This window comes from Deltaproteobacteria bacterium, from assembly GCA_011773515.1.
GTDB lineage: Bacteria > Desulfobacterota > Deferrimicrobia > J040 > J040 > WVXK01.
The window spans coordinates 15586-62569 of record WVXK01000057.1; the positions used below are offsets into that span (position 1 = coordinate 15586).

46 protein-coding genes are annotated in these 46984 nt (G+C 58.4%); 24 read left to right on the forward strand and 22 right to left on the reverse strand.

The genetic code is table 11. The features are described 5' to 3' along the window. Positions 1-107: 107 nt before the first annotated feature. The 7 genes from GTN70_05940 to GTN70_05970 form a co-directional block, all read right to left on the reverse strand. Complete coding sequence (locus GTN70_05940; protein NIO16524.1) at positions 108-818, reverse strand: hypothetical protein; 711 nt, start codon at positions 816-818, stop codon at positions 108-110. Between the two features lie 120 nt (positions 819-938). Next, positions 939-2450 carry a 4-alpha-glucanotransferase gene (gene malQ, locus GTN70_05945; GenBank protein NIO16525.1) on the reverse strand — a complete coding sequence of 504 codons (1512 nt, stop codon included), beginning with the start codon at positions 2448-2450 and terminating at the stop codon, positions 939-941. Continuing rightward, positions 2447-5251, reverse strand: a complete 2805-nt coding sequence (gene treY, locus GTN70_05950; protein ID NIO16526.1) for a malto-oligosyltrehalose synthase — start codon at positions 5249-5251, stop codon at positions 2447-2449. The genes malQ and treY overlap by 4 nt, the downstream gene beginning before the upstream one ends. Beyond that, the gene (locus GTN70_05955; GenBank protein NIO16527.1) at positions 5251-7677 is read right to left on the reverse strand and encodes a DUF3536 domain-containing protein; all 2427 of its coding nucleotides are present in this window, start codon (positions 7675-7677) and stop codon (positions 5251-5253) included. Before GTN70_05955 ends, treY begins: the two co-directional genes overlap by 1 nt. After that, positions 7674-9506: a malto-oligosyltrehalose trehalohydrolase gene (treZ, locus tag GTN70_05960; protein ID NIO16528.1), complete on the reverse strand. Its 1833-nt coding sequence runs from the start codon at positions 9504-9506 to the stop codon at positions 7674-7676. Before treZ ends, GTN70_05955 begins: the two co-directional genes overlap by 4 nt. A 408-nt stretch (positions 9507-9914) precedes the next feature. Further along, on the reverse strand, positions 9915-10424 hold the full coding sequence (locus GTN70_05965) for a hypothetical protein (GenBank protein NIO16529.1): 510 nt from the start codon (positions 10422-10424) through the stop codon (positions 9915-9917). A 233-nt stretch (positions 10425-10657) separates the two neighbouring features. Further along, the gene (locus GTN70_05970; protein ID NIO16530.1) at positions 10658-10861 is read right to left on the reverse strand and encodes a dodecin domain-containing protein; all 204 of its coding nucleotides are present in this window, start codon (positions 10859-10861) and stop codon (positions 10658-10660) included. Positions 10862-11252: 391 nt separating this feature from the next. Between GTN70_05970 and GTN70_05975 the strand changes: the two genes are divergently transcribed. The 8 genes from GTN70_05975 to GTN70_06010 all read left to right on the forward strand — a co-directional run bounded on the left by GTN70_05975 (position 11253) and on the right by GTN70_06010 (position 16392). Beyond that, positions 11253-11801, forward strand: a complete 549-nt coding sequence (locus GTN70_05975; protein ID NIO16531.1) for a DUF2318 domain-containing protein — start codon at positions 11253-11255, stop codon at positions 11799-11801. 7 nt (positions 11802-11808) lie between these two features. Continuing rightward, positions 11809-12957, forward strand: coding sequence for an FtsX-like permease family protein (locus GTN70_05980; protein ID NIO16532.1), 1149 nt, complete (start codon positions 11809-11811; stop codon positions 12955-12957). An 8-nt stretch (positions 12958-12965) separates the two neighbouring features. After that, complete coding sequence (locus tag GTN70_05985) at positions 12966-13676, forward strand: ATP-binding cassette domain-containing protein (protein ID NIO16533.1); 711 nt, start codon at positions 12966-12968, stop codon at positions 13674-13676. Between the two features lie 236 nt (positions 13677-13912). Continuing rightward, the gene (locus GTN70_05990) at positions 13913-14206 is read left to right on the forward strand and encodes an AbrB/MazE/SpoVT family DNA-binding domain-containing protein (protein NIO16534.1); all 294 of its coding nucleotides are present in this window, start codon (positions 13913-13915) and stop codon (positions 14204-14206) included. A gap of 10 nt (positions 14207-14216) precedes the next feature. Next, on the forward strand, positions 14217-15044 hold the full coding sequence (gene arsM, locus GTN70_05995; GenBank protein ID NIO16535.1) for an arsenite methyltransferase: 828 nt from the start codon (positions 14217-14219) through the stop codon (positions 15042-15044). 13 nt (positions 15045-15057) lie between these two features. Further along, a complete protein-coding gene (locus tag GTN70_06000) occupies positions 15058-15660 on the forward strand; it encodes a sigma-70 family RNA polymerase sigma factor (GenBank protein NIO16536.1) in 603 nt (200 codons plus the stop codon). A gap of 79 nt (positions 15661-15739) precedes the next feature. Continuing rightward, a complete protein-coding gene (locus GTN70_06005) occupies positions 15740-15991 on the forward strand; it encodes an SHOCT domain-containing protein (protein ID NIO16537.1) in 252 nt (83 codons plus the stop codon). A gap of 80 nt (positions 15992-16071) precedes the next feature. Further along, on the forward strand, positions 16072-16392 hold the full coding sequence (locus GTN70_06010; protein ID NIO16538.1) for a hypothetical protein: 321 nt from the start codon (positions 16072-16074) through the stop codon (positions 16390-16392). A gap of 50 nt (positions 16393-16442) precedes the next feature. Here GTN70_06010 and GTN70_06015 read toward each other — a convergent pair whose 3' ends face one another. Next, positions 16443-16802 (reverse strand): DUF488 family protein, encoded by a 360-nt coding sequence (locus GTN70_06015; GenBank protein ID NIO16539.1) that lies wholly within the window; start codon positions 16800-16802, stop codon positions 16443-16445. 277 nt (positions 16803-17079) lie between these two features. On the opposite strand from GTN70_06015, the gene GTN70_06020 reads away from it, so the two are divergent. Beyond that, positions 17080-17418, forward strand: a complete 339-nt coding sequence (locus GTN70_06020) for a hypothetical protein (GenBank protein NIO16540.1) — start codon at positions 17080-17082, stop codon at positions 17416-17418. A gap of 53 nt (positions 17419-17471) precedes the next feature. Here the strand turns inward: GTN70_06020 and GTN70_06025 are convergent, their stop codons facing one another. Continuing rightward, entirely contained in the window at positions 17472-17708 is a 237-nt protein-coding gene (locus tag GTN70_06025) for a hypothetical protein (GenBank protein ID NIO16541.1), read from the reverse strand. Between the two features lie 84 nt (positions 17709-17792). On the opposite strand from GTN70_06025, the gene GTN70_06030 reads away from it, so the two are divergent. Next, the gene (locus tag GTN70_06030) at positions 17793-18518 is read left to right on the forward strand and encodes a methyltransferase domain-containing protein (protein NIO16542.1); all 726 of its coding nucleotides are present in this window, start codon (positions 17793-17795) and stop codon (positions 18516-18518) included. 19 nt (positions 18519-18537) lie between these two features. Here the strand turns inward: GTN70_06030 and GTN70_06035 are convergent, their stop codons facing one another. Then, the gene (locus GTN70_06035) at positions 18538-18756 is read right to left on the reverse strand and encodes a hypothetical protein (protein ID NIO16543.1); all 219 of its coding nucleotides are present in this window, start codon (positions 18754-18756) and stop codon (positions 18538-18540) included. A 187-nt stretch (positions 18757-18943) separates the two neighbouring features. Continuing rightward, a complete protein-coding gene (locus GTN70_06040) occupies positions 18944-19693 on the reverse strand; it encodes an SDR family NAD(P)-dependent oxidoreductase (protein NIO16544.1) in 750 nt (249 codons plus the stop codon). A gap of 270 nt (positions 19694-19963) precedes the next feature. Between GTN70_06040 and GTN70_06045 the strand changes: the two genes are divergently transcribed. Both GTN70_06045 and GTN70_06050 read left to right on the forward strand, forming a co-directional pair. After that, entirely contained in the window at positions 19964-20428 is a 465-nt protein-coding gene (locus tag GTN70_06045) for a hypothetical protein (protein ID NIO16545.1), read from the forward strand. Between the two features lie 172 nt (positions 20429-20600). Beyond that, positions 20601-21326, forward strand: coding sequence for a TSUP family transporter (locus tag GTN70_06050; GenBank protein NIO16546.1), 726 nt, complete (start codon positions 20601-20603; stop codon positions 21324-21326). A gap of 52 nt (positions 21327-21378) precedes the next feature. On the opposite strand, the gene GTN70_06055 is transcribed toward GTN70_06050, so the two are convergent. The 10 genes from GTN70_06055 to GTN70_06100 form a co-directional block, all read right to left on the reverse strand. Further along, entirely contained in the window at positions 21379-22464 is a 1086-nt protein-coding gene (locus GTN70_06055) for a response regulator (GenBank protein NIO16547.1), read from the reverse strand. 265 nt (positions 22465-22729) lie between these two features. Next, positions 22730-23653, reverse strand: a complete 924-nt coding sequence (locus tag GTN70_06060) for a 2-oxoacid:ferredoxin oxidoreductase subunit beta (protein NIO16548.1) — start codon at positions 23651-23653, stop codon at positions 22730-22732. Further along, the gene (locus GTN70_06065; GenBank protein ID NIO16549.1) at positions 23650-25395 is read right to left on the reverse strand and encodes a 2-oxoacid:acceptor oxidoreductase subunit alpha; all 1746 of its coding nucleotides are present in this window, start codon (positions 25393-25395) and stop codon (positions 23650-23652) included. The genes GTN70_06060 and GTN70_06065 overlap by 4 nt, the downstream gene beginning before the upstream one ends. Then, on the reverse strand, positions 25395-26417 hold the full coding sequence (locus GTN70_06070; protein NIO16550.1) for an FAD-dependent oxidoreductase: 1023 nt from the start codon (positions 26415-26417) through the stop codon (positions 25395-25397). The genes GTN70_06065 and GTN70_06070 overlap by 1 nt, the downstream gene beginning before the upstream one ends. Further along, the gene (locus GTN70_06075; GenBank protein ID NIO16551.1) at positions 26418-28127 is read right to left on the reverse strand and encodes an FAD-dependent oxidoreductase; all 1710 of its coding nucleotides are present in this window, start codon (positions 28125-28127) and stop codon (positions 26418-26420) included. Between the two features lie 275 nt (positions 28128-28402). After that, a complete protein-coding gene (locus GTN70_06080; GenBank protein NIO16552.1) occupies positions 28403-29383 on the reverse strand; it encodes a DUF4340 domain-containing protein in 981 nt (326 codons plus the stop codon). A 14-nt stretch (positions 29384-29397) separates the two neighbouring features. Further along, positions 29398-31587 carry a hypothetical protein gene (locus tag GTN70_06085; GenBank protein NIO16553.1) on the reverse strand — a complete coding sequence of 730 codons (2190 nt, stop codon included), beginning with the start codon at positions 31585-31587 and terminating at the stop codon, positions 29398-29400. 10 nt (positions 31588-31597) lie between these two features. After that, positions 31598-32302, reverse strand: a complete 705-nt coding sequence (locus GTN70_06090) for an ABC transporter (GenBank protein ID NIO16554.1) — start codon at positions 32300-32302, stop codon at positions 31598-31600. Then, positions 32299-33240, reverse strand: coding sequence for an ATP-binding cassette domain-containing protein (locus GTN70_06095; protein NIO16555.1), 942 nt, complete (start codon positions 33238-33240; stop codon positions 32299-32301). Before GTN70_06095 ends, GTN70_06090 begins: the two co-directional genes overlap by 4 nt. Positions 33241-33422: 182 nt before the next feature. After that, positions 33423-34295 carry an NAD-binding protein gene (locus GTN70_06100; GenBank protein NIO16556.1) on the reverse strand — a complete coding sequence of 291 codons (873 nt, stop codon included), beginning with the start codon at positions 34293-34295 and terminating at the stop codon, positions 33423-33425. Positions 34296-34469: 174 nt separating this feature from the next. On the opposite strand from GTN70_06100, the gene GTN70_06105 reads away from it, so the two are divergent. Continuing rightward, on the forward strand, positions 34470-35339 hold the full coding sequence (locus tag GTN70_06105) for a hypothetical protein (GenBank protein ID NIO16557.1): 870 nt from the start codon (positions 34470-34472) through the stop codon (positions 35337-35339). Positions 35340-35346: 7 nt separating this feature from the next. Here the strand turns inward: GTN70_06105 and GTN70_06110 are convergent, their stop codons facing one another. Continuing rightward, positions 35347-36231 (reverse strand): methylated-DNA--[protein]-cysteine S-methyltransferase, encoded by an 885-nt coding sequence (locus GTN70_06110; protein ID NIO16558.1) that lies wholly within the window; start codon positions 36229-36231, stop codon positions 35347-35349. A 192-nt stretch (positions 36232-36423) separates the two neighbouring features. Between GTN70_06110 and GTN70_06115 the strand changes: the two genes are divergently transcribed. The 11 genes from GTN70_06115 (at position 36424) to GTN70_06165 (ending at position 46945) form a co-directional block, all read left to right on the forward strand. Beyond that, entirely contained in the window at positions 36424-37200 is a 777-nt protein-coding gene (locus GTN70_06115) for a DUF4412 domain-containing protein (protein ID NIO16559.1), read from the forward strand. A 77-nt stretch (positions 37201-37277) separates the two neighbouring features. Continuing rightward, complete coding sequence (locus tag GTN70_06120) at positions 37278-37451, forward strand: hypothetical protein (GenBank protein NIO16560.1); 174 nt, start codon at positions 37278-37280, stop codon at positions 37449-37451. After that, positions 37448-38407, forward strand: a complete 960-nt coding sequence (locus GTN70_06125) for a 2-dehydropantoate 2-reductase (GenBank protein ID NIO16561.1) — start codon at positions 37448-37450, stop codon at positions 38405-38407. Before GTN70_06120 ends, GTN70_06125 begins: the two co-directional genes overlap by 4 nt. Positions 38408-38591: 184 nt before the next feature. Continuing rightward, positions 38592-40190: a HAMP domain-containing protein gene (locus GTN70_06130; protein NIO16562.1), complete on the forward strand. Its 1599-nt coding sequence runs from the start codon at positions 38592-38594 to the stop codon at positions 40188-40190. Next, complete coding sequence (locus GTN70_06135; protein NIO16563.1) at positions 40187-40735, forward strand: archaemetzincin family Zn-dependent metalloprotease; 549 nt, start codon at positions 40187-40189, stop codon at positions 40733-40735. Before GTN70_06130 ends, GTN70_06135 begins: the two co-directional genes overlap by 4 nt. A 3-nt stretch (positions 40736-40738) precedes the next feature. Then, entirely contained in the window at positions 40739-42103 is a 1365-nt protein-coding gene (locus tag GTN70_06140; GenBank protein NIO16564.1) for a response regulator, read from the forward strand. Positions 42104-42560: 457 nt separating this feature from the next. After that, positions 42561-43274: a hypothetical protein gene (locus GTN70_06145; protein ID NIO16565.1), complete on the forward strand. Its 714-nt coding sequence runs from the start codon at positions 42561-42563 to the stop codon at positions 43272-43274. Between the two features lie 54 nt (positions 43275-43328). Beyond that, positions 43329-44030, forward strand: coding sequence for a hypothetical protein (locus GTN70_06150; GenBank protein NIO16566.1), 702 nt, complete (start codon positions 43329-43331; stop codon positions 44028-44030). 80 nt (positions 44031-44110) lie between these two features. Next, complete coding sequence (locus GTN70_06155) at positions 44111-44995, forward strand: 4Fe-4S dicluster domain-containing protein (protein ID NIO16567.1); 885 nt, start codon at positions 44111-44113, stop codon at positions 44993-44995. Further along, entirely contained in the window at positions 44979-46271 is a 1293-nt protein-coding gene (locus GTN70_06160) for a hypothetical protein (GenBank protein ID NIO16568.1), read from the forward strand. Before GTN70_06155 ends, GTN70_06160 begins: the two co-directional genes overlap by 17 nt. Continuing rightward, positions 46250-46945: a hypothetical protein gene (locus GTN70_06165; GenBank protein ID NIO16569.1), complete on the forward strand. Its 696-nt coding sequence runs from the start codon at positions 46250-46252 to the stop codon at positions 46943-46945. Before GTN70_06160 ends, GTN70_06165 begins: the two co-directional genes overlap by 22 nt. The last annotated feature ends 39 nt before the right edge of the window (positions 46946-46984 follow it).

Consider the following 46984-nt stretch of genomic DNA (forward strand, 5'->3'; position numbering starts at 1 on the left):
AAGGTTCTGATTGGCACTTCAACGGGGTCAGTTCCCATATCCTCATATTTTATTCGTGGGAGGCGCAAAAACCTGAGAAAATGGGAACTGACCCCCGGAATGGAGGTTTAGGGTTCATTGACCAGCAGGTACCCTTTGACCCGGTATGCGCCTTTAAAGTAGCCATACGGTCCCCGGAGGTCGAATTCGATGGGGGCGCGAAAGTAGTCGTTGCCATGCAGTTGCACGGTATAAAAAGCGGTGCCTACTAGGTCGTCCGGATCCCAGCTGAGCGGGTTATACCAGAGAAAGGCGTCTTGGAAGATTTCGGCGATCCTGTTTCGTATGTCCTTTGTGAGTTGCGCGAGATCTTCTTCGGAAGGGTCACCGAAGTCGAGGGCCCGGACTTTTTCGCCGATAAAATTGTTCAGGATCGAACCGACTTCCCGGTATGCCTCGACAACTTTTTCATTCGGCGTGTAGTCCTGCTCCCACACCACCACGAGGACTCCGAACTGGAATCGCCCTAAAAAGGGGTTGAATTGGTTGAAAATCCTTCCTGTGCCCGCCCGAATGGGGATTGCGTAGCCTTGATCCACGTTTCCCCGGGTTATATTGCCGTGCCCCGGGGACTCTATGGGTAGAACGAATCGGTCATTGTTGATGGTATCCGTGTCGATGACGATACCGTAAACCCAGAGGTATGGTTCGTCGTTACTCAGTTCGTTTTCCTGGAGAACACGGAAAGTCAGCAGATTGACACTGCCGGACACGGACAGTGCAGTCCTCGGAAAAAAGAGCAGCACGACCATGGTGAAGAGAAAAAATTGCTTTTTCACCCCGCATTTCCCCCGGCGATCTGCTATCGCCATACCGGGGTCAGTTCCCATATCCTCATATTTGATACATGAGAGGCCGAAAAAACCTGAGAAAATGGGAACTGACCCCATGGTTGGATTCTAGTCTGCATTGGTGGCCCTTCCGCAGAGTTCGGTGATTTCAGCGAGTTCCTCGGCCAGGTTTGCATCGAGCTGCCCGGGCAAGAGCCGCCACACCCAGTTCCCCTGCGTCGTGGCGGGCGTGTTGAGCCTCGACTCCCCGCCGAGGCCCAGGACGTCCTGCATGGGGACAATGGAAATGTCCGCCACGGACATCATGGCGAGGCGGATGAATTCACGGTGGACCGATTCCTCGGTTACATCCCTGCCCAGATATTCCCGCACCCTTTCCTTCTGCGCTTCCGTCGCCTCTTGCGCGAACCAGCCCCGCACCGTGTTGTTGTCGTGGGTCCCCGTCGTGGACAGGCAGTTTTTCACGTGGTTGTGGGGGAGGTAGGGGCTGTGGGGGAAGTCGTCACCGAAGGCAAAGAGCAGAACGCGCATGCCGGGAAAATCGTAGCGCGCGAGAAGCTCCCGCACGTCCCGGGTGATGGTGCCCAGGTCCTCGGCGATGATGGGAAGATCGGGAAAGTGGCGAAGGAGCGTGTTGAAGAGGTCCTCCCCCGGGCCGTCAACCCAGCGTCCATTCACTGCCGTTTCCTCTCCCGCAGGAACCTCCCAGTAGGCCACCAGGCCCCGGAAGTGGTCGATCCGGACGATGTCAAAGCTCTCCAGCTTGATGCGCATCCTCCTGACCCACCATTCGTATCCGGTATCCCTCATCACCTCCCACCGGTACAGGGGGTTGCCCCAGAGCTGCCCCGTTTCGCTGAAGTAATCGGGGGGGACCCCGGCTTTTGCGGCGGGCCGGCGCTCGAAATCGAGCTTGAAGAGCTCCGGGTTTTTCCAGACGTCGGCGCTGTCGTGGTTGATATAGATGGGGATGTCTCCGACGATCTCGATTTCCCGCTCGTTGAAGTACCGCTTTACCCGCCCCCACTGGTCGAAGAAGAGGAACTGGAGGAACTTCTCCATCTCAATTTTTTCGCCGAACTGGGCAGAAAATCCCGCGAGCGCTTCCGGCTCCCGGTTTGCTATGTCCGGGGGCCACTCGTTCCAGGGGCGACTGCCGAAATGCTTCCTGATGGAGACAAAGAGAGCGAAAACGTCCAGCCAATCGGCGTTTTTCTCCGAGAATTCGTGAAACTCTCTTTCCATCAGGCGTGTCTCCTGAAAGCGGCTCCAGGCTCTCTGAAAGAGCCCGTCTTTGAACGGATACGTGCCCGCATAGTCGACTTTTGCGCTGTTTACCGGTGAGACGGAGCCGATATCGGTTTCATCGAGGAATCCGTCCTGGACCATGACCTCCGGGCTGAGCAGGTATATGTTTCCCGCGAAGGCGGAGAGGCCGCTGTAGGGGGAGCTTCCCCAGGCGGGATTCGGCAGAGTCAGGGGAAGGATCTGCCAGTAGCGCTGTTTCGCCTGGAAGAGGAAATCGGCGAACCGAAGCGCCCCGGGGCCCATGTCACCGATACCGAAGGCCGATGGGAGGGATGAAAGGGGGATCTGTATTCCGCTGCCTCTTTTCATCACGCCTGCCCCCCTCTGGAAATGAGCAGCGCTGCGGGAAAGTGGGAGAGCACGTCCCCGACGTACGGGGCCGTTCCGCCCTCGATGATCCGCCCGGTGATGGCGTCTTCGAAGGTTCGGGGGAACCCATCCGGAAGCAGGAACGATGTATCGCCCCAGACCTCCCGCCCGTGGGGGAGGCTATTTTCCCCTGTAAGGGCCGTGAGAAATCGGGGGGCGACCGTCACCGAGAAGGAGTCGCCGGCGGACCGGGCAAAGGCGACCAGGTGGTCCTCAAAATCACCCGCCGTGTCGAGCCTGGTGTAGCCGCCATCCCTGAAGAGGGCCTCGTTCTCCCTCCTGGCGCGCAGAGCCCGGTAAATGAGGAAGAGCTTTATCCTCCCGTCCTCCATGGAATGGGTCAATTCCTCTATCAGCCCCGAAAGATCGTCCCTTTCCCGGGACCTGATTTCTGCCAGGTAGCCGATCCTCTTCTCGAAGTCGACGGGGCGGCGGTTGTCGGGATCGACGAGATGAAGCTCCCACAGCTCCGAGCCCTGGTAGAAGTCGGGAACGCCGGGCGAAGTGATCTTGATGAGGGTCTGGGAAAGGGAGTTGAACATTCCGCAGTACGCCACCTTTTTCTGGAATTCCGCCATGCGCTCCATAAACCTGCTTTTGTCAGAGGGCGCCAGGACCGCGTCGACGAAGGCGAGGAAGTTTTCCTCATACTCCAAATCGGGTTTCAGCCAGGCCGTGTGAATTTTCGCCTCCCGCACCGCCTTTATGAGGTACTCCTTCAGCCGCATAACGAAGCGGGGATATTCCTCCTCTTCGGAGGGAAGGGCGCCCACGACGGTCTGGTAGAGGAAATACTCATCGTTTTTGTCGGGGACCCTGATATCGCCCGCCCTCTTTTTTTTCCACCGGTTCAGCCTTGCCCACTTTTTAACGGCACCCTCCCACTCCCGGGGGATCTCGGAGAGGACGTTTATCCTGGAGCGCACGTCCTCTCCCCTTTTCGTGTCGTGCGTCGATGTGGCGTTCATGGAGTGAGGCCAGAAAGCCATCCGTTTTTCGAGGAAGCGATGAAAATCGTCTCGCCTGGTGCCGAACGTATCGGGAGCCCCACCCACTTCGTTGAGGGAAAGCAGCCTGTTGTAGACGTACAGGAGCGTGTCCTCGAATCCCTTGGCCATCAGCGGGCCGGTAAACTGCTGAAATCGCATGATAAAGTGAATCCACTCCTCCCTCTCCTCGGCCTGGAGGTGATCTGCCCCCTCGAGGAGTAAAAAGCGCTCTATCAGTTTGAGTTCGTTCAGGTAGGCGGAGTTTCTCGCGATCGCATTTTTCACCGCCAGCTGAACGCGTTTTCGATCCTCTCCGGACAGCGTTCCTGAGTGCAGGTACGTTCGGTACACGGGGAAGAAGGCCATCACCTCCAGGATGGCTCTCTTCAGCCCGTAGAGGGTGATATCGCTGCCGTAGCGGTACCTGCCCGAAACACTCTTTAAGAGGTGGGCAAGGTTGTCCACGTCGCCCGCCATGTGCCTTTCCAGGATGAGCTTTTTCTTCTCGTAGAGGAGCTCGTCGTAAGGCGCGCGCACCCCGGCGAAGCGGGAGTAGATCCGGCTGAACTCGGGCCCGCTCTCCACCCTGCAGAACAGGCCGTTTACCGCGTTGAGGTAATCGTAACCCGTCGTCCCCTCCACCGGCCAGGAGGGGGGGAGGCTCTCGCCCGGCTCCAGGATCTTCTCGACCACCAGGTAGGCATCACCGATGTGGCCCCGGACCTTTTGCAGGTATGCCGCCGGGTCGTACAGTCCGTCGATGTGGTCTATCCTCAGCCCGGATACGGTCCCCTCTCCGGTGAGTTTGAACATAAGGGCATGGGTCCGGTGGAAGACCTTTTCATCCTCCACCCTCACGGAAATCAGGTCGTTTATGTTGAAGAAGCGCCGGTAATTTATCTCTTCCGTGGCGACTTTCCAGAAGGAGAGGCGGAAGTGCTGCTCGGACAGGAGCCGGTCCAGGGGGGTGAAGCTTTCCGGCTTCCCCTTTTCCCCGGCGTAGGCGCGAAGGAGCCCGTCGATATGCTCCCTGATCCTGCCGCTTCGGGAGTAGAGGCTCCAGAGACCCTCCTTGATGGAGACGGCCTCCTCGTCGACCACCTCCTTTCCCGGGTCTGCCGCCACCGAGCGCATGAGCTCCGCCAGCTCGAGATACTCGCTCCAGGCTCCGTCATCCCCATCCGGGTTCTCTCCGGGAGGGTGGGGATTCCGTGAGAAGACGTGGGCGTACGACTCGATGCGCAGGGGAAAAGCGTGGTCGTGGTAGCGGATGGAGAGACCCGACTCGCCGAAAGCCAGGAGGATCTCCCCGTCTTCCAGACACTCGCTGTAGAACCTCCCCAGGAAAGGGGCGAGGATCCTCCCCCTGATGCTCTGGTACGGGTGGTCCCAGACAACGTCGAAGCAGTCCGCGTATCGCGACCGCTTGCCCTTCTCCAGCAGGTCGGCGAGCATCGGGTTTTCGCCGTGGAAGGCCATGTGGTTGGGGATGAAATCCTGAAGCCACGAAAGCCCGTTTCTCTTCACCCAGCCGACCAGTTCGGCAAAATCCCCCGGGTCTCCCAGTTCCGGGTTTACCCGGTTCTGATCCACCACGTCGTACCCGTGGGTGCTCCCCTTCCCGGCCCTGAAGATGGGTGAGGCGTAGAGATGGGAGATCCCGAGAGAACCCAGGTAGGGAACGATCCTGCGGGCATCCCCGAAGGTGAAGGAGGGGGAAAACTGGATCCGGTAGGTTGCAGCGGGAACGTGCATCACTCGACTCTCACGCCGAAGTGCCGCCCCAGGGAGCGAAAGTGCTCGACCCATTCGGCGGCGGCCTCATCACCGGAATCGCTTCCAGCAGCCATCTTCTTGAAGATGCGCTTTCCGATGGAGAAGTATATGTTCTGCGATTCCCATAGGTCCAGTTCGAGCTCGAGGCCGCCCAAAATTTCCAGGATTTCGTCGAGCTTCCCCAGGTGGGCCGTGTCCTGCGGACTCTGGAGCAGCTCCTCCATGAGCGCGTGTATCCTCCTGTTGGTCACGAAGGAGAGGATGGTCTTGTCGAGCTCGAAATTCCAGCGCTTCACCTCGTCCACGAGCTTCCGCAGGCGATCGGCATCGATCTCTGCGCTTTCGATTACCCTGCGGAGGTCCAGGTTGAGTATGTATTCCACGGGGGTGGATAGCGCCTTGGGGACGGGGATGTGCAGATCCTTCATCACCTGCAGAATGGGGTAGCGGAACTCGTAGATCTGGCGGAACGATACCTCCACGTCCTCGAGTGTCGACGCCAGGAGCAGGTCGAGGACCTTCTGCTGTTCGTCCTTGAAGAGGTGCCAGAGGGAGTAGTGCTCGGCGCCGAAGTGCTTCTCGATCAGCCGGAGAAGGGCCGGCACATCGCTTCTTGAAAACGCCTCCCGGATCTCCCGCTGCATGTAGGCGAAGGCCTCGTCGCCGGGCGACGGGTTCACCCCTCCGAAGAGATTGTGGTCCCCCAGGTGCACCACGGCGAAGCTGAACATGGCCTCCTCCCAGGTGATCTCGGAAAATACCCGGGACTTCCCCATGACGAGCTTCATTCTCCCCGCCTCCTGGAAATCGTAGGCCTCGCTGCGGTTGCGGAAGCAGCAGATCCGCAAATCCTCGGGATAGTCCTCGAAAACGGAGGAGACGGCGTAGTGGGCCCCCACGCGGATGAGATCCGCGACGGCGGGCTTCACGAGAGACTCCACCACGTTCGCCCCATCCTTGAACTTCGGGATGTTGCTCGGCGCGCGCTCGAGGATTTCCAGGAACGAGGGCTGGTGGTCGGCACCGCTCACCTCTTTTGCCAGCTGAAGCGCCCTGAAGGCGTACTGCAGGACCTGAACCGCCTCGGTGCCGGAGATGTCATCGAAGAACCACCCGCAGCTCGTGTACATGAGCATGGCGTGCCGCTGCATCTCCAGGATCTTCAAAAGGTGCACCCTGTCTTCCCGGGATACGGCTCCCTTGAGGTGGCCTGCAAAGAAGCGCTCCACGTTTTCTTCAGATCGGTCGTTGATCACCTCTATGTAGGCATCCCGCGCGGCCCAGGGGTCTTTCAAAAGGCGCTCGGCTTTCCCCTCGTAGAGGGGAACCAGGGTGTCCCGGAGCCAGTCGAAGGCCTCCCGGAGAGGCCCCCGCCATTGCTGGTTCCAGCCGGGGTGCATCCCCGAGCTGCACCCGCAGTCGCTTATCCACCTCTTGATCCCGTGAGCGCAGCTCCAGGAGGTGTTTTCATGGATCTCCACTTCGTGGGCGGGAGGATGCTTCTCGAGGAACTCCCCGAAAATGGTGATGTTGGCAAGCCCGCTGGTCGCAATGTGATAGAGGCAATATGCCAGGGCCATGTCCCCGTAGCGCTGGTGGTGACCGTAGGTCTCTCCGTCGGCGGCGATGTGGACGATCTGGGGAGAATCGTTCCCTGCCACGAAGGCGCCCCCCAGCCTCCCCGCAAAATGCTCCCCGCTCGAGAGCAGGTCGCCGAAGGCAACATCCCGGGATATGGGGCCGTCGTAGAAGAAGAGGGTCATCGATTTACCCGAAGGGAGGCTGCAGCGGTAGGGAAGCTTCGGGTCGATGCGTGAGCCATCCACGTCGACCCATTTCTTCTCGTCAAGCTTCCGTACCCGCCGGGCCTGGTGGGGTGCCAGGATGGAAAAGGTTATTCCCTCCCCGGCCATTATGTCCAGTGTCTCGAGATCGACGGCCGTCTCCGGAAGCCACATCCCCTCGGGCTTCCTCCCGAAGCGGTGCGTGAAATCCCGTATCCCCCAGCGGACCTGCGTCCTCTTGTCCCGGGTGCTGGCGAGGGGCATGATCATGTGGTTGTAGGGCTGTGCGATGGCGGACCCGTGCCCGGAAAACGTCCTGCGGCTCGTGCGGTCGGCCTCGAGGATAGCATCGTAGACATCTGGCTTTTTTTCCTCCATCCAGGAGAGGAGGGTGGGGCCGAAATTGAAGCTTATCTTCGAAAAGTTGTTGGCGATGTCGACGATTCTTTTCTCGCCGTCCAGGATTCGGGAAGCCGTGTTGGGTGCGTAGCACTCGTCCGTTATCCTCTCGTTCCAGTCGTGGTAGGGATACGCGGCATCCTGTATCTCCACCTCCTCGAGCCACGGGTTCTCCCGCGGGGGCTGGTAAAAGTGACCGTGGATGCACACGAAGCGCTTCATGTCTTCACTCCTTTCCCGTAGAGGGCGAAGCAAAGCGGCGGGACGACGACTTCCCGGCTTCCCCCCAACCGTTCGGGGAGCATAGACCCGGGTCCCAGCCACCGCTCATTAGATGAGTCGATCAGCCTGTACAATTCAGCGCCGTTCGCAGAAACCGTCACCCTTTCGTCGCTTCCGCCGAAGTTCATGACCGCTATCGCCTCCGTGCCTTCGTACCACCTGCGCATGGTGATGATCTTTTTCCCCTCCGGGGCGTTTACGTCGAGGCTCCTGTTATCGAGGTTCGAGAGCACCGGCAGCAGCTGCCTGAGGGATATGAGCTCCCGGTAGAAGGAGAGGAGCACGCCGTGCCTGCCATCCAATCTCTTTTCCCACTTCAGCTTGGAGGCGGAAAATGTCTGCGGGTCCTGGGGATCCGGCGGCTTTCCCTTCCAGAGGAAGGCCTGGAAATCCTTTTTTCTTCCTCTTCTCACCGCATCGGCAAGGTCCGGGTCAAGATGGCTGGTGAAGTAGAGAAAGGGGGACTCTTCCCCGTACTCCTCCCCCATGAAAAGGAGCGGGATGTAGGGAGAGAGGATCACGCAGCCGGCGGCGAGCTTGAGACCCTCGAAGGATGCGAGGGTGCTGAGCCGCTCCCCGAGCATCCGGTTTCCCACCTGGTCGTGATTTTGCGAAAACACGATGAACTGCCGGGCCGGCCTGTCGGCCGACGAGCTCCCGAAGTGCCTGCGCCGGTAAGGCGAATAGTTCCAGGAGTAGACGAAGCCCTCCCGGTAGGCCTTTTCGAGATGATCGATGCTTCCGAAATCGAGGTAGTATCCCGTCCTTTCCCCGGTGAGCAAAGTATGGACTGTGTGGTGGAAATCGTCCAGCCACTGGGCATCGATCCCGTATCCCCCCTCATCGGCCGGCCGGATCACGCGAGCGTCGTTCAGATCGCTCTCTGCTATCAGGTAGAATTTCCTGCCCCTTTCTTTCGAAAAGGCCTTCACCCTTTCGGCCAGCTCCTTGAGAAATGGCTTTGCGCTCGTGTCCAGGATGCCGTGGATCGCGTCGAGCCTGAGTGCGTCGATGTGGTAGAGGTCGAACCAGTGGAGGGCGTTTTCGATAAAGTAGCTCCGCACGCCGTCTGCGTGGGGACCGTCGAAGTTTATCGCCTCCCCCCAGGGGGTTTTGTACTTCCCGGCAAAGTAGGGGGCAAACAGGCCCAGGTAGTTGCCCTCGGGGCCGAGATGGTTGTAGATCACGTCGAGTATGACGGCGATGCCGTTTTCGTGGCAGGCGTTAACGAGCCTCTTGAGCCCGTCGGGCCCGCCGTAGGAGTTCTGGACCGAATAGGGGTAGGCGACGTCGTACCCCCAGTTCCGCTTCCCCGGGAACTGGCCGACGGGCATGATCTCGAGGGCGTTTACCCCGAGATCGCAAAGAGCGGCGAGCCGCGGAATCACGGAATCAAAGGTTCCCTCTTCGGTGAACGTACCCGTGTGCAGCTCGTACATGATCATCTGCTCGAGGGGAACCCCCCTCCAGTCTCCGTCCTGCCAGGAGAAGCTATCGTGGTCCACCACCTCGGATGGCCCGTGAACTCCCCCCGGCTGGAAATGGGATGCCGGGTCGGGGCGCTCCGCTGACCCGTTTATCACGTAATAGTAGCGCGAACCCGGAGGTACGTCGCCAAGGACAGCGCGGAAGTAGCCGTCCTCTCCCTTCTCCATCTGCACCCGCCGGTCGCCGGGAGACACGAGTCTTACGTGAGCGCTCTCAAGGAGAGGCCCCCAGAGCACGAAGGAACACCTGCCATCTCCGAGATACCGTGCACCGACCATCATGGAACTTCCTCCCCTTTACCTGTCACCTGCCCTCTCACGCCCCGTGTGGGCACGCTGTTTCGCGCTGATGGTGCTCCTGTCAATAGTATAAAGAGCCCGATCGACTCACCGGGATAGAAGGGTTCCTTCTTCCCTCCAAAAAAGGTTGGCAGTGCGGAAAAGCCAGTTTTTCTCTAAATATTTATACAATAAGTATAAGAAAGCCCGGCTGAAAGATCAAGAAAGCGCGCTGGTTCCGGTCGGATTGTCCCATTCGGAGATCCGCATTCCGAATTACCAATCCACGATGGAAAAAGCCACCAATCATTGGATTGGTGGCTCCATCCTATCCGAAGATCCGCCCGTTTCTCTCTTCAATGAATCACGTAAAAGAAATTGGAGAGCTCGGGGTCTGCTATGGTTTTTAAGCTACTTTTCCTTCGATTTCATTTTTTCGGCCAGTTTCCACGTTCCCGTTCCTCTCGCGCACGATTGGAACGTTCCTTTTACTATCGGTTTGGCCTTCGTGAGGGTTTTGCTCTTACCTCCGCCTGTGATGCCCTCGTACTTTCCAGTACCGCCTATATAGGTAAACGTGCTCTCATCGTTGATTTTGGTGTACTCATAGTCCCTGGTTCCCTCAGAATCCATGAATTTGCAATAACCGTTTGAGGTTTTTTCCCCACCCAGGATCTTGAGTACGCCGACACAATGCATGGTTGCAGCGCCGGCAAAATCTTCTCCTTTATTGTCCCAACTGATGCCTTTCATATCGAAGCTGAAGGTTTTCACACCTTTCTCTAGAGAAACCGGCGTGAGTGTCGCAGACCCGCATGCGAACCTGTCGAATTGTACCTCTTCGGCTTTTACAATGTGCACAGCAAAAAACAAGACAAGAGAGAATGATACCAGGACGAACAGAATGCATGATTTTCTCATGATCTCCCTCCCCCCCTTTGAACGCAAAAAGGTTCACGGCGAAAAAAAACTTCCCTCTCAACACCCCCTTTCCGTGGGTATTTCCCGACCCGTGCGTTTTGCGCAGGTGAGGTTCATGATGTGAATTGAAAGGGCCCGCTCCTGGGAAATAAGCGCAGACTCAGCCACTCGTTTTTCTACAAAAAAGTTTAAACGGGAGCCAATGGGGAACTATATCTTTCTGCGCGCCGATGTCATTCGTGAAGGATGAAGTTGACCCGCATGTCTACCCGGTACTCTTTGATCTGTCCCTCTTTGACGACTACCTTCTGCTCTTCCACCCATGCCCCGGTGATTCCTTCGAGTGTCTTTGCTGCCCGGGCCAGGCCGGTCTTGATCGCGTCATCGAAGCTTTTGGTTGATGATGAGGTGATCTCGACAATTTTTGCGACAGCCATGGTAATCTCCTTTCTTTCTCGTTTCTCGTATCAAGAAGATTAACTGCTGCAAAAATTCTGTGTCTGGGAATTGACTGCTAAAAGTCTTCACTTAGATTATATGAGAATTCGGCAATACATTGCAATTATTATATCGGGTTCGTTCGGTCACAATATTTGATCTTCAGGGATAGAAGCTCCCGGAAAGCGAATAACCATAACGTCGCAAATTACGCTGACCGGCAATGCTGATCCATGGTAAGATTAACACTGATTACTGATACGATGAGGTTCCCATAGAACATTCCGCTTGCAAGCCGTGTAACAAATAGCTTTACATAGCAGTAGAATTGTCTGGTTGACATTTTACAGGCTGTAAAATAAAATATCAGGAAAAACTTCGGGAGTTGACATGAGTGAAAACGGAACAGACATCGGGAAAGACAGACGCAAAGCCTTGGCCGAATCGGAAGCCGGGAGCCGCGGTGGGAAGAAGGGTATCTTTCTGGCCGTTCTCGTTGCAAGCCTTGTCATGGCGGGGGCAGGTTTTTACATGGCAAAGCCCAGGAAGCCCGCGACGGTGAGCAAGGAGAGCGCGGCTGCGGCGGGGGCAGAGGTGATATCGATCCCCCTGGCCGAGATAAGCGCTGCGGCGAAGTTCTACGAGGCCAAGGTGGGTGGAGTTTCCGTGCGCTTTTTCATCATGACCGGCAGCGATGGCGTGGTCAGGAGCGCTCTCGACGCCTGTGACACCTGCGCCCACACGTTGAAGGGCTACCGGCAGGAGGGGGACAACATGGTGTGCAACAACTGCGACCAGAAGTTTCCCTCGTCGAAGATCAACCTTGTCCGGGGAGGGTGCAACCCGATTCCCCTGGACAACACGCTGGATGGAGATCACCTGAAGATCAGGGTTGCGGATATACAGAGCGCAGTTCGCTATTTCAACTTCAGGAGATAGGGCCCTGATGGGGATCGCCGGCATTTCACTGAAAAATCTCTTCAGGAGAAAGGTCAAGTCTTTCTTCGTCCTTTTCGTCGTCTTCATCATATCGGGGTCCATCGTGGCGTTCACCTCCGTCTCCACCTCCCTGGAAAAGGACATAGCCGACAAGCTCGACCGGTTCGGGGCAAATATCCTCGTGGTTCCCGAGGTCGATGCGCTGACGATTCGATACGGCGACATGGTGCTCGGATCTACCAGCGTGTCGGGCGAATCGATCAGCTACGCCGACAGGGAGAAGATCCTGTCGATCCCCCTGAAGGAGAGAATAGCGTCGCTGCTCCCCGTCTACTATGCATCCGCAAAAACCGACGGAAGGGAGATCACCTTCATGGGGACCGATCTCATGGAGCTGGCAAAGATGAAGCCCTGGTGGTCTTTCCGACCCGATGAGGGGGGCGGGAAAGCGGTGTGGCTCGGCTCCGAAGTGTCTCGGATACTGGGAAAGAAAGCCGGGGACCGGGTGTCGGTACAGGGTGCCCCGGTAAACGTTGGCGGCGTGATTCCCCCGACGGGGGACAAAGAGGACTACATGATCGTCGCCGGAATCCGTGATCTCTGGAGGTGGAGCGGCACGGAGAACAGGGTCTCGGCGTTTGAGGTGAGCGCCCTCTGCAAGGACTGTCCCGTGGAGGATATCGTCTCACAGATATCCGGCGCCCTGCCGGGTGCCAGGGTGACATCGATCAGAAGGGTGGTCGAAACCAGGGAGAACACGGTGAATCAGCTCAAGAAGTTTGCCCTCGCGGTGGCGGTGATCATCGCCATAATCGGCGCGATGGTCATATCGGTCTCCATTTCGGCGTCGGTTGCGGAGAGGACCAAGGAGATCGGGATCATGAGGGCGATAGGATTCAGGAGATCCTGGATCCTGAACATCGTGCTGCTGGAAGCGGGAATTTTGAGCTTTCTCGGTGCCCTTCTCGGGTCCCTCAGCGGGGTTTTCAGCGTCTACTTCATCGCCCCCGCCTTTGACCTGGAGAGAGTGGTCATTCCGCAAGTGGCGGTGATGATCGCCGTGGGCGCGGGGATACTCATGGGGCTGTCGGCATCCTTTCGGCCCGCGATCAAGGCCTCACGGCTCGACCCCGTCGAGGCGTTTCGGAACGAATAGGAGAAACTATGGAAAACCATTTGATATCTGCGGATAACGTTGGCCTCGTCCTGGGAAGCGGAGACGGCAGGGCAGAGATCCTCAAGGGTATCTCCCTGACCGTCGGAAAGGGGGAGTTCCTCTCCATCATGGGCCCCTCGGGTGCGGGAAAGAGCTCTCTCATGAACATTATAGGCGGTTTGCAGACCCCCACTTCGGGACGGGTCTTCGTGGATAATTTCGATATATACGCCCTGGATACCGAGAAGAGGGCCGATTTCAGGCGGTTGTACCTTGGATTCGTGTTTCAGTCGTTCCACCTCTTTCCCTACCTGACGGTGATGGAAAACATCATGCTTCCGATGGTCAAGGATGACCTGTCCCGGAAGGACAAGGAGGAGATCGGCGTCTCCCTGCTCGGCAAGGTTGGCCTGTTGGGCAAGGAGCGAAGGTTTCCATCGCAGCTGTCAGGGGGGGAGGCACAGCGGGTGGCTGTCGCCCGGGCCCTGTTCAACAATCCGCTCATCATCCTCGCCGATGAACCCACGGGGAATCTCGATACGAAAAACGGGATGGCCATTCTCGATCTGTTCTCCCACGTAAACGAGGATGGCAAGACGATCATCATGATCACCCACTCCCGGGAATATGCCCAGCGGGCACACAGGGTCGTGGAGATGTGTGACGGCTCGCTGGGGGGAAGCCTGCTCATCCCCGCCAACGCCTCACCCCTCGTCTGACCATATTTTCCACCCACATAATACCTTACGCGATATACCGGGTCCGCCCTGTCCCCCGCCGCCCCCTGTCGACGGGACGATTCTCAGGATAAAGCCACTCCTTTCCCCGCCTCCCAGGCAGTGCGCAAAAAAAACCTTGACAAACATTTTCAGAAATATTAGTATAGTCAGCAAATTCAGAATTATCAGTATAATTGTCGGTCGTGAGCACTTCTCTTTGGTCGGGAGGTAATAAAATGACGCGGAAAGAAAAATCGGATCCGGGGGTTTCTGCCTGTGCGCCGAGCTGCTGCAGGGTGGAGTCCCTCGTCACTGTCGACGAGCGCGGCCAGATGGTTCTTCCGAAGGAAATCCGGGACAAGGCCAACATCAAGCCGGGAGACAAGCTGGCGGTGATCAGCTGGGAGAAAAATGGGGAGATATCCTGCATATCCCTGATAAGAGCGGAGGAATTCGCCGGCATGGTAAGAGAGCTCCTCGGTCCGATGATGGGAGAGGTACTGGGCAACGAGACGGTGAAGAATGAATAAGGAGGAAAAGATGAGAGAAGAAGAGGTAAAAAAAATCATCAGGGAAAAGTACGGAAAAATAGCCAATCAGAGCAGCTCGTGCTGTGAACAGGTTTCCCGTTGTGGGTCGAGCGGGGATGCAGCCCGGGATATCGGGAAAGAGATCGGGTACTCCGAGGAAGAGCTCAATGCGGCCCCCGCGGGTGCAAACCTGGGTCTTGGATGCGGCAATCCCGTGGCGCTGGCCTCCCTTCGGGAAGGGGAGGTCGTACTCGACCTTGGCTCCGGTGCCGGATTCGATTCCTTTCTCGCCGCGAGTGCCGTCGGCCCCGCGGGGAAGGTCATCGGTGTGGATATGACCCGGGAGATGGTGGAGAAGGCCGCGGCAAATGCAAGGAGGGGTAATGTTGCAAACGTCGAGTTTCGGGTCGGGGATATCGAGGATCTCCCCATTTCTGACTCATCGGTCGATGCGGTCATCTCGAACTGCGTCATCAACCTCGTGCCCGACAAGGGCAGGGTTTTCCGGGAGGCCTTCAGGGTTCTGAAACCGGGCGGCAGGCTCATGATCTCCGACATCGTTTTGCTCTCCCGGCTTCCCGATGCCGTGAGTGAGTCGATCGAAGCATATGTGGGCTGCATTTCCGGGGCCTTGTTGAAGGACGAATACCTGCACGCTATCAGGGGGGCGGGTTTTGTGCAGGTGGAAATAGTTCAAGAGCGCGCGTTTCCCGCTCAGTGGTCGTCAAACGATCCCATCGCGGAGGGGATCCTGGAAAGTTTGAAGGTGACGAAAGAGAGCCTGGCAGATGTTCTGGATTCGGTCCTCAGCATAAGCGTTTTCGGAGTCAAACCGTAAGGGGGGAGAGGCAGTGACGGAAAAAAATTTGGAGTTCGATGTCCTGTATGGCTTTTATCAGCCAAAAATCACCCGCTATCTGGCAAAGCTGGTCAATGCCCGCGAGGCCGAGGACCTGACCCAGGAGGTCTTCGTGCGGGTCAGCAGGGGGTTTTCCGATTTCCGGGGGGAGTCGAAGCTCTCCACGTGGATTTACCGCATCGCCACGAACGTTGCCATGGACAGGCTGCGGAGCCCGGCGGAAAGGCAGGAGGCATCGAAAAAATCGGTCTCGGAAGCAGGGAAAGCCTTCGAGGACAAAGATGTGTGGACAGGCGAGAAGAAGCCTTCCATCGACCGGCAGCTTATCCGCGAGGAGATGAGCGAGTGTGTGCACGAGTTCATTGACAGGCTTCCCGAGAATTACCGCGCCGTCGTTCTCCTGGCCGACGTGGAGGGTTTCAGGAACCAGGAGATCGCCGAAATTCTGGGGATCAGCCTCGACACCGTCAAGATCAGGCTTCACCGCGGGCGGGAAAAGCTGAAAAAGGAGCTCGAGTCCGGCTGCAGCTTTGACCGCGACGAGCAGAATGTCCTGGTGTGCGACAGAAAGAGCCCTGCCGACGAATCAAGCTGATGTGATCACGAAAATCGAGAAAGGGTGTATCTCATTTCCTCCCGCGCCCGTCTATAAGGGCAAAAGGGAGGTGAGAGAGATGAGCGGGTTAGAGGGTTTTCTGGAATCCTACTGGTGGATAATTCCCCTTGCGTTGATGCTTCTTTGCCTCCTCAGCGTGAGGCGGCGGGGCAGGGCGCTGTGCTGTTTCGGTTCCCACACGTTCAGCGGACACCACATTGGCCCTTCCGACTCGCCCGGGGAGATACTCGACAAGCGATATGCCCTCGGAGATATCGGCAGGGAGGAATACGAGGAGAAGAAACGGGATATCACGCAAAAAAGCGGGTAAGTTCTGTCCATTTCTGCGCTCCGCCGGCGCGCGGCATGGGGGGAAGGATACCCGGATAAGAGGAGAAAAAGGCGATGTCCATGCAAAAGAAAATGTCGGAATACATGAAAGGCGGCATGAGCGAAGAGAAGATGAAGATGATGCTCGAGATGATGGAGCGGTTTTTTCCGCAGGCGCAGGCTGCGGGAGAGGCAAAAGAGAAGACCCCGGACGACAGGAAAGATCAGGAGGCGGGGTGCTGCCTCGACAGGGAGAAGGTGATGGACCTCTGTTCTCAGATGATGGGGCAGTTTTTTTCTAAAAGCCCGGAAACAGGCGGGGATGAGGAAAAAAGAGGGAGCGCTGAGAAACCAGAGGATTCGAGCTGCTGTCCCGGTACGGGCGACGCTTCCGATCGCTGAGCATGGGAAAAGAGGGAGCGTTTCTGCCGAGATAAGGGGGTTCTCCCTGATCATTTTGGCTGCCAGACCCTCTTCTCATCGATGATGTGAACCAGATCCCATCCCTCTTCCTGGAAGTGGTGACCGATGAAACGCCGGTGGCACCGCCACGGAAGTTTCTCGGCGCAAACGATGGCGCAGGGATCTCTCGAGGCGATGCGCTCCAGCGTTTCCAGTCCTTCCCTGCCTTCCCCGGTTTCAAGGTACGCGGGGAAGCCCTCGTTCCGGAAGCCCCCGAGAAGGTCCCCGAGATACCGGTAGGCGATGCCCGCTTTTTTTAGTGACGGCTCCAGGTTTTCCCGCCTGAAGTGGCCAAACCTGCTCGTGGGAAATCTCCTCACGTCAACAACGGTTTTCACGCCGTTCTCCATCAGGATGTGGAGAAACTCGGGCAGGGAGCGGTTGCTCGTGCCGATCGTATAAATCCTTTTTTCCGGGCCTGTTTTCACCGTTTTGCCCCCCTCTCTTTGCGGCCGTTGACATCCAGCCCCGCGGGACAGGCGCTTTCACCCATCCTGATGAACGTATTGTAACCCGAAAACCTGCTACAATTGTGTCAGGCGGGTATGTACGATGAAGGTGCAGCGCTACCCAAAGCGCGTCATCAGGCGCTACGTACTGATCCAGGTGCCCGGGATCGTCCTTCTAATGCTAGCCCTCTACCTCCTTCGCCGCTGGGTCCAGATCCCGCTGTGGGTGGCAGGTGCAGTCGTGGTGCTCTGGGTCGTGAAGGACATAGTCCTTTTTCCCTTCGTGTGGCGTGCCTACGACAAGTACGACAGGGGCGATGCGGACGCCATGGTCGGCCAGCGGGGCACGGCTGAGGAGACGCTATCCCCGACCGGTTACGTGCTGGTCCGGGGAGAGCGCTGGCGGGCGGAAGTCGCCGAGGGCCATGGGTCGGTTGCAAAGGGTGAAGGCGTGCGCATCAGGGGTCTGCGCGGCATGACCCTCCTGGTTGAAGCCGAACGGGACGAAGGGGGATGAGAGCCGCCGGCGAGGCGCCCCCGTCTGCCGTCCCGGGGGTCGTCCCCCCGGTCCTATCGTTTCCTGTACAGGAACCTGTCGATGGCGAGGAGAATATCGTGGGTGTAATCCTCCACGTAGAGGAACAGGTACACCAGGACCCCGAAGAATACCGGAATCAGCAATAAAAGCCAGTCGCTCCCCAGCATGTCCGCCAGCCAGATGGACAGCAGGGTGAGAAGGAACAGGATGACCCAGAAGAGAACTTTTACGATGAATTCCATGGCCCGGTACATTGTCTTGCCCCTCACCTTCATCCTACCATATCGGCCGGGCGGGTTTTACGGTGAGGGACGTTATCAATAGCCGGGCAAATGTGCTACCATATCCGGGTCATGACGAAATTTCGCGATTCCGAGTGGGCAAATCCCGAATTCAGCAGGGAGTACCGGGACAAGGCCGACGTCTACGTGATCGAGCGCAGAAGGCTCTTCGAGGTCCTGAAGTCTTTCTACCGGCACTTCAATGCCGGCGGGGAAAAAAGAAGGGTTCTCGACCTGGGATGCGGCGACGGGATCGTAACGCGTGAGCTCATCGAGGTTGACGGCGGGATAGAGGCGACCCTGGTCGACGGCTCGGAGGATATGCTCGAGCACGCCAGGCGAAACCTTGCAGACTCAAGAAGCCTGCGTTACGTCCTGGCGAGCTTTCAGGAAATAATCGCGGGGGATGTCGACCTCGGCAGCTTTAATTTCATCGTTTCCTCCCTTGCGATCCATCACCTCACGCTCCTTGAAAAGGGGGAGCTTTTCAGGAAGGTCCACTCCCTTCTCATCCCGGGCGGCTATTTTTTGAACATCGACCTGGTGCGCGCCGGGGAAGATGAGCTCGAAGCGTGGTACATGGGCCTCTGGAGAGAGTGGATAGAGGAGCGCAAGCGCTCCCTGGGCCTTAAAGAGGATATCTTCGGAGATATTCTCAGGCGTTACAGGGAGAACGAGGACAACAGGCCCGACACCCTCGGTGACCAGCTCGCCATGCTCACCGATGCCGGGTTCATCCAGGTCGATTGCTACTACAAGTACGGCATCTTCACGATTTTCGGCGGGAAGAGACCCTGATCGCCGTTATTCACGCCTATCACAGGTGCCTCTTTTTCCGGGATAAAAGAACCATGATCAGCAGGATGAGCGTGACGTCGAAGAGGGTGAGGAACCCTCTCGTGGCCGGATAGACCCCCTGGACGACCTCCATGAGCAGCGGCGCAGAAAAGGCGTCTCTTGCCGAAAGGGCGCAGAGGGAGAAAGGAATAGAGGTCAGGAAACAGAGCGTATATTTCCCCGGGGGCATTTTTACCATCGCTTTTTTATCCCTTTATCAGTTTACCATTTATCTCTCTTCAGGTAACCGGCCGCGTGGGGCACGGCGTTTGGAGGTCAACCCCGGGCTCCACGGCCACGCGGACAAAAAGGCTTTCTTCGCCCGATGCCCGAACAGGCTGTTTTATACCGCTTGGTAGCGAATTTCTCCGATTCCTTACGAAGAGCTACCCGCCCAGCAAACGGACGTCGACGAAGGAGCCGCTCTCGACCTCCACCGGCAGGCGGTCTATTACTCCGATGAGCCTCTTGGCTGCCTTTCCGGGCGGAAGGAGGTCGGGCGTTCCCCGCTTGCTCTTCAGGCGGTCGATGGTGGGGTGGGTGCCGTCGCTTGGCAGGGAGAGCACCTGCTGCAGCATGGGGGTATCCACGAGCCCGGGGGCCACGGCGCAAAAGTGGGTGTCGGGAAATTCCCGGGAGTAGAGCCGGATGAGCATGTTCAGTGCCGCCTTTGAAAGGGAGTAGGCGTTCCACCCCCTGGCCCCGCTTACGGATGCGCCCGTCGATATGGCAACGATCTGGGATACGGGGGGCTGCCGGGTGAGCAGGTAATCGATGATCGGCTTGTTCGCCCAGGTGTTCAATTCCATGACCTCCCGGATGAGGTCAAGGTCCGTGTCTTTGATGTCGCCGAACTTTCCCAGGGTCCCGGCGTTCAAAACGGCGATTCCGGGAGGGTGGTGGCCACTGAAGAGCCGATCCAGGGCCGGCGGAATCAGGTGGTGCTTTGCCAGGTCGACGGAGACGAAGTGGAAACCCTCCCTGCCCATCAGATCCTCTGGCTTTCGGCGGCTTATCCCGTACACCCTGTGCCCTGATGACAGGTACGTTTCCGCAACGGCATGGCCGATGCCGGAACTTACCCCGGTGATGAAAATCGCCTTTTTTGGAGGAGTTTTCTTGTCCCCGTCACGCATCGATCAACCCCCTTCCGGGATCCCTCCCGTGATGGATCGGTATATATGCTTAGATGGCGGGCGAACGGGGGATGTATCACCCGGGGGGTGAATTTTCTGCCCCGCGGCCTGCACCTTCGTTCAACAAGCTGGCCCGTGAAATAGTATAATCGAGAAAGAACACCTGTAAAAAACTCACAGGGCGAACGGGAGGCCCCTTTTTGAGCCGGCCGGCTCAGGGGTTTCCCCGAAGAACGTTCGAGGTCTGATTACATCCAGGGGGTGGTACCCATGAAAAAAATAGTCGGCGCGATAGCGGTCATCGGATTGCTCCTCTCGAGCATGTTCCTCCATTCCGTTATGGGCGGTAGCCGTGCGGAAAAGGAAGCACCGGCAGCGATGGAACACAAGGGGGAGATGGAGGAGCACCCCGGCAAAATGGGGTTTCTCCATCATGCGATGGAAGAGCTGGAAGAGCATACGGAAAAAGTATTCCACGCCATCATTCACGGGAAGTTCACAGAGCTGGGGGAACCTGCCCGGGCGGTAGCAGGAGTCGCCGTGAGCCTCAAGGGCACGAAGCCGCACAATAAACTAGAAAGCATCGAAACCTACGAAGGCTTCATCGGGGCCCTCGTCGATGTGAGCGCCAAATTCGAACGTACCGTCAACGAGGGAGACCCGGTGGGGATCACCCGCAGCTTCGGGAAAGTCATCGAGGTCTGCGTCGCGTGCCACGCAAACTTCAGGAACTGATGAGCTCCCGGTCTCTTTCCCCGTGAAACGGGGTGGCGGAACGGTTCTGGACGTTCCGGGCGGATACTGCCCGGGATGATCGCCCGCTTTTTCCCTGCCCCTGACACTCTTTCCTTTGTGATACCCTGTGGAGAAGTGGGTATTTCGTGAGAATGCCGCGGAGAGATGCGCAATGGCCGCCCAGGATATCCTCGCGCTGATCATCGTTTCCTTTCTCTCCTCCACCCTGACGGCGATCATCGGCATGGGTGGGGGGACCCTTCTCATCTCTTTCATGCCTCTTTTTCTGCCCCCCGCGGCACTGGTGCCCGTCCACGGCGTCGTCCAGCTGGCAAGCAATGCGAGCCGGGCTCTCTTCGGCTTCCGGGACATCGCCTGGCACGTTTTCATGCCCTTTGCCGCCGGTGCTTTGGTGGGGATGGCCGCCGGTTCGCGCTTTGTGGTGCGGCTGCCTTCCCGCTACATCCTCCTCGCCCTCGCCTGCTTCATACTGCTCGTTACCTGGCTCCCGCGGACCTGGTTTGACAGGCCCCTTCCGGGGAAGTTTCTCACCCTGGGGGTCGCTCAGGGTTTTCTCACGCTCATTGTCGGGGCCACGGGGCCGCTGAACCCGCCCTTTCTCCTCCGCGAGGGGCTGAAGAGGGACACCATCGTCGTCACACAGGCCGTGATGATGACGGCGCTCCATGCAATGAAGGTCGTTACCTTCGGGCTCCTGGGTTTTCTCTTCAATCCGTATATCGTCCTGATGGGGGGGATGGTCGTAGCCGTCAGTCTCGGATCTTACGCCGGAACGCGACTGCGGGAAAGGCTACCGGAGGAGTTTTTCAGGAAGCTGTTCAAAGCGGTCATAACCCTTCTCGCCCTGAGGATGATCCTGAGCGTGCTGATGGCGTAAGGGGCCCGCGGGAGGCCCGGGGTGGGCGGCAGGGCCGGACGCCGGGTGCTCTCTAGATTATCGTCCTTTTCTGGTACTTTTCGTATATGCTTTCGAAGTCACCCGCTACACTGATGAATGTCTCGAGCAGAAAAGGGTCGAAGTGCTCCGGCTTCGAGTTCGCGTTCCCCTCGGTTATCATCGTTACGGCTCTTTTATGGTCGACGGGGGGCTTGTACGGCCGCTTGCTCCGTATGGCGTCGTACCGGTCGCAGATAAAAACGATCCTCCCCTCCAGGGGGATTGCATTGCCCTTCAGTTGCTGGGGGTACCCCGACCCGTCCCATTTCTCGTGGTGGGTCAGGGCGATCGACGCCGCCATCTGCATTCCCGGATAAAATGAGCCGGCGAGCATTTTTTCCCCGATAGAGGTGTGGGTGGTGATAATTTCGAACTCTTCCTGGGTGAGGTTTCCCGGTTTCAGGAGCACGCTGTCGGGAATGCCTACCTTGCCGATATCGTGCAGCGTGCTGGCAAACTTGATCGTCCGTATGAAATCCGCCGGCATATCGATCTTTTCGGCAATCTTCTCCGAGTATAACCCTATCCTCTGGATGTGGGCTCCCGTGTCGGTGTCCCGGTACTCGGAGACGGTTGCCAGGCGCTGCATCATCTCCCGGCTCGTGTTTCTCAGCGTTCCCAGGGCCTGTTTGAGCTTCTCCGTCTTATCCCGCACCGTTTCCTCGAGATGAATTTTATAGTTTTTTTCAGTCAGGATGAGCTTGTGATAATTTACCGCTTTTTCGACTGAGTGGAGGATGTGTTTGTTCTCGTGGGGCTTCAGGATGAAATCGAACGCCTTCAGCTTGATTGCGTCAACGGCCGCGTAGAAGTCGGCGAAGGCGGTCATGAGAATAACGGGGATTTCGGGGTTGAAGCCCCGGATCCTGTCGAGAAGTTCGAGGCCGGATGTTTCGGGCATCCTGATATCGGCCATAACGGCGTCGAAACTGTTCTCCTTCAGCTGCTCGATGGCCTCCCCTGCGCTCATCGCCACGAAGGGCATGTAGCCGTTCTTCTTCAGCAGTATGGAGATGGTCTGCAGAAGGTTCGGCTCATCATCGACGATCAGTATGGTTCCCCGGTTTTCCGTGTTCATCGGCACGACATCCGTTTGTCCGCAAAGTCGACGGTGTCATCGACGTTTCGTTCCAATCGCTCATGTATGACACTTCCGTCATATTCTCTTACCCTTATCGGAATTTTTTCGCATAAATATTAAGCGAAAAAATAAAGAATCGGGTTCCGGGAAATTTCCTGGTAAGTTCACAAAGAACATGGTCGTGGTGCTGAAGGGGAGAGTTCGTGGGCTGATGAAGGGGATGAGGGGAAGAGCGCCCGCTTATTTTGTGCCGGGGTTTCGCCTAGGTTGCCTTTTTCTTCGCCCCGGTGACTTTCTTCTCCTTCAGCGAGGCGGTGATCCGCCCGTCGTTAAACGTTCCCTGGTTCTCGATGACGCGAAGCATGTTCTCCTCGAGGGTGGGCCCTTCCTGCTGGTAAAAGATCCCGAGGTAGGTTTTCTCCCGGGAAAGGGCGAAGCCCAGGGCCTCGTTCATGTTCGTCAGGTCCCTCCCGTCGGGAAGTTTTTCGCTGATTTCGTAGTACCGCTCGTAGGTCTCGTTCTTGTTGAAGGTGACGCAGGGGGAATAGATGTGGATCATGGAGAACCCTCTGTGCTTCATGCCTCTTGCCACCATGTCGTTCAGGTCGTCGGGATACCCCGAAAACCCGCGCGAAATGAAGGTCGCGCCGTGAACCAGGGAGAGCGCGACAGGGTCAAGGGGCCTGCTCGGATTACCGTAGGGAGTCGTCGAGGTCTTGTCCCCGTAGGGGGTGGTGGGAGCCACCTGTCCCTTCGTCAAGCCGTATACCGCGTTGTCCAGGAGCAGGTAGGTCATGTCCACGTTCGATCGCGCCGCGTGGGGGAGGTGGCCGCCGCCGATGCCGAGGCCGTCGCCGTCGCCTCCCACGACCATCACCTGAAGTGACGGGTTTGCCAGCTTGACTCCCGTGGCAACGGGGAGGGCCCTGCCGTGGACGCCGTGAAGACCGTAGCACTTCACGAACCCCGGCATCCTGCCCGAACACCCGATCCCGGAGACGATCACCAGCTCGTGAGACTTGATATCCAGCTCGGACATGGCGTGGTAGATGGCGTGGAGTGCGGCGAAGTGCCCGCAGCCCCCGCAGAATATGGGCCTCAGCCTGCCATGTTTCTCGACGAGCTTTTTCTTCCGTACCCTTGCCAGGCTTACGAGTATCTCATCCTTTCTCTTTACCCTGCTCATGAGTCCAACCTGCCTTTGATCATTTTTTCCGCATCGCCGGGCCTGACCGGCTCGCCCGAGGGAAGGTGAACCTCCTCGGCGCTCACTCCGTAGTGCCCCTTGATGAACCTGGCGAACTGGCCGAACTGGTTCTGCTCGGGAATGATGATTTTTTCGGCCCGGGAGAGCGCCTCCTCCATGATATCCTCGTGTTGCGGATAGATGGTCTTTACCTTCGCCAATCGCAGACGGTAGCCCTGTTCGGTGAGCCTCTCCACCGCCTCGAGAACCGATCCGAATGTGGAGCCCCAGGTAAGGAGGAGATTCGGCGCATCCTCGTCCCCGAAAAATTCGGGCGGCGGCAGATCGGCGAGCATGGCGTCGAATTTCCTGAAGCGCTTCTCCGCCAGCTCCCGGTTGACCTCGATGTCGTAATTGGGCGCTCCCATCTCGTCGTGGCCCAGGCCCGTGGCGGTATAGGAGATCCCCTCCTCTCCGGGAATGACCCAGGGAGATACCCCGTCGGGCGTGACCAGGTAGCGCATGTAATCTTGGGGTCTTCCGGCGTAGGCCAGACGCGTAGAAGCTCTTTTCTCCTCGAGGGTGTCTGAGGGCACGGCGACGTAGGACATGCCGAGCATCTTGTCGGAGAGGACGATGACCGGGGTCTGGTATTTCTCCGCCACGTCGAGGGCATCCTGTATGATGCTGTAACACTCGCCGATCGTCGCCGGCGCGAGCACGACCCTCGGGCTGTCCCCGTGGCCTCCGTAGAGGGCGAGGTTCAGATCGGCCTGCTCGACCTTGGTGGGGAGTCCCGTCGAGGGCCCTCCCCGCATGGCGTTTATGATCACCATGGGGGTTTCCGTCATGACGCCGAGATTGATTATCTCCGTCATGAGCGAAAGCCCGGGGCCCGAGGTGGCGGTCATCGCCCGCTTTCCCGTGTAGAATGCCCCGAGAACGGCGCCGATCGCCGCGATCTCGTCTTCCGTCTGCAGGAGCACGCCGCCGTATTTCGGGAGTTTCAGGGCCAGGTTCTCCATGATCTTCGAGGCCGGAGTTATGGGATAGCCCGCGAAGAACGCCAGGCCCGCATTGATGGCACCCGTTGACATGGCGTCGTTGCCCGAGGTGATGGTGTATTTTTCCCCCGCGTGCGGGGGGGGCTCGAGCTCGATTTTTTTGTACTCGATGTCCTCGTACTCGTACCCGCTCATGAAGAGGGCGATGTTGTTATTGAGGACCTCCTCGCCCTTTCTGGCGAAGAGCTCCTTCAGGATCTCGATCATCTCCGCCGGGGGGAAATCCAGCAGCTTCGAGAGAAATCCCACGGCCACCACGTTTTTCCCCAGCTTTTTCCCCGTTGCCTTCTGCGCCTCGTACTCGAGGGGCACGCCGTAGCACCGCATGAGGTTTCCCGCGTGGTTGGGGATCGATTCCATGTCCTTGACCGTGATCCCGGGTTTGCTGTCGAAAATGATTATTCCGCGCTCGGAGAGGTCCGGTATCTGCTCGATTGCAAAGAGGTTGTTCAAGCCGATCAGGACGTCCGATGCGTCCGACTTCGCCGCCACGTCCCGGGTGGAAATCCTCACCTCGGAAATCGATTTGCCAAACCCCCTGATTTCCGCGGGAAAGGTGTCGTGGATGAGGATGTAGTAGCCGAGACGGACGAATGCCCTCGCGATCAGCGCCCCCGTTGCCAGGGAACCGTCGCCGGCGCCGCCTGTTGCCTGAATGGTGATCTCTTTTCTTTTCATCAGTCCCACCACCTCGCGTAGAGTTCGCGGCCGAAGATGGTGTATGGCTTCATTTTATCGATGTCGAGCTTGATGAGCAGCTCCCCGGCCATGTTCTTGCCCGCCACGGTGCCCTGCGTCCGCGCGTTGGGATATCCCAGGTTCACCCAGTAGCGCTTGAGGGCGGGGTGATAGATCTCCGCACAGTCTCCTGCGGCAAAAACGGACTCCGACGTCGACTGCATGTAGTCGTCAACGATGACGCCCTGGTTCAGGTAAACCCCTGAATCATGTAGAAAATCGACCTTCGGCGCGAACCCTCCCGACGCGAAGACGATCTCGGCCTCCATCGTTTCCCCCGATAAAAGCTCTACCCGGTACGTGTCCATCCCGTCTTTTTCGATCCTGTTGATATCCTCGCCCTCCTCTAATATGATGCCCGCATCGGTGATAAGTCTTCTCAGCTGCTCGTTTTCCTCCTCGGGAAGCGAAGGGTAGTTCAGGCGCCTGTCCGGCGTGACCAGCGCCACCTCGAGGCCCGATCGCAGCAGCACCCTGGCAAGTTCGAGGGCGTTGAACCCCTTTCCCCGGAGCACGGCACGTTTCGCCCGGGGGATCAGGCTCTTTATCTTCAGCGTGTCCTCCAGGCTGGAAAAGAGTGAGAGCCAGGGGGAGTACTTCTTCAGGTGGGCCGGGATGATCTCCCTCCTGCCGACGGAGATGAGGATCGCGTCGTATGCGAGCCTCTCGTTGTTCGAGAGGAAGACATATTTTCCATCGACGGAGAGCTTCAGCACCTTCTGGCCCCTCCGCAGGCGTATCCCCTTCTCATCGAAGAAGTCTTCGCCCTTGATCAGGATTCCCAACTCGTCCTTCGTGCCGAGAATCACGTCGCCGAGCAGGAAGCGGTAGTAGGGGAAGTCGGCCTCCTCGTCCACGAGCGTTACGGAGGCGTTCCCGTCCTGCTCCCTGATTGCCAGGGCAGCGGCCACGCCGGCCACGCCCGCTCCGATAATGACGTACTTTCTTTTCTTCCCGGGCATTTAGTCCCCTCTTTCTGTGAGTGGACGGACCTTTGCCACGGAGATGCAGTCGACCGGGCAGGCCCGTATACAGTTGCCGCAGCGGATGCACTCGATGTTGTCGATGACGACCGCCGCGACCTCATCCCAGCCGTTGGCCTCGAGGACTTCCATGGAGCCGTCATCGTCCACGTTCACGTCGCTTGCGAGAAAAATGCACTTTCTCGGCATCGCCTCGATGCAGGCGCAGCAGTAGATGCAGCGGTCGATATGGATCTGGTAGTCGTGGTCGCAGAGGTAGCATCGCCTGGCTTCGAGGAGGGAAGTGTCGTCGTTAAAGCCCTGCTGCACCTCGGCACGCATGTCGAACCTTTCCTTGAGTTCGAGGGTCGGCATGTGCTGGAGCTCGATGAAGTCGTAACTCCTCTCCCTGCCCGTATCGGGGCCCGGGAGGTCCTTTATCGACACGGCCACCTTCAGGGGCTTTTTCCCCGTCAAAAACACGTGGATCCTGTCTGCCGCCATCTTTCCTTCGGCCGTTGCCTCGATTATGTTCGAGGCGCCGGTCCGTACGTCGCCGCAGATAAAGACGTTCTGCCTGCCGAAACGGAAATCTTTCACTTTTTTCTTGTCCATGAAGCCTTCAAGGGGGGCTTTTTCCGCGCGCTGGCCGATGGCGGCGATGAGGTAGTCCGTTTCGATGACGAACTCGGACCCTTCCACGGGAACGGGACTTCTCCTCCCCGACGCGTCTGCCTCGCCCAGCACGTTCCTCACGCACTTTACGGCCTCCACCTCCCCCTTCCCGTTCCGCATCACCTCAACGGGAGAAACAAGGTAGGTATCCTCGATTCCCTCGACCTCCATCTCTTCGAGCTCGTGCTTGTCTATGTACATTTCCGCCTGGGTCCTCCGGTAGATGAGCTTCACTTCCTTTCCCCCGAGGCGGACCGAGCTTCTCACGCAGTCTACGGCGGTGAAGCCCCCGCCGATCACGAGCACCCGTTCGGGAACCCCGTCAATGTCTCCCTTGTTGACCCTCATCATGAAGTCCAGGCCAAGGTGAACCCCCTCCCCCTCCTCGCCGGGGATTCCCAGCCTGACGGTCTCCATCGTGCCCAGCGCGGCCACGACGGCATCGTACTCCCGGGAGAGGTCAGCTAGAAAGATGTCCTCGCCCAGGGTCACGCCGGTCTTCAGGCCGACGCCAAGGCTCAAAACGGACTGTATGTCGAAGTCGGTGACCTCCTTCGGGAGGCGGAACTTGGGGATTCCCAGGGTCATCATTCCCCCGGGGATCTTTTCTTTCTCGTAGATGGTTACCTCGTGCCCGAGAAGCGCCATGTCGTTCGCGCAGGCAAGACCGGCAGGTCCCGATCCGACGACGGCGATCTTTTTCCCCGTGGGATCCTCCCTCTTCCAGCTCTTCGAGACGTCGAACCTTCCCCTGTCCCAGGCCACCCTCTTCAGGTAGCAGATCGCGACGGGGTCCCCCAGGCCCTCGTACCCGTGCCTGCAGGGGGCTTCGCAGGGACGCGTACACACCCTGCCCAGGATCCCCGGAAATATGTTGTCCCTCCGGTTGATCTCGTAGCTCATCGCGTACTCGCCCTGTGCTATGGCGTCGATGTAGGCAGGTATGTCGGTACCCGCCGGGCAAAATGTCCTGCAGGGGATGTTCTTGGTGAGCCATCCCACGTCCTTTCTGTCTCTCGAAAGATATTCAGACACTTGGTTCACCTTGCGTTTTGCGTATTTTTCAGGAAACCCTGTTCATTCGGAATCGAGCGCAAATTTATCCGCGGGCACGCGACATACCGGGCACAGTTCGGGAGGGGCGTGACCGAAGTGGATGTGCCCGCAGATGAGACATCGCCACTTTTTCATGACTCATATCACTTCATTTTAGCAAGAAGGTCCCCTTCTTACTCATTTATTTCGCTCATTTTTCCCGGTTCGGACCGCCCTCGAACGTGCTCGGTCTTTTCGCTTCACCGTTTTTTTGTTCACCTCGCCCTGTCCTTCTCTCCCGCGATCAGCGAGTCGGGGTCTTTTCTGATCCTCTTCACCGCAAACTCGGAGAGCAGGAAGGGAAAGTCGCTCCCCGACGAGGTTGCCACGTACCGGTCCTCTTTTTTCTCGAAGAGAGAGAGGGCGAACTCGCCCGCACCCCTGAGGGTGAGGGTGAAGAGGGGATTTTTCAGGTCTTCTTTCGTTTTATCTTCTACGAACCCGTCGCATCGAAGGTTTTTCGCCGTGTCGATGATCTCCTCCACTTCTGTATCCACGGCGCTTTTTCCGTCAGCGGTTATCCACCGGGAATGTTCTTTTCCTTCCCCTTCGCCCTGCTTCTCGTTGCTCGTTTCTCCCTCCGCGCTGGAAGGGGGTGGTGCCGGTTCCGGCCGCATAAGGAAGGTTATCTGCCTTTTTCCCTCGGAAAGGGATATTTCCTCGACCTCGCCGTCAATCTTCAGGACGCTTTTGTCGCGAAGGGCCAAAACGTCTTTGTCGAAGGTGCCCTTCAGGTTTCCACTCGCGTGGTAGACCCGGTGGTCGTCGCCGATCCGAACGAAGGTGTGGCGGCGGGAGGGCGCCGTCTTCCCGATGTCCATCTTTCGCAGTGCGCCCCGGGGGCCGGCTATTTCCACGGAGGTCCTCTGCTCGTCGTCAAGGTCGTAGATCCCGTAGTTCTTCGATTCAGAGGCGAGGGCGGTCAGCGCGGGGGAGCCTACCGCGTCGATCATGTCCTTGACCTTCCCGGGGTCGGCCGGGTATTTCTGGGGGAGTATCACCCACCGCTCGTAATCCCGCTCGAGGGTTATCTCAGAGGATCCCTTTCGTATCGTTATTTTCGCTATGTCCGGTGCGGCTATCTTTTCCAGCGCCGGCATCGCGTAGTGGGTCTTCCCTCTCTTCTGGAGAAAGATATAGAGCGACAGCGCCGCGATGACCGCAATCAGTATGAGGAACTCCCTTTTCACTTTCATGATCCGCGCCCCCGTCACGCTTTGCCGAACATTTCCTGGACCATCCGTTTTCGCGATTTGCGCCTGAACCAGACAAAGAGCCCCGCGATGACCACGATCACGGGAAGCCCCACGATGTTGGCCGTCTTGACGAAGGTCCTCGTTGCGGGCCCCACATCCATCAGGGGGTTGAACCGCTGGGCCTTGGTGCGCATCACGGCGTTGTCCTCCCTGTCGTTTGCGTAATCGATGACATTCATGATAAATTGCGCGTTCGGGCTCCTGCCCTCGTCGTCCATGACGTTGTTCTTCAGGATTTCCGAGGTCCCGATGAGAAAGATCTTACCCGGCTTGCCTTTTTCGATGGTTTCGGCCGTGGTCAGGAGGGTGGGTGTAACGCCGCCTTTCGCCTTATCGGCAGCACCCTTCCCGGCCGTCCCTTCCCCCTCGGTCTCCTCCTCCTTCACCGGGACGGGCCTGTCGGCAAAATAGCTCGGGAAGGGGCCTTCGAGGGTATAGGCGATTGCCATCTGCCGGTATGCATCCTCCTGTGTTGGCGGTTGCATGAACAGGGGGTTTTGGTTTATCCCTTCTGCCATTTCCCAGGACCTCTCGGAGGAGGAGAAGAGCTTTTCCGCCTTGAGGCCGGCTTTCTTTATTTTTTCGTCTTCTATCTCCACCGGTGATGCCTTCAGCATGATCAGGCCCTTGATGTTTTTCAGAAAGGGTACGTCATTGTTGATGAACTCGCTTTTGATGATCGGCGCGAAGTAGATGGGCCGCTCTCCTCCGCCGAAAGCCCGTGAGATGCTCTGCTTGAAGCAGTTTTCATCCATGATGTAGGACTTTTTGACCGTTATCCCATAATGGGCCAGGAGCTTTTCCAGCCCCGTCTCGATTGGCCTGGAAGCCGCCGGTCCGCCTCCCATCGCCATCCCCCCCTGTGGTGCCGACTCTTCGAAGGGGTCGAGGAAGATAGCGAGGTTTCTCCCCTTCATCAGGAACTGGTCGATCTGGTAGAGGTCATAGTCCGTGAATGGCTCTCGGGGGCCGGCGATGATGAGGGATCGTATGCCCTCGGGGATACCCTCCTCTTTGATTTTTACCGGGGTGACCGTGTACTCCGCCGAAAGGAGACTGCCGAACCGGGACAGCGGCTCCGTCCCCGGCTGGCCGAAAGCACCCTGGGTGGTTTCGAGGGGATGGGTGCCGTGGTCGGCGAGGTACCCGGTCTTTTCGTTGACGTCGATTATGTTTTCGATGGTGTTTTCGATGTCCCCTTCGAGCTCCTCCATTTCCGCGAGGAGGTACTGCGTTCCGAAGACGGGGATCCGTACCACCCTGATGAGGGGTATCTCCTCCCTCCTGTCGCCATGCCCGACGATGATTCCCGCGTACCCGCTGTCGGCCGGTATCGTCCTGCCCTTTCTGTCTTTGAATTCCTCCCACCTGAGGGAGAGGATGTTGTGCCCTTCCGCCTCCCTCCTGCCGTCTGCATCCCGGCTCGGATCGAGGTGCGAAAATGCGAGCCTGCCGTAGTTCTTTTCGTTCAACCGGGAAACGAGCTTCTCTGTTTCACCCGGGAGGTCGGAAAGGCCGGCAAGGTTCATGTAGGGGGCCACGACCTCGAGGGAGGAGGAGAGGAACAGCTTTACCGAGATATTTTCCTTCAAGGACAGGAGGGCGCTGATCTTGTTGTTCATTTTCCTGATTGTCGATGTTACCTGGAACTCGAGCCCCTCCGTGGAGGTGATCGTGGGAATGGTTTCGATGATATCGCCGTGTATGAAAACCATCCCCATGTGGGCCGTCTGAAACTTCATCTCGTCCTGCTCTATTTTCTGTATCTGGACGGGGAAAACGCCGTAGTTCCGGGCGGCCTCCTGGTTTTGCCGGGCCCTTTCGTCGCCATCACTGGAGACGTTGAAGAACTCGTAATTGAAATATCTGTTTCCGGCCACGGCATACTCCTGCAGCAGGTCGCCGAGGTAGCGCTCGATGTTGTTGTACGGCGCGGGGAGGTTGCCCGTGAAGAACACCTTGATCGTGAGGGGTTCGGAAAGGGTTGCAACGGCTTCCCTGCTCGCCCGGGACAGCGAGTAGACTCGGCTGGAGGTGAGGTCGACCCTGAAAAAGAGGGTCGCGCCGGCGACGTTTACCAGGACCACGACGATGGCGTACATGATGAACCGGTAATACCTGGTAAGGTTGAGGGCTCTTCTCATGGCCGGCCCCTCACTTCTTTTCCTGGATTACCAGGTGGGTCAGGTAGAGCATGACGAAGCAGACGCTCAAAAAGTAGAGAACGTCTCTCGAGTCCAGGATCCCCCGGGAAATGTTCTGGAAGTGAAAATCGGCGCCGAGGAACTGGAAGACGCTGAGGGCTGCCTCGGGGAGGAAGAAGAGCATCTTGTCGACGAGGGTTGTAACGATGCAGATGGTCATCCCGACGATGAAGGCGATGATCTGGTTCCGGGTGAGCGATGAGGCGAAGAGCCCGATGGCCGAGAATGCCGCGCCAATGAGCATTGCCCCCGCGTAGCCGCCGATCCATGGGCCGATGTCCAGGTCCCCCATGAAGGAGATGAAGATACCGTAGGAGAGGGTGGGGATGAGCATGAGGACGACGAAGGAAAAAGCGGCAAGGAACTTCCCGATGATGATCTCCGCGGAAGATACGGGCATGGTGGAGAGCAGCTCGAAGGAGCCCGTGTTGAACTCCTCGGAGAAGAGGCGCATGGTGACGGCGGGGATGACGAAGGAAAACATCACTGGAAGCAGGGAGAAGAAGCTCCGGAGCTCCGCCTGATTGAAGAGGAAGAAGGTGGAGAAGAAGAACCAGCCGGACAGGATGAGGAACAGGGAGATGACGATGTATGCGATGGGGGAAATGAAGTACCCCTTGAATTCCTTGACGAATATGTGGGCCGCGTTTTTCATCGCTGGCCCTCCCGGGTCAGCTCCCGGAAAATCGTCTCGAGGGCCCGTGTATCCCTGCGAAATTCCAGAAGGAGCCAGTTCCTCTCCCTGATAATGCGGTAGATGTCGGGACGCAGGTCCCCTTCATCGCTGATGGAGAGGGAAAAGTCGAGGATCCCGTTTTCGAAGCTGTTCAGCGTCGTTTCCGTGACGCCGGGCAGCCCCTCGAAGGCGTTTTTGACCTCGTAAAAGTCTGCGTTCTTCAGGGAAACGCTGACGGTGTATTCCCTTCCCGTTCCCTCTTTCAGCTCCTCCGTCGCCCCGTCGGCGACGATCCTGCCCCGGTTGATTATGACGACCCGGTCGCAGGTGGCCTCCACTTCGCTCAGGATGTGGGTCGACAGGATCACGGTCTTTTCCCTGCCGATTTCCTTGATGATGTCCCGGATCTCGACGATCTGGTTCGGGTCGAGCCCCGAGGTGGGCTCGTCCAGCACGAGTATCTCGGGCTCGTCCATCATGGCCTGCGCGAGGCCGACCCGCTGCTTGTACCCCTTGGAGAGCTCCTGCACGGGCTTGTGCATGACCTCTGAAATTCCGCACAGCCCGGCCACCTCCCCTATCCTGGATTCTTTCCTTTTTCCCGACAGCCGCCTCACATCGGCCACGAAGGCGAGGAAGTCGTACACCAGCATCTCCGGGTAGAGGGGGGCCGATTCGGGAAGGTAGCCGATCATTTTCTTGATTTCCAGCGGGTGCTCGTGAATGCTGTAATCGTTCACGTAGATGCTTCCCGACGTGGGCTGCAGGAAACAGGTGAGAATCCGCAGGGTTGTCGTCTTTCCGGCGCCGTTTGGCCCGAGGAGCCCGATGATTTCTCCCCGGGCAATCTCGAAACTGATCCCGTCCACGGCCCGGACGCTGCCGTAGTGCTTGGTGAGCCCATCAATACGGATCATGGATCTCTCTCTCTTTCCAATACGGTGCCGGTTTGCATTTTCGATGGGTGATTGATGTCTGACCGTCTATCGACCCCTTTTTTCAATGATAGTGAAGGTTCGGGAGGAAATTTCCCGTTCCCGGTAATATAGTATACCCCCCATTGCCCTGTCAAGCGGTGACACGTGCGGCTCCTTCCCTCCTAGATACCCGACGCCTCCCGGATGCTGCGGGCGATGGCCGAGATATCCTCGTCGCCGTATCCCCGGGCGATCAGCCCCGTCTCCGCCTGCGCCACGCTGGCAGCCACGGGCATAACGACGCCCAGCTCCCGTCCGATTTCAAGGGCGATGTCCAGGTCCTTCCGGTGAAGCCTGAGCCTGAATCCCGGGGGGTAGGTGTTGTCGATCATGTTCCCGGAACGGTTTACGAGCGCCCAGGAGCTCGCAGCCCCGCCGGAGACCGCCCGGACCACTTTTTCCATGTCGAGCCCCGCTTTCAGCCCCAGCGCGATACCCTCGGCAACGCTGAAGTAGGTGCCTGCCACGATGATCTGGTTGATGGCCTTGGTGAGCTGACCGGTCCCCACCGGCCCGGTGTGGGTGATCGTGCTTCCCATTACGGCCAGCACCGGTCCCGCCCGTTCCACGTCTTTCGCCTCCCCCCCCACCATGATGGACAGGGTTCCCTTCCTGGCCCCCTCCGAGCCGCCCGAGACGGGTGCATCGATCATCTGAACGCCCTTTTCCGCGAGCCTTTCCGCTATGCGCCGGGTGGCGCGTGGGCTGATCGTGGACATGTCCACCACGAGGGCCCCCGGTTTCGCACCGTGGATTACCCCTGCCTCTCCGAGGATGACGTCTTCCACGTCGGGGGTGTCGCTGACGCAGGTGATGACCAGGTCGCAGCCCCCTGCCGCGTTACGGGGCGTCAGGGCCCGTGACGCCCCCTCTCTGGCCAGGGGCTCCTCCTTTTCCCTCGTCCGGTTGTGCACGGTGAGATCATATCCCGCCTTGAGGATGTTCAAAGCCATGGGTGCTCCCATGGTTCCCATGCCGATAAAGGCGACTTTCATAGGCACCTCCTTCGCTTCTTCACACACGATAGTTGTATCACCCTCCGGGCCGGGAATCCAGCCGTCCCGTGGAGCCCGGTTTGCCGCGGCTCCTGCCCGCCGCCGATCCATTCGGGGCATCTCACGGGGTCGCACCGGTGTGCATCTTTCCGATTTCTCGAGCCGGGCAGTTCCGTGATAGTATTGGTGAAATGCCGGGAAGAGGTCTTTGCCGTGGCGCTTGAGAATGGGGAAATGATGGCAGGTTTCAGGGCCCATGTCTCCCTGGGGCGCACGGGCCTTGCCGTGAGCAGGCTCTGTATCGGGGCATCATACGGGGCCCCCGCTGCGGCCCTGGAGAGAGCCTACCACGAGGGCGGCGTCAACTTTTTCTATTGGGGAGCCATCAGGCGCCGGAGCATGAGAGATGCCATACGGAACCTGGTGCGCCATCAGCGGGACCGGATCGTAGTAGCGCTCCAGTCCTACGATCACCTGGGGTACCTCATGGAAACCTTCCTGAACAGGGGGCTTCGTGCGCTCTTGATCGAGCGTGCCGATATCCTCATCCTTGGCGGATACAGCAGGGTCCCGTCGGAACGCGTCATCGACGAGGCGGTGAGACTCAGAGATCGGGGGGTTGTCCGGTATCTCGCCCTGTCGGGCCACAACCGCGCCCTTTTCGGCGCGCTTGCCCAAAGGGACGATCTTCCCATCGACGTCTACATGATCCGCTACAACGCCGCCCACCGGGGAGCGGAGAAGGATGTATTCCCCCACCTGCCCCGGGAAAACCGGCCCGGTATCATGGCCTTTACGGCAACCCGCTGGGGGAGCCTGCTCAAGGCGAAGCGGATGCCCCCGGGCGAGCGGCCTCTGACCTCATCGGAGTGCTACCGCTTCGTTCTCACGAGCCCGTACGTGGACGTCTGCCAGACGGGGCCGAGAAGCGAAGGAGAGGTGGACGATGCCCTCGCCACCCTCGATGGGGGGCCCCTCACCGAAGCCGAGATGGCCCGGGTCCGCAGGATCGGTGATTACGTGTACCGGATCGGGAAGAGGTGAGGGCTGATCAGGGACGAAAGTCTTCGCTGCCGCCGAACCGGGCTGCCTCCCATCCCAGGATCGCCTTCTTTCTCGCCGGTCCCCCGCCGTAGTTGCCGAAGGCCCCGGTCGACCTGATAACCCGGTGGCACGGGATGAGATAGGCGACAGGGTTCTGGCCCACGGCCGTGCCGACGGCTCGGGCGGCCCCGGGGAAACCGGCACTTTCGGCGAGATCACCATACGTGACCAAGGCCCCGGGAGGTATGTGCAGCAGTGCCTCCCAGACCCGGATCTGGAGGTTCGTCCCCGCAAGGTGGAGGCTTATCGGGTATTCGCCCTCCCTCCGGTTCCGGGAAAAAATCCTCATTATCAGGGGACGGGTACCCTTGCGGTCCTCCCGGAATGTTGCCCCGGGCCAGCGCAGAGTGAGATCGGCAAACTTCCGGTCAAACTCTCCCGGTGGAATGAACGTGAGCCTGGTAACCCCGCGCTCTGTGGCGGCGATCAGGCATTCTCCGAAGGGGCTGTCGTAAACTCCGTATCGGATGGTCGATCCCCCCCCGAAATTCTTCACCTCACCCGGCGTCATGGCGTGGACGCTGACCATGAGGTCGTGGAGGCGTCCGGGCCCCGACAGGCCCGCATCGATGGCCGCTTCGAGGACGGTTCGAGATCTCAAGAGGATTCCCCGTGCATATTCAGCGGTCAGAAATTGAAGAAACCTCTCCGGGCTGACGCCGGAAAAGCGCCTGAAGAGGCGCTGAAAATGGTATTCGCTCAGTCCCACGTGCTCTGCCACCTCGGCGAGGGAGGGCTGGCCCCCGGTTTTGCCCTCGATGAAGCGTATCGCCTTTTCCACTCTCTCGTAATCCCTGGTCAAGGAGCTCTTTGAAATCGATTGCCGGCTCATAGTTCAATGGTGGGCGATAGAGGGGAAAGAAGCAACCCGATTCTTGCTCTTCTTGCCGTTCCTGAAATTCGCAGCCGCTGCTCGCCCCGCCCGGGGGCCGCTCCCGATAAATAGCCTATGACGAATTTAAGCCGCGGGTTACAATGTCCTCGTGGAAGGGTTGTCATCTCAAATCAGCGGGAGGGAGGAAGGATGAAGAGAGTAGGGGGAGTTTTCCTGCCGGTTCTCGCCCTTGTGCTGCTGTTGGCCGCCACCTCCGGGGCCGGCGTGATGCTGGTTGACCGGAGCGGAAGCAGGACCCTCATATCCGGGGGCAAGTTCAAGGAGGTCTCGGAGGAGGATGCGCAGACGATGATCTTCGATGTGAACAGCGGGGTGCTGACCATCGTCGATCGTGAGCGGCAGGCATACAGCAGCGGGACGGTCGACGAGTTCTGCAGCGAGGCCTCCGGGGCGATCGGGGCAGCCATGGAGGGGATGAGCGAAGAGGAACGGGCTATGGTGCGGCAGTTCATGGAGATGGCGAAGCAGAAGAAACCGCAGGCTCCTCCCGATGTGAGGGTGACCGGAACGGGAAGCGGCGGGGAGATTGCGGGGCTTCCCACGACGAAATACCGGGTCGAGGTCAACGGCGCGCTCTTCGAGGAGATCTGGCTCACCGACGACGAAGCGATCCTGAAAGAGTTCAGGAGCTTGAGCAAGCTTGCGGACATGACGTCGAAGATGGCCGGCTGCACCCTGGGAGAGGCGGGCCTGGACGTCTCGAGCTCTCCCTATGCCACCCCGCAGTTCAGGGAGCTCTTCACGAAAGGATATCCCCTCAAGATGCGCTCCTACGGGGAAGGCTCGGTGTCGGACCAGGAGGAGGTCGTGGAGGTCAGAAAGGAAGCCATCCCCGACTCCGAGTTCGATCCGCCCGGCGGGTACCGGAAGATCTCCTTCGGGGAGATGCTGCAGCAGGAAAGGTGACGGCAAAGCCGAGGACGCTTGCCGGCATCTGAAATAGAAAGGGTGCCAGATTTCCCGACACGGGAAGGGAGGCGAGCGTGATCTGCCTGGTTCGCTATCGTGCCGCGGAAGGTTTCTCGAAGAGAGGTAACCTGTCCGGGGCGTTTTTGCAGGGGATTCTCTTCCCTGATTTTCTGACGGGGAGTTTTCAGCTCGAAAAAATTTTTCTTCCCTGGGTTCCCCCGGCTGCCGTGGAGGTGGTGAGGCCGTGAAGATCCTGATCTACGGCGGCGGAGCGGTGGGGCTCGGCGTGGCGAGCTGCCTCATCAAGTCGGGCCAGGAGGTGGACGTCATCGCCCGTGATCACACCGCCTCGCTCCTTTCCGGGGAAGGGCTGACAAGAGAGGGGATCTTCGGCACCCACCATGCGGGGCCGGGAACCTTCCGCGCCTGTCTCTCCCTCGACGATCTTCCCGGGGGCGCCTACGACTTCGTCATCGTCAGCACGAAGGCCCACGATTCAGAGGAAGCGGCGCGGGACCTCTCCTCCCACCCCCGCCTGCTGGGAGCCAGCGGCAACATCGTCCTGTTCCAGAACGGCTGGGGAGGCGCCCAGCTGTTCACCGCCTTCTTCCCGGCCGAACGCGTCTTCAATGCCCGCGTGATCACCGGCTTTATCAGGCCCCGAAAGAACCGCGTGGTGGTGACCGTTCATGCCGACGCGATCCGCATCGGGAGCCTGTTCGCCGACGTGCCTTCCGGCCTGGATGCCTTCTGTGAGGCGATGTCCGCCGGGGGGATTCCCTGTTCCGTCGCCCCTTCTGTCGGCAGGGACCTGTGGGCAAAGATGCTCTACAACTGTGCCCTCAACGCGCTCGGGGCCATATTCGAGGTCCCCTACGGGGTGCTCGGCGAGTTTCCCCATACCCGGGAGGTCATGGGGAGGGTGGTGGAGGAGGTTTTCCTGGTCATGCAGCGCACGGGCAACGAAACCCACTGGGACTCTGCCACCGATTACCTGGACGCCTTCTACGGGACGCTGCTTCCGCCCACGGCCGAGCACGAGTCCTCGATGCTCCAGGACATCCGGGAGGGGAAAAAAACGGAGATAGATTTTTTGAACGGGGCCGTCGTTTCGCTGGGAAGAGATGCGGGCGTGGACACCCCCGTGAACCTGGTGCTGTGGGATATGGTGAAATTTTTGGAGGCGCGCTCCGCCTCCCGCTGAACGACCCGGCTCTCTACCTAACCTACTGAAATAGTTCCGCTTTATATGTTCAATGATTTTCCGTGAAAAGTCGGTCAGGGGGGAGTACGGGTGGAAGAGCCTGCCAATTTTGTGGAAAAATTCCCCAATATAATATATATTTAATTATAGTGGAAAAGCCGGATCGAGGGAGGGCGGTCCCGCCATGAAAGACTTGAAATGGCACAAAAGTATTGGATTTAAAAGTGTAATGTCTGTGGGAATCACCGCGGTCCTCGTCAACGGCCTGTTTGGATACCTGACCCTCGCCATTCAGGGGCGGCATTTAAACGATACCATCCTGCGATCGGCCACCCAGATGAGCGAGACCATAGAAAAATCCATCAAATTCGACATGCTCGAGAACAGGAAGGAGAATGCCTACCGCATAATGCGGACGATAGCCGACCAGGAAGGGATCGATCGCGTGAGAATATACAGCAGCGAGGGCAAGATCATCTTCTCCACCGACAAGAGAGAGTTCGGGTCGATGGTGGACAAGAAAGCCGAGGCGTGCTATGGCTGCCATACCGAGGAGAAGCCGCTGGAAAAGCTCACCACCTCAGATCGGAACCGAATCTTCACCTCCCCCGCAGGCTTGCGGCTTCTCGGCATCGTGAACCCCCTCTCCAACGAGAGTGAGTGTTTCTCCGCTGCCTGCCACTTCCACCCCGAGTCGCAGAAGGTTCTCGGCGTCATCGACATCACCATGTCCCTCGAGGAGATAGACAAGGAGATTGCCATAACCCGGAATCGGGTCATTTTGTCGAGTGCGCTTTCCATCATAGTCATATCGACGATCATCGCGATTATATTCATGCGCCTCATCGGCAGGCCCGTCCGGGAGATCATCAAGGGGCCAAGGAGGGTTGCCGGCGGAGACCTGGATTACATGATACCGATTGCCACGGACGACGAGATGGGGTTTATCGCACAATCCTTCAATCGCATGACCCAGAACCTGAAAAGGGCAAACGACGAAATCCACGACTGGATCAGGACCCTGGAGAGCAAGGTCGAGGAGAGGACGAAAGAGCTCAACGAGGCGCAGTTTCAGCTCATCCAGTCCGAAAAGTTAGCCGCCATCGGAAAGATCGCCGCCACCGTCGCCCACGAAATCAACAACCCCCTGAGCGGCATCTTCACCTACGTGAAGCTCATGCAGAGAAAGATTGTCGAGGGGCACGTGGGAGATGAGGACATCGAGAAATTTGGCGGGTACCTCTCGTCTATGAGCAGGGAGATCGAGCGAACCAGGTCCATCGTGGGGGACCTCCTCGACTTCACCCGGCCCAAGGAGCCGTCGAGAATAGAGACCAACATAAACAGGGTCATCGATGAGTCGGTCAGGCTCATCACGAACGAGATACGCATCAGCAACATCAGGCTGGAAAAGAGCCTGGAGCACCTTCCCAAAATCATGGTTGACCCCTCCCAGATCCAGCAGGTCTTCGTCGACACCATGGTCAACTCCTGCCAGGCTATGGAGGAAGAAGGGCTTCTCACGATACGCTCATTTTATCTTGCCGAGAGCGACGAGGTGGTCGTTGAGATCATCGACACCGGGGTGGGGATCTCACCGGAAAATCTGTCGAAGATATTCGATCCCTTCTTTACCACCAAGACCAGGGGAACGGGCCTGGGCCTCTCCGTCGTGTACGGGATCGTCAACCGGCACGGCGGGAAGATCGAAGTGGAGAGCGAGGTGGGCAGGGGGACGCTGGTGAGAATCCGGCTCCCGGTTGAAGCGGGAGAGAAACGATAGGAGCCAGGGCTATCTACATCAGGCCCATAGAGGCTGTTGACGACGATGTTGTCGGCTGGTTGCGGCAGGATATTAACAGGTTTCTCAACCTGCCCGTGGAGGTGATGGAAGTGATGACCGCATCTCCGGACTGCTTCGAGGAAAAGAGGAAGCAGTATAATTCCACGAAGATCCTGGGTGAGCTGCTCCGGGAGATCCCACCCGATGCCCTGAAAGTTCTCGGGCTCATCGACAGCGACATTTCCATACCGATTCTCACCTTTGTTTTTGGCGAGGCCCAGCTTGGCGGTCAGGCAGCCATCGTCTCCCTGACCCGGCTCCGCCAGGAATTCTACGGCATGGAACCGAACCGGCAGATCTTTCTCGACCGTCTCCGCAAGGAGAGCTTCCATGAGCTCGGCCACACCTTCGGCCTCTACCACTGCACGGAGGATGCCTGCGTGATGAAGCTATCGAGCACGATCTTCGACGTCGACAGGAAGGGGAGCACGTTCTGCAGGGATTGTTACCTGGCGATGTTTTCAAAAATGCAGGAAGGAGGATAAGGGATGGAAAAGAAGGTACATATCATGATCGTGGACGACGAGGAGATCGTGCGCGAATCTCTGACGAGCTGGCTCCGGGAGGACGGGTACAGCGTGGAGGCCGTGGAGAGCGGTTTCAAGGCACTCGAGCGGCTTCCATCACGGGACTGGACCCTCCTGCTCATTGACCTGAAGATGCCCGGGATGGACGGGATTCAGCTCTTGGATGAGGTGAAAAAGGTCCGGCCCGACCTGATGATGGTCATCATGACGGCGTATGCGACCGTCGACACGGCAGTGAAGGCGATAAAAAAGGGAGCCTATGACTATCTCGTGAAACCCTTCGAGCCGGAAGACCTGTCGATCACGGTGAAGAAGATAATCGAGCACAAGAGTCTCATCGAGGAGAACATCTACCTCCGCAAAGAGCTGAAGAAGCAGTACCGGCTGCACGACCTGATCAGCAAGAATCACCGGATGATGGAAATATTCGAGCTCGTCAGGTCCGTGGCGAAGAGCAACTCCACCGTTCTGATTCAGGGGGACAGCGGGACGGGGAAGGAACTCCTTGCCCGGGCGATTCACGCCGAGAGCCACAGGAGGGATGGGCCCTTCGTTTCCATTTCCTGCGGCGCACTGACCGAATCCCTTCTCGAGAGCGAGCTCTTCGGCCACGAGAAGGGCTCCTTTACCGGTGCCGATGCGAAAAAGAGAGGGAAGCTCGAGCTCGCGCAGGGGGGAACGCTTTTCCTGGATGAGATCGGCGACATAAGCCTGAAGTTACAGATGGATCTCCTGCGGGTCCTGGAGCAGAAGGAGTTTCGGAGGATCGGCGGATCGGACCTGATCGCCATCGACGCGCGCATCGTGGCCGCCACGAACAGGGATCTGAAAAAGGCAATCGAGGACGGGTCTTTCAGGGATGACCTCTATTACCGGCTGAATGTCATATCGATACAGATTCCCCCGCTCCGGGAGAGAAAGGAGGATATCCCCCTCCTGGTCGAGCACTTCGTGGAAAAATTCAACGTGGAGCTGGAAAAGAGCATGACGGGGGTGAGCGAGGGAGTCATGGGTATGCTCATGGACTATGAGTGGCCGGGAAACGCGAGAGAGCTGAGAAACGTGATCGAAAGGGCGATTGTCGTCGCGAAGGGAAAAACGATCGTTGAATCCGATATCAACCTCCCGATCACCCCCCGTGGCCGGGTGGGGCGGGGGCGGTCCCTCGAAGATGTGGAGCGGGAGCATATCAGGCAGGTGCTGCTCGAAAACAGGTGGAACATCAACAGGTCGGCACAGATCCTCAGCATCGACCGGGGAACCCTGTACAACAAGATCAAAAAATTCAACCTGAAAAGGGATACCGCCGGGCAGGTGAGCCACTGAGACCGGCCCTTCCTTGATGGGAAAACGGCATGTGTGGAAAATATCCATACGGTGCTGTTTTTTTCAACTTGCTAACCACTTGATATATATAAAGAAATGACGGTTCCGCGGGAAGTGTGGAAGAAAGCCACAGGTTCGTCCGGATGGCTCTCAGGCAGCCGCGCCCCCTTATTCCTGAAATATCTATTGTTTTCAAGTAGTTGTAAAGTTATCGCGCCCATGTTCCGGGCTGGCACGGTCATTGCGAATGAAGAGGGTAGAAACGGTTGGTCGGGAGGCGAAAATGGGATACGCGATAATATTTGTCACCTATCTCGTGGTTGCCCTGATAGCGGCGGCAAGAACCGGGCCCGCTGAAAGCGATGGAGCCGTGAGGGTGCACCTTCCCTAGTCAGTGGCGTTTTCCTCTCCTGCCCGAGGGATGCGGGTCGTCATTTCTGAAGGAAAGGGGGTAGACATGAAAGGGGATACCTGCCCGTTTCTCGAGGTAAAGACGGTCATATATTGCAAGGCCTTTCCCGTCAAGAAGATGATACCCGTCGAGCGTCTCTCGTCTTCCCGGGGCCTCTGCGGGACCTCCCATTTCCAGGAGTGTTCCCATTTCAAGGAGGTAAGCTGCGCCGAGAGAGAGACGCAGAATGTCAGGGGGTTCCTCATCAAATCGGACTACTATTACCACCCGGGGCATCTGTGGGTCTCCTTCCCGGAAGACAGCGAAAACGACGTGAGGGTGGGAATCGATGATTTTGCCCAGAGGATCATCGGGAAAATAGACAAGGTTTCCCTCCCCCCGACGGGCACGGCCGTGAAGGAGGGAAGCGTATGCTTCCTGCTCCACTCCGGCAAGCGCAAGATCCGCATGGCGGCTCCCGTGACCGGGATCATCAAGGAGGTCAACGAAAACCTTGTATCCCACCCTGCCGTCATCAACGAGGATCCTTACTGGGAAGGATGGGTGCTCAGCGCACGGCTGACCGGGGACGGGATCAAGGGCCTGTTCTACGGGAGCGCAGCTCAAAACTGGCTCAGGTGGGACGCCGAGCGGCTCATGAGGGTGTGCGCGGTAAACTTCGGCATCACGGCAACGAACGGGGGTGAGGCGGTTTCGAATATCAGCGCCCAGCTGAGCACGCAACAGTGGAGCAAGATCGTCGGCATTTTCCTGGAGTAGGGGTATGGATTGCAATAACGGGGTCAACGCGAACCGGCAAAGGAGGTGAGAACAATGGTCCCCATCCTTGTCATATTGACATTTGCTGCCTTTATCCTGGTCCAGATTGCTCTCGAGAAGAGGGCCGAGGTGAGGGCAAGGGAGCTGGCGAGCCAGTACGGCGAATCTCAGGAGCTTGCCGTGCCTCCACGGGTATCACCCGCCCTTTCGGGGTATGCGATCCCGGAAGGCGTGTTTCTCCATCCCGGGCACACCTGGGCCCACCTGGGGCTCACGGGTGAGGCGAGAGTGGGAATCGACGACTTTGCCCGGATGATCGTGGGGGACATAGACGGTGTTCTGCTGCCGCGGGAGGGCACCCGGGTTGCGCAGGGGGGCAAGCTGTTTGCCCTGGTCAAGGGGAAGCGGGCGATCGATTTCGTGTCTCCCCTTGACGGTATCGTCCAGGTGGTCAACGATTACGTCGAGCTGTCGCCGGAGCGGATAACGAACGACCCGTACCAGTCCGGATGGATACTCGAGATCAGGCCCACCAATTTCGTAAAGAACATCAAGCGGCTCAGGATAGCTGCCGAGGCGGCCAACTGGTTCCAGAGGGAGATGGAGCGGTTTTCGGAATTTATCGACCGTCACATGGGACGGCAGCGGGAAGTGGGAGTGACCGCCCGGGATGGTGGCGCCTACCTTTCGGGCATCGTCGAAAAAATGGACGACGAGCTCCTCAAGAAGCTCGGGAGGGCCTTCTTCGGTCTGTAAGGGGAAGAAAATTACCGTGTCAGGCCTTCCCCGGGATATGAGAGCGGTCCTGGCGGAACCGGAAGAAAGGAGAGGAAGCAATGAGCGTGAAGAGGAGAGATTTCCTGAAGATCGCCGGATGCGCGGGAATGGCACTGCTCGGCGTAAGTGATGCCCGTGCCAGAACAAAAGAACCGGATCCCGAGTTTTCCGCTATGCTCATTGACACGACGCTTTGTGAGGGCTGCCGCAGCTGCGAAGAGGCCTGCAACGAGAAGAACAGCCTCCCCGATCCGGCGACGCCGTTTGATGAGGGGAGCGTGTATGACAGGAAAAGGGATACATCCATCGGCGCCTACACGGTAATCAACCGGTTCCCGAACCCCCGGGATCCCGGCAGCCCCATATACGTGAGGAGGCAGTGCATGCACTGCAACCAGCCCGCCTGCGCGTCGGCGTGCCTTGTCAAGGGGCTCGAGAAAACGCGGCAGGGGCCGGTCATCTATAACAAGGAGCGGTGCATGGGCTGCAGGTACTGCATGATATCGTGCCCCTTCGACATACCGAAATTCGAGTATGACAGCCCGTCGCCCTTTATCAAGAAGTGCACCTTCTGTTACGACAGGCAGAGGCAGGGGAAGATTCCCGCATGTGCGGAGGCGTGCCCCACGGAGGCGACCCTCTTCGGGACCAGGAGGGAACTTGTGGAGGTTGCGAGAAAGCGCATATACAGGAATCCGGGGAAATACGTCCCCCACATATACGGTGAGCATGAAGTTGGGGGCACCGGCTGGCTCTACCTCTCTGCAATCCCCTTCGACCAGATCGGTTTCAGGACAGACCTGGGCGTGAGGCCCTACCCTGAGCTGACGTCGGGGTTTCTCTACGGGGTTCCCCTGGTTTTCGTGCTGTGGCCGTCCATGCTGCTTGCCTTGAACCACTTTTCGAGAAAGAAGGGGGAGAGAGGCGATGAAGGGAAAGACTGACACAGGAAGTAGCAATCCGGGGCCGGCGCCGATTCTTCTTCAGAAGGCAGGGGAATTCATCCGCTTCTTCCTCGGCGAGCTCAGGCCGAAAGGGAGGGTGCTCACTCCCTTCAACGTCATCAGCGGGGCGATCATACTGCTCGGCGCCGTGCTCGTCGTGATCCGCTTTGCCAGGGGGCTCGGCGCGGTGACGAACCTGAACCAGGACTACCCCTGGGGCCTCTGGATCGGCTTCGACGTGGTGACGGGGGTGGCCTTTGCCGGCGGCGCATACGTGCTCACCTTCGTCGTCCACGTCCTGCGGTTCAAGAAGTACGAACCCATTGTCCGGGCCACGGTTTTAAACGGTTTTCTCGCCTATGTCTTCTACGCCGGCGCGCTCCTCCTGGACCTGGGCCGCCCCTGGAACGTGATCAACCCGATCATCGGGAAAGCCTTCGGCCTCAGCTCCGTCCTCTTCCTGGTGGCGTGGCACTTCATGCTCTACATGATATGCGAGTTCGTTGAATTCGCTCCTGCCGTTGCAGAGTGGCTGAACTGGAAGAGGGTGCGCAGGTTCGTCATGAGCCTGACCATGGGAGCCGTCATATTCGGGATAACGCTCTCAACGCTCCATCAGTCGGGCCTGGGGGCTCTCTTCCTCCTCGCCCCGTCGAAGATTCACCCCCTCTGGTATTCGGGGAGCATACCCGTTCTCTTCTTCATTTCGAGCATATTTGCGGGTCTCTCCATGGTCATCATCGAGAGCTCCATATCCCACAGAATTTTCAACAGCCAGATCGATGGCGAGCACCGGGCGTCCCATGGCGAGATAGTCCTGGGACTCGGAAAAGGGGCAGCCTGCGCCCTCTTCGTGTACCTGTTTCTCAAAATCATCGATTTTGTCCACGGCAGGCACTGGGACCTGATCCCTACGCCCATGGGGTACTGGTACCTCCTGGAGACGGTGGGATTCGTGCTCGTTCCTGCAGGCCTGTTCGTTTACGCGGTGCGGAAAGAAAGCGTCCCCATGGTTCAGTTCACCGCTGTCCTGGCGGCCATCGGGGTCGTGCTGAACCGGCTCAACGTCTCCATCATCGCCTTCAAGTGGTACGAGCCGGTGCGGTACGTTCCCTCCTGGATGGAGGTGGAGATAACCCTCGCGGTTATCTTTCTCGAGATCTGGGTCTTTCGGTGGGTCGTGAACAGAATGCCCGTTTTGCGGAAGTACCGCGAACCGGAAGGTGAGCCGGTGAAAGAAGCGGAGGTGGTGAAATGGAGACCTTCACATATGTAGACATCTATGCGACGAAGGGAATCGAGTACATCATCGTCATTTTCTTTCTCTTCATTGTTATTTTCTTCTGGCGCTTCATCTGGCCCCCCCTTCCGGAGGCGGCAGAGGAGGAGCTCTTCCCTGGAGCGGGGGAATGGTTCCACGTTCCGGAGGGGTACTATTTCCACCAGGGGCACAGCTGGCTGCGAAGAGAGCGCCCGGACCTGGTAACCGTCGGGCTCGATGATTTCGCCCAGAAACTGCTGGGGAGGGCTGATAATCTCCGGCTTCCCGGGTCGGGTGCCACCATCCGTCAGGGGGAGGTAGGGTGGAGTATAGATGTCGCTTCGAAGACCATCGATATGCTCTCCCCCGTCGATGGGGAGGTCGTCGCTTTGAACGCCGAGGTGATGGATTTTCCCGAGATCGTGAACCAGGATCCCTACGGGAGGGGCTGGTTGATGAAGATCAGGCCCACGAGGCTCTCGGGGAACCTCACCCACCTGCTCTCGGGAAGGCTGGCGAAGGACTGGATCGAAGGGATCGTCGACTTTCTTCGCGAGAGTGTGGGGGGAAGCCTGGGGCCCGTGTATCACGACGGCGGACAGCCCGTATCGGGTATTGCCCGGGCTCTCTATGGTGACCGGTGGCACGAGCTGGTTGAGGAGGTTTTGCGAACGGGCGAGGAGGTTTGAGCCGTGGGGTCACCGCCGGGAAGAGACGGCAGGCCGGAA

Excerpts from the sequence above, each read along its gene's own strand:
- treY (NIO16526.1), bottom strand. The coding sequence starts at position 5,251 with ATGCACGTTCCCGCTGCAACCTACCGGATCCAGTTTTCCCCCTCCTTC.
- GTN70_05955 (NIO16527.1), bottom strand. The coding sequence starts at position 7,677 with ATGAAGCGCTTCGTGTGCATCCACGGTCACTTTTACCAGCCCCCGCGG.
- treZ (NIO16528.1), bottom strand. The coding sequence starts at position 9,506 with ATGATGGTCGGTGCACGGTATCTCGGAGATGGCAGGTGTTCCTTCGTG.
- GTN70_05965 (NIO16529.1), bottom strand. The coding sequence starts at position 10,424 with ATGAGAAAATCATGCATTCTGTTCGTCCTGGTATCATTCTCTCTTGTC.
- GTN70_05970 (NIO16530.1), bottom strand. The coding sequence starts at position 10,861 with ATGGCTGTCGCAAAAATTGTCGAGATCACCTCATCATCAACCAAAAGC.
- GTN70_05975 (NIO16531.1), top strand. The coding sequence starts at position 11,253 with ATGAGTGAAAACGGAACAGACATCGGGAAAGACAGACGCAAAGCCTTG.
- GTN70_05980 (NIO16532.1), top strand. The coding sequence starts at position 11,809 with ATGGGGATCGCCGGCATTTCACTGAAAAATCTCTTCAGGAGAAAGGTC.
- GTN70_05985 (NIO16533.1), top strand. The coding sequence starts at position 12,966 with ATGGAAAACCATTTGATATCTGCGGATAACGTTGGCCTCGTCCTGGGA.
- GTN70_05990 (NIO16534.1), top strand. The coding sequence starts at position 13,913 with ATGACGCGGAAAGAAAAATCGGATCCGGGGGTTTCTGCCTGTGCGCCG.
- arsM (NIO16535.1), top strand. The coding sequence starts at position 14,217 with ATGAGAGAAGAAGAGGTAAAAAAAATCATCAGGGAAAAGTACGGAAAA.
- GTN70_06005 (NIO16537.1), top strand. The coding sequence starts at position 15,740 with ATGAGCGGGTTAGAGGGTTTTCTGGAATCCTACTGGTGGATAATTCCC.
- GTN70_06010 (NIO16538.1), top strand. The coding sequence starts at position 16,072 with ATGCAAAAGAAAATGTCGGAATACATGAAAGGCGGCATGAGCGAAGAG.
- GTN70_06015 (NIO16539.1), bottom strand. The coding sequence starts at position 16,802 with ATGGAGAACGGCGTGAAAACCGTTGTTGACGTGAGGAGATTTCCCACG.
- GTN70_06020 (NIO16540.1), top strand. The coding sequence starts at position 17,080 with ATGCTAGCCCTCTACCTCCTTCGCCGCTGGGTCCAGATCCCGCTGTGG.
- GTN70_06030 (NIO16542.1), top strand. The coding sequence starts at position 17,793 with ATGACGAAATTTCGCGATTCCGAGTGGGCAAATCCCGAATTCAGCAGG.
- GTN70_06035 (NIO16543.1), bottom strand. The coding sequence starts at position 18,756 with ATGGTAAAAATGCCCCCGGGGAAATATACGCTCTGTTTCCTGACCTCT.
- GTN70_06040 (NIO16544.1), bottom strand. The coding sequence starts at position 19,693 with ATGCGTGACGGGGACAAGAAAACTCCTCCAAAAAAGGCGATTTTCATC.
- GTN70_06045 (NIO16545.1), top strand. The coding sequence starts at position 19,964 with ATGAAAAAAATAGTCGGCGCGATAGCGGTCATCGGATTGCTCCTCTCG.
- GTN70_06050 (NIO16546.1), top strand. The coding sequence starts at position 20,601 with ATGGCCGCCCAGGATATCCTCGCGCTGATCATCGTTTCCTTTCTCTCC.
- GTN70_06055 (NIO16547.1), bottom strand. The coding sequence starts at position 22,464 with ATGAACACGGAAAACCGGGGAACCATACTGATCGTCGATGATGAGCCG.
- GTN70_06060 (NIO16548.1), bottom strand. The coding sequence starts at position 23,653 with ATGAGCAGGGTAAAGAGAAAGGATGAGATACTCGTAAGCCTGGCAAGG.
- GTN70_06065 (NIO16549.1), bottom strand. The coding sequence starts at position 25,395 with ATGAAAAGAAAAGAGATCACCATTCAGGCAACAGGCGGCGCCGGCGAC.
- GTN70_06070 (NIO16550.1), bottom strand. The coding sequence starts at position 26,417 with ATGCCCGGGAAGAAAAGAAAGTACGTCATTATCGGAGCGGGCGTGGCC.
- GTN70_06080 (NIO16552.1), bottom strand. The coding sequence starts at position 29,383 with ATGAAAGTGAAAAGGGAGTTCCTCATACTGATTGCGGTCATCGCGGCG.
- GTN70_06085 (NIO16553.1), bottom strand. The coding sequence starts at position 31,587 with ATGAGAAGAGCCCTCAACCTTACCAGGTATTACCGGTTCATCATGTAC.
- GTN70_06090 (NIO16554.1), bottom strand. The coding sequence starts at position 32,302 with ATGAAAAACGCGGCCCACATATTCGTCAAGGAATTCAAGGGGTACTTC.
- GTN70_06095 (NIO16555.1), bottom strand. The coding sequence starts at position 33,240 with ATGATCCGTATTGATGGGCTCACCAAGCACTACGGCAGCGTCCGGGCC.
- GTN70_06100 (NIO16556.1), bottom strand. The coding sequence starts at position 34,295 with ATGAAAGTCGCCTTTATCGGCATGGGAACCATGGGAGCACCCATGGCT.
- GTN70_06110 (NIO16558.1), bottom strand. The coding sequence starts at position 36,231 with ATGAGCCGGCAATCGATTTCAAAGAGCTCCTTGACCAGGGATTACGAG.
- GTN70_06115 (NIO16559.1), top strand. The coding sequence starts at position 36,424 with ATGAAGAGAGTAGGGGGAGTTTTCCTGCCGGTTCTCGCCCTTGTGCTG.
- GTN70_06130 (NIO16562.1), top strand. The coding sequence starts at position 38,592 with ATGAAAGACTTGAAATGGCACAAAAGTATTGGATTTAAAAGTGTAATG.
- GTN70_06140 (NIO16564.1), top strand. The coding sequence starts at position 40,739 with ATGGAAAAGAAGGTACATATCATGATCGTGGACGACGAGGAGATCGTG.
- GTN70_06145 (NIO16565.1), top strand. The coding sequence starts at position 42,561 with ATGAAAGGGGATACCTGCCCGTTTCTCGAGGTAAAGACGGTCATATAT.
- GTN70_06150 (NIO16566.1), top strand. The coding sequence starts at position 43,329 with ATGGTCCCCATCCTTGTCATATTGACATTTGCTGCCTTTATCCTGGTC.
- GTN70_06155 (NIO16567.1), top strand. The coding sequence starts at position 44,111 with ATGAGCGTGAAGAGGAGAGATTTCCTGAAGATCGCCGGATGCGCGGGA.
- GTN70_06160 (NIO16568.1), top strand. The coding sequence starts at position 44,979 with ATGAAGGGAAAGACTGACACAGGAAGTAGCAATCCGGGGCCGGCGCCG.
- GTN70_06165 (NIO16569.1), top strand. The coding sequence starts at position 46,250 with ATGGAGACCTTCACATATGTAGACATCTATGCGACGAAGGGAATCGAG.